Here is a 57,671-nt window from a genome sequence, read left to right on the forward strand (position 1 = left end):
AGGTTTACGATTCGCATCTGAAGTGTCACCGTCCCGTGCGGGGTGGGGATATCGCCATCCTCGGCCTCACTCACAAAAGGCTTGGTGTGTACGCCGAGGCGTTGACCGAACTGGGCGTGAATAGCAGGCTGGAGCAGGACGGCTGGTTTGCGAGCCGCCCTGTCCAGCTGCTTTACCATGGCCTCTGCCTGGTGGCTGATCCCGATGACCGCCATGCCGCGTTATACCTGGCGGTGACCGAGCTGGGCCATGACGACCTGACATCAGCTACCGGCGCACTGCTTGAGGGTGAGCCACTTTGTTTGCCTTTCCTGGAAGAGTTGCTTGCGCTTGCCACGCAAAGTGCCGCATCGGGCGTCGATGAACTGGTGGCCCGAACCATCGACATCATGAAACTGTATGATGTCGTTTCCACCTGGCCTGACGCAGCCCAGGCGCGGGCCAATCTGCTCAGGGTTCAGGCCGAGGCCCAGGCTTTCATTCTCACCGAACGGGAAGCCCTGGCGGGAGGCGGATTCTACGGCAGTGGATTAAAGACCTTTCTGGCGTGGCTGCGACGAAAAATTGAGGAAAAAGATGGCGATCGGCAACCGGCCCCTCAGGTGCATGATGAAGATGCCGTCCAGCTGTTCACCTGGCATGCGGCCAAAGGCATGGAGTGGCCTATCGTCGTGGTGACGACACTGGATAAGACGGTCAGCAGCCGGCTGCCCAGCCTGGATATCGATTACGCCACCTTCAGCGATCTGGATGCTGTGCTGGACAATGCCCGAATCGCCTTTTCTCCTCAGTTCGCCGCTTCCGTCACCAACGATCGCTTTCAATTGCCGTTGGACGAAAAGGCGCGTGTGGAAGGACTGAACCTGCTCTACGTGGCGCTGACCAGGCCACGGGAGCAATTGATTCTGGAATGGCCGCAACAGCTGGCCGCCAGTTCCCGTTACACATTTTGGCATCTGTTCCAGGATGTGGCAAACGTACGCCTTGAAGCCAATTGTCTGTGGGTGGGCGACCAGGCCTTCGCATGCCGTGTGACCGAAGCGGATAAAGAACCGCCGGCGGTATCCGATGCCTCGCTCCGGCCAGCGTCGCCATCACTTCCCGTGATGGGTAGAAGGGCGCTGCAACCGGCCAGGTCTCACGGCTGGCTGACACCGGCTTTTTTGACGCCTTCAAAAATTCACGCTTCAAGGGGCGGCAAAAAAAACGTGTCCATGGCAACGTTAACCTATGGCCGGGCGGTCCGCTTGACCCTGCCGTCCGGCGCCGAGCGCGGGTTGATCGTGCACCGGGCGCTTGAGTTGCTGTGCCAGGGCGCGCCTGAACAACGCGCCCGATCGCTCCTGGGCATTTTTGTTGAGGACGTTGACTGGCAGCGACTGAAACAGATTGCCGACCAATTCATGCAAACGCTACACGAGTGGTTCCACCCCAAGGCTCTGCATTGGGAGGTGCCGATCGTTGGCTGTGATTCGTCCGGCAGCGTGATCGGCGGTACCATTGATTTGTTGATGGAGACCGATGATGGCCATTGGATCATTGATCACAAATCTGATGAAACCGAAGACCGAGAAAGGCGATTCGCTACCTATTGGCCACAACTGGATTGTTATGCCAGAGCACTTGAAGATGGGATGGGATGCCGTGTCGGAGGCATGGCCATTCACTGGGTGAGTTATGGTGAAGTCAGCTGTGTGCCGACCCCGATCTGACCCGCAGGCAACGAAAAATTTGATTAAAGTTGATGTTCAAAACTAGCGATAGGTCATAGAAGTAATCATAAAACCTTTCATGGAGGTAGAAAATGACTCCAATCAGGTTTATCGCCCTATACGTTGTTTTGATCTGCATGGCCGGAATCGCTGATACCAAGCTCAATCAATGGCTTGAAGAGAACGATGTGACCCATTTTTCCAATATCGCACCAATTCAAGTCGATGATGCGGTTCACAACATAACCGATAAGCAGCAGCCCCCAATTCCCTAACCGTTATTCCTCATATTACGCCTGCCATTATCATATAGCCACATCCCGTTGCTGGAATGGATACGGCCGTGCCCCGAATCGTCAACGTTACGCAAACAGGCTCTTAGCGTTTCGATTCAGCCTTGGTGATTATTTTCGTCCAAAACCAATCTGGAAATAAAGGAGCCCATCTTGCAGCGTTCCCCAGCCTCTGACCATGCATTGCACCGGCAACTGATGGAGTTTTATAGCGGCCTTTCCCCATTGCACCAGGACGTAATCCATATTCTGGCCATCATTTATGACTATTCGGCGCGTACCAACATCCTCAACGCGTTGAAAAGACTATACGCTGACGACGAAAAGATCAAAAAGCAAAAGGTCGGTGATTTGGATCCGATTTTGGATCGTTTGGTCAGTGCGCGGCTTGTGGAAGAAAATGGCATCCACTTTCAGTGTGCCGATTCAATTAAGGACCCCATTTATCAAAGGTTGGTTGATATCGGCCGTTTTGATGAAATCGCCGATGCCGTTTCCAAAGCCCTGCCAATGGCACTGCCATCCCTTTGTTCTTATTTTTGGAAAGGCATTCGACTTGAAACAGATCGACCAAACGATCCAAAGCCGCCATGGACCTTGATGGTGGGGTCAGGCTGATCACCACCGGTACCCCCATCGAGAATCACCTGGGAGAGTTGTGGAACCTTTTCCGGTTCATCAACCCGGGTCTGCTGGGATCATTAAAATCGTTCAGCGAGAAATTTGCCGCGCCCATCGAAAACAATCATGACCGTGCGGCCCGCCGGCGGCTGAAAAAACTGGTCCAGCCGTTTATTCTCAGACGCACCAAAAGTCAGGTGTTGGATGAATTGCCCCAGCGCACGGATATCCTTATCCCGGTGGCGTTGAGTGACGATGAACGCTCGTTTTATGAAGCATTGCGCCACAAGGCCCTGGTCTTCAGTCAATTTACGGGACATCTGAAGATTATTCGCGACTATGTGGAGGGTCAGTCGATAGCATACCAGTATCTTGACGGTCACACATCCGAAACGGCTGTAACGGGCCTTTTACGCCTCGTTCAAGAGTTGACCGATTTCCATGATAGAAGATCTTAAATTTTCAAGATCGGTTTCATCGAATGTGTAGGTGTAAAGGCCGCTTTTTTGATTGACCTCTTCCATGATTGCTTGCATGAGAAGCCCACCGGCCACTTTTTTGTCTACATCCGAGTAATACGCTCTGGTAAATTCGGAGTTGAAAGGCATGAAGGTGCAGGAGCGGGCCATGCCCGCGAAAAAATTTATTCTCGGAATATCAACTGTGATGAGAAGATTGGGATGATTTATTTTTTCTTTGCATCACGTTCCTGTCTGACAAATTCCGGACCCGCCTCCTGGAATGCTTTCATGTATTTTCCCGGCATATTGTCAAATGATTTTCTGAATTGGGCCATCATCTGGGAAAATTGTTGCTCGGCTGATTTTTTGTCCTGCAATTTTGCATTAAGCAGCATCTTGTCCAACCCCAAGACGTCAGCAAATTGTTCTGCAAGTTGTGAATGAACCGTTTCTTTAGCGCCCGTTGGCGGGGTTGTCAGTAAATGGTAGGCATGGTAATCGCATCGGTCGTCGGTTGATGATCAATGCATTATTGCATTTGAATGGTTTCCTGGCGCACACTCCCGCTTTCCCCGGGAAAATCCTTGAACAATGCTTTGATTACTTCAGGCATGATTACAGACAGTCGTGAAGGCCCGCCTCGGATTTTAACGCTGGCTCTGTATGCCACATAGGGCTTTTTATTTTTTGCTGCCTCATGGTTAAAAATCGTCAACCGAAATAGCCGGCTATTTTCGTTTGGGTCAACAGCACCAGTAGGTGTGCTTGTAATGTGATCCGCAGTGGAAGACAACACGCCATCTTGTCCAAACTCAGGAATGGACAACAGGAATGCTTCCCCATTATCGATGCCGTAGTCAAAGACCACAAGCATTTCAGCCAAAGCAGGATCATCGACCTCCACATAATTATGGGACAGCAAGGCTGAGCGAACTTCTTCCTTGTACACGATATACTCGAACGTATCTTCCTGAAATTCGAATGGAAGAAAAAGATACGTTACCGGAACATGCGCGATTTTCAGCTGATGAAAAACGGATATATCAGATACGACGGTACTGCATCCGAGGACAACACAGACCATAAAAATTAACAAGTATCTGAAAAACCACGCTGATTTTACTGATCGTGGTGTGAAATATGGCAACCGTTACCTCCTTGGAATTTGATTTAATCGAAAACCGAACAGGAGGGGAACATGTGGATGATTTGTAAATATTTAACATCCAATTGGATAGATTTCAAGGCACGTCCATTTAAAGACAAGTAAAAAGAAGAATGAGGCGGGTTTTGTCAGTACAAACAACACTTTCGTGAAGGCGCGGATAGTGGAAAAATGGGTCATTTGAAGATGAAGCCATTTAAACGATAACTATTCTACTGATAACGTCATATTTTCTACCGTATTGGTGTTTTTGGTGCCAAAGAATTGGTAATGATTCATTGCCATGTCTGATAGAAGTTCGTAAATGCCAAATGTGTCGATGGCTTGGGCATGTTTGCCTTTGGTTGGTTTGCCATCATGGATCGGTGCAGAACAGGCAGCATCTTGTCCAAGACGCTGCCTGTTTATCTTCTTCAAAAAGCTATTTTTTTATGGTGTGGCGGATAAGACGCCTTGCTTGAAAGCCTCGATGCCGATGTCGTCAATCATGAAGCCGAGGCGGTAACGTCGTGAATTGGCCTTATAGTAAGCGATGGTTTTGGCCACCATCTCAAGAGCCTCATCCCAGCCAAGATCCTCGAACAGCAGCTCAGCCAGGCGCGGTTTGATCCCTCCCATGCCACCAACCAGAATATTCCAGCCTTTTTTGGTTCCGTAAAGGGATAAATCCTTGATGCAGTTTTCACCGCATTGAATCTGGCAGCCACTGACCGCCATCTTCATCTTGCTGGGCAGGATCATCCCGTGGTAGCGCTCATCCATTATTTTGCCCATTTTGATGCTGTCCTGTTTGGCCAGCCGGCAATGTTCGATGCCCGGGCACACCTTGACGCTACGAACGCACAGGCCGACGGCATAGCCTTTATCAAATTCCAGTTCGTCCCAGATGGCGTCCACATCGGCTTCCTCGATACCCAGAAGGGCAATGCGGGCGGCACTGGTGATCTTTAACGTGGAAATATTGTATTTGCGGGCAACACTGGCCAGTTTTTCCAAGATTTCGGGGGTAACAAGACCGCAAGGAACATGCGGCGCAATCCCGTAGGTTTTTTTATCTCGCTGTAATATAACACCTTTTTCGCCATCCTTAAGCATGACCATCTCCTTTTCTGATTTTTATCGCTGCTGAATATGTCAAACCGTTTCGTGCGTGTCAATATGGGGGCAGAACCGCGCCAGGGCAGATGTATTTGGATCGATTTGAATTTTCCATGGACCATGCCGTTTATATGAAAAATCGGCAATGCATCTTTTTCGTACCTGTAATCGACCATTTTTGCAGTTTTTGTAATTTAAAACGATTCTTCATTATACTACCCAAAGAGACTGAATTTTCCCTTTTACCCATAACCTCGTGAGTTAACAGGAGAACGAAATACTCACGATGACGCCTATGAAAACCAAATTTGTATAGGCATGTTTATTGCTGAAAAAAGTCCAAGTTTTGTCAGGCCCTAACGTTCCCATAGCCATATCATGCCTGGTTGTTTTTTTGTTCCTTTTGACTGGAGTAGCGATAATCGGACCATTTCGTGCTTTTGAGACGCAAAACACTTTTTTGACTGTAGGAGCCCTTCGCAGAATACTTATGACAATTGAGAAGAGAATTTCACCGACGCTGTTTCTGATTGCTTTGCTGCTTTTCGTTTTCACCGTCAGCCTTTCGGCCGGGGCCGACAATAACAAAAATATTGAGAATGAGGGGCCAGGGCCGAATCCCGACAAAAAAACCGAGGAAAAAGCGACCAAGGGGAATCAAATTACCCTGGACAATATCATTAGCTACGAAGAGGAGTTGATTCGAAGACTAAAAAAGAAACAAAGAGAATTATCCTATACCAGTTCCGAACAGGACCATAAACGACTGGAATCGGAGATTGCCAAGCTGAACAAGGAAATCAGTGATCTGAGACACAGCTTTGAGCAAATCGCCACCGGGGTGGATCTGTCTGCCTTTTTGGAACAATCTGAGGACGATTTCCGGTGGGATGAAGAGGCCTTGGAACTCTTAAAACCCGTGATCCATGAGCTAAAGAGTATTACGGCCAGGCCACGCCAGATCGAACGGACACGAGGGAAGGTTGAATTTTATAAAAGCCAGCTCGAAGTGGTAAAAGAGGGCATCGCCAAGCTTAACAATCTTCAAGCAAAGGCGAAATCGCGGGAGCTGAAAAAGCATCTCGACGAGATCGAGAAGCGATGGACCCTTCGGCAGGAACAACTTTCCAACCAATTGACCATTGCCAAGTTGCAGTTGGCGGAGCTCAACAAGGAAAAAGAACCCATCATCAAATCGATCCAGAAGATCGTTCAGGGGTTTTTCAGGGATCGAGGCCGAAACATGGTCGTATCGATCATCACCTTTGTCGGCGTCTTCCTTCTGTTGCGCCTGCTCCACCAATCCCTGATTCAGCGCACGATTCCGAAATTGGCCCGTCGCCGGACGTTCATTGTTCGTTTTTTCGATGTCATCTGCCAATTCATGACCGCTCTGGGAGCCACGGCGGCGGCAATGATGATACTCTATTTTTCCGGAGACTGGGTCCTTCTCAGTGTGTCCATCATTTTCCTCATTGGTGTGTTTTGGGCGGCAAAGCAGGGGCTTGGACAATACTGGGAACAAACCAAGCTTCTACTCAATATGGGCAGTGTCCGGGAGGGAGAGCGTGTTTTTTACAACGGTGTTCCCTGGCTGGTGGATCGAATTAATTACTATACCCGCCTTAAAAACCCCGACCTGAAAAATGACGCCGTCCGGCTTCCGATCAAAGAGCTCATGTCTTTGAACTCTTATCCCTTTCACCATAGTGCGCCATGGTTCCCCTGTAAGACAGGTGATTGGGTAATCCTTGCCGATGGGACGCGCGGCAAGGTCCTGCATCAATCCCATGAGGGGGTTCAGCTGGTCATGCGGGGAGGAAGCCGCAAGACCTATATGACTCAGACCTTTTTAGATTTAACGCCCCAAAATCTTTCGACCGGATTCCGGTTGAAAATTCCTTTTGGGCTTGATTACAAGTTGCAGGGAAAAATTACCACCCAAATCCCACAACTGCTCCAAGAAGCCGTGGAGCAGGGGATTTGTGACGCCGGTCACGAATCCGGGTTACATCGGGTGCAGGTTGAGTTCAGCTCGGCGGGCGCTTCGTCTCTGGATCTGGAAATCATTTGCGATTTCAAGGGAGAGGTGGCCGAGTTGTACAACAAACTTGCTCGTCTGGTTCAACGGATCGCCGTGGACACGGCCAACGACAATGGGTGGGATATTCCCTTTAACCAGATCGTTGTCCATCGCGCAGATGAATCGGAGGTGGCTGTTCAACGTGTTGCCGCATGATACCGAAACAGCCTTTTCACCCCTCACAAATTCTTTTATGATAAAGGAATTGGCTGTCAAAGGGGGGTGAGGCAATGGACAAAAAAACAGGTACTGACCCGGGCATAGAAATCATTGGCGCGGAATCCATGGGGGTACGAAGCCTTTGTTGCGTCGTCAACACACCTTCTCGGCGCATTGTTATCGATCCGGGGGTGGCATTGGGGTATGTGCGCAGCGGGCTGTTGCCGCATCCTTTTCAGGTTGCCATCGGGCGTCGTGTCCGGAGGAAGATCCTGCAGGCGCTGAAAGGGGCGACCGATGTGGTGCTCAGCCATTATCACGGCGATCATGTGCCGCTTGCCGAGGCCAATCCATACCAATTATCAATTCGGGACCTTCCGGATACGTTTCGACATTTGTCCTGTTGGTGCAAATCCGGCGATGATCTATCCACCAATATGAGAAAACGATTCGATGCGTTGGCTGATCTGATGGGTAGCAAGATGCAGATTGCTGAAGGGCGGTCGGAAGGGGACATCGCTTTTTCGCCCTCCGTCCCCCACGGTGCCGCCGGTGGCAACATGGGCACTGTCATGATGACGCGCATTGAAGTGGCGCACCGTGTATTCGTGCATGCCTCCGATATTCAACTGCTGGACCCACCGACGGTGGATCGGGTGATCGACTGGCGACCGGATGTCCTTTTGGCTGCCGGCCCCCCACTTTATCTCAGCCGCCTGAGCGATGTCCAGCGCCATACTGCATGGGAAAACGCACTTCGCCTGGCGCAAGTCATCGATGTGCTGATTCTCGATCACCACCTGATGCGCAGTGAAAACGGTGCTGTCTGGCTGGATGCGCTTGGTGCCGCCACAGGCAAAAAAATCTATTGTGCGGCGGATTACATGGGACTTCCGCGGCAGCTACTGGAGGCGCAACGGGCTGACTTGTATCAGAAAATGCCAGTTTCGCCGGGATGGCACGATATCTATGCCCAGACGATGCCACGCTGACGGATCCAACCTATCCGTAAAGCCTGAATACAGACGCCGCCTGAGAGGCTCAGGATATCAGTTGGTTTGATTTGCACCAATAACAATTTCCGGGAAATGACCTTCCCTGCAGACCAATCCTTCTATGGATTCATTAAACGTCACTGCAAATCCATCCGCATCCCTGCGGACCACTCTGCCGTATGCTTGTACGATGTTGTCAAAGTTCAGCAATGGGAACTTGGTCGATACCGGTTGCCCAACGGCAATTTTTCTGTCTGTTTTGATAAACACGCCTGCAGCACCGATATTTTTGATAAAGTCTCTAAATGTGCCCTCCAGGACGGTATATTCAGCAATCACATAAGCAGTTCGACCAGAGATTTTGCGCTGTTCAGCTTTGGGCTCCATTTTCCGTTCACCTTTTCCTTCACAACAGAATGTGCCAAAACCGAATTTTTGGACGCCAATAATTGATTCCGAGTTGGAAGCGAGCCGTGCCGGCATGGCTTCGCGTAAGAGTCGAGCTTCCACTTTATCGCGTCAGCACGCTCATGAATCAGTGCGGCAACATCCTGTTTGATCAATTCCACAAGGTCGCGTTCCGTTTGTTTTCCAATGGTATTAGATGGCGAGGACAGCACACCCTCGCAAAGTTTTTATTTAGTGTCAAGAAGGAATGCGTGCATCAATCACTTGCCATAATCAGACAACAAATGGACTAAATCGGTTTCGTTGATCTTCATGTTGAAATCCATGTCCGCTGCCGGATTAAAGTTCTCTTCACCGGCCTCGGAGTCAAAGGCAGACTGCATTTGCCACAGGTCGATGCCGTCCACGTCTCCATCTTTATCCAGATCACCCCCGGCGTATTCTCCGGCGATGATGGTTACGGTTCCAAGCTTGTATCGCGTATTGCCGTCATGGCCGGTGTTGGCCAGTCGTATCCCGGGCTGACCGGTGGCAGGGTCTAGCATGTAAAAGAGAATATCGTAAGTCCCGGGTGGCACAGATAAAGAAATGTTGGCTGTCATAACCGTTTCTCTGGGCAGCCATGTTCGGCAATCCCATCTGGCCTCGGTCATCTCGACGTCTGCCGCCAGATTGCCGGATTGAGCCAGAGCGATGTGCACCGGCCAGGGGTAATACAGCGGGGCACTGCCCTCATTGACCATCGTTATGGCCAAAGAAAGCGCTGCTGAAGCCGGATCATTCCAGCGCGCTTCATGGATTCTGAAACGATAACCCATACGCTTGTAGGCGGTGCGCGCATTGTCCAACAAAGTTCCACTGGCGGCGAGCAGGCTGCCCCCGGCCGGACCAATGAACGACCAATGATTGCGGACGATAAAATCAAGATTCAGATCGAAGCGCTGACTGAATCCCTCGCGTGCCCCTTGCTCTGAACCACAGAATTCACCGGTGACCATTCCGGTTGCGGCCAATGCATCTATATCAATGTCCAGGGCATCCATGGATTCATCGAACCAGTCATTGCTGTCGGCGGTTCCCAGGCAATCGTTGCGGATACCATACCCCCGCTCGGCCATATAAACCATGGCAAAATCGTCATCAAAAGGAATTACCAGTTGCTTGTCCGGAAAGGCGGCCAGGTAGGCGTCGAGAATTCGTTGCTTGGTTGCCTGACTGGCCGCTAAATGCTCGTTCTGGTAAACATGCCACTCGCCCCAGATACCGTAACTGCCCACATCGATCCAGGCGATGCGTGGATCATTGTTGTATCTATCCCCCAGCGCCGCGATGATGCGGTCATGCTGGCCTAAGAAAACCGGATCATCCCAATCCGGCAGGGTTCCACTGCCGCCGTCGATGGAATAGGGGAATGTGGCAACGCCCGCCGATACCAGCCAATCCGGGATGTCGGTCAAATCGCCACTCCATGGATCGGCGCATTTGAACCTGAACCCGATGCGACGTCCCAGGGCGGTGTGCTGCGTCCAGTCATCTTCAAGGGCGTTCCAGTCAATTACCCCGGGCATATCGGGTTCAAGTGCTTTCCAGGTCACATCATCGTAAACCAAGCTTTGAGGAATGGACGGATCCGCGTAAAATGTGTCGGCATAAGGGGCATAGCCCTTGTACGGATTGGGCAATAGGTCGCTTGTTGCCGATGGATGGACCACAATCAGCTCAGCACATCCGGTGCCGCCAACCAACAGCAGCGCCACTGCAAACAGACCGATGCAGGATAATTTTTTCATCAAGGATCCTTTCCGTTGATATTTTTTTGCTGTATGCATCCATCAAAAGAGAATAGAGGCTATCGGTTACGGTTCTCACTTTCCTTTTCAGGCTGTTGCGGATGCGTGGTTTTTGATGCACGCCGTGGTATTGCCAGCCACAAGACGAGCAATCCGTATACGGAAAGAAATGCCACGCTGACTAAAAATGCGTAGAGGATTGATCCGGTCCAGTCGTAAATCAGCGGGAAAAAGAAAGCATTGACCATGGTGGCGATCAGAATATGAACGACAAGTGGCGGGCCTTTGAGAAGATTGGCCATTGGACGCTCCTATACGGCGGATTCAAATGCGCTCCGCATTATTGTTTTTGAAAAAAAGCAAGTTGTATTGCCTGGATATTGAAAACGCCATTCTATCCGATGGACAATCGATTGCAACCATAGTTTTTTAAAATGGTGCTTGCGCTTGTCCGGATAACTTGTCTACAGTAAAAAAAGGACGTTAGAAAAACTCAACCTATTAAAATTCTCTGTATTAGAAAAAAAACTTTACCTATGAACTATTTTCTATATAAAATATGAAAAACATTTCATATTTTTGCTGTATGATTAGCCCATCACATCAGTCAATTCTTATAAATAGTTAATAAAAACAGTAGTGAAAAAAATGTAGTGTATTTGGAGCAATTTTTGCCTATTTTTTAAGCGTTACGCTATAATTGTCAAGAAGTCAGAAAATCATCTGTTTGAGTTGACCTTTTAAGCGATTGCGAAACGGGACACCAAACCAACGGTTGTCAATCTATCTATCATTGAAGGTCTCGCGGCTCGATTTGTGGAATTCCTTGTTTTTTTAATGCGCAAACGAGAACGCCCAAGTGCAAGCACCATGAGCATCACTGAAATCGATCATCACTGATTGGTCTTATTCTCTATCGGTAGCGCTTTTCTGTAAACGTCAACACTGAACCCGAACGCTCAACCAGCCTCTCCATCATCTCAAAGGAACCACCATTGAAACTACTTCCTGCAGGCCACTTGGAGTCAGCACTGCATAGCAGCGAAGAACAAATGGTTCAGCCATGCAATTTAGTAACTGTCTGAAAATCGAAAACTTCTGAGTCGATTGCGATGAATTCTCGGTAGTGACTCCACCCGCCCAATTTTTATGGTGGAGTAAAAGCTCCAAAACAAGAAGCGCATGGGCAGATCAATCCAGGCATTATGCGGATTGTAAACGAAAGGGGGAAGTATGAGCTCGATTTTAAAAAGAAAGTTCTACTTGTGGGTTTTTGTATCGACCGTCTTGTTATCAATCCTTGGTTTTGCAGGCACTACAGTCGCTGACGAGACGGTTGACAACAGCGACACGGCCAGCACGTCGTCCACCGGCAGTTGGCAGGTATCCAGCGGTACAACACCGTTTGACCCATCTGACCCGTCAGCCAATTCATTATGGGCCAGAGGTGGCGATGACACCTTTACCTGGTCTTTCAGCCCCACCCAGACCGGAACCTACGAGGTTTGGGAATGGCATTCCGGGTGGAGTTCAAGAACCACGGCGGCGCCGCACCAGATAAGATACGCGGGCGGCACGGCCAACGTTTCGGTCAATCAGCGTGTCAATGCAGGGCAATGGAACAGTTTGGGAACTTACCCGTTTGCAGAAGGCACGACGTACACGGTGAGGGTCACGTCCGTTGCCGACAGCTCGAGTACCTGTGCCGACGCGGTGCGCTGGACACTGGTGGGCGAGGACAACCTTCCTCCCACGGCAGTGATCGACAGTATCAGTCCCAACCCGGCTACCGAAGGACAGACCGTCGAATTCAATGGCAGTGGGAGCAGTGATATTGACGGCACAATCGTCGACTATCATTGGTCTTCGAGCATTGATGGTGATCTGGGCGACAGTGCGTCGTTTTCAAGTAGCGATCTGTCCACAGGGAGCCACACCATTGTCCTGGAAGTCCAGGATGATGACGGCGCGTGGTCGGATCCGGTTTCCCAGACATTGACCATCACCGTCATGTCCGACGACACGATTGCGGACAACAGCGACACGGCCAGCACGTCGTCCACCGGCAGTTGGCAGGTATCCAGCGGTACAACACCGTTTGACCCATCTGACCCGTCAGCCAATTCATTATGGGCCAGAGGTGGCGATGACACCTTTACCTGGTCTTTCAGCCCCACCCAGACCGGAACCTACGAGGTTTGGGAATGGCATTCCGGGTGGAGTTCAAGAACCACGGCGGCGCCGCACCAGATAAGATACGCGGGCGGCACGGCCAACGTTTCGGTCAATCAGCGTGTCAATGCAGGGCAATGGAACAGTTTGGGAACTTACCCGTTTGCAGAAGGCACGACGTACACGGTGAGGGTCACGTCCGTTGCCGACAGCTCGAGTACCTGTGCCGACGCGGTGCGCTGGACACTGGTGGGCGAGGACAACCTTCCTCCCACGGCAGTGATCGACAGTATCAGTCCCAACCCGGCTACCGAAGGACAGACCGTCGAATTCAATGGCAGTGGGAGCAGTGATATTGACGGCACAATCGTCGACTATCATTGGTCTTCGAGCATTGATGGTGATCTGGGCGACAGTGCGTCGTTTTCAAGTAGCGATCTGTCCACAGGGAGCCACACCATTGTCCTGGAAGTCCAGGATGATGACGGCGCGTGGTCGGATCCGGTTTCCCGGACATTGACCATCACCGTCATGTCCGACGACACGATTGTGGACAACAGCGACACGGCCAGCACGTCGTCCACCGGCAGTTGGCAGGTATCCAGCGGTACAACACCGTTTGACCCGTCTGACCCGTCAGCCAATTCATTATGGGCCAGAGGCGGCGATGACACCTTTACCTGGTCTTTCAGCCCCACCCAGACCGGAACCTACGAGGTTTGGGAATGGCATTCCGGGTGGAGTTCAAGAACCACGGCGGCGCCGCACCAGATAAGATACGCGGGCGGCACGGCCAACGTTTCGGTCAATCAGCGTGTCAATGCAGGGCAATGGAACAGTTTGGGAACTTACCCGTTTGCAGAAGGCACGACGTACACGGTGAGGGTCACGTCCGTTGCCGACAGCTCGAGTACCTGTGCCGACGCGGTGCGCTGGACACTGGTGGGCGAGGACAACCTTCCTCCCACGGCAGTGATCGACAGTATCAGTCCCAACCCGGCTACCGAAGGGCAACAGGTCACTTTTACCGGCCATGGCAATGATGTTGATGGTGAAATTACGGGGTATCGGTGGTCCTCCAGCATAGACGGTGTTTTGAATCACACCGCTTCATTTACCACCACCGCGTTATCCTCAGGGGGGCATACCATCTTTTTTGAGGTCTGCGACAATGAGGATGAGTGGTCGGCGGCTGTGACCACTCTGCTTACCGTAAACGATGTAACTGCAGTGGAGGAGCATATTTACTATTGCATTGGCTATGGCGTCATTCACAACCCCCTTGAGGAAGCGGAAGACTGGTTCGACACCAATGGCTTTCAAAAAGTAAATGGTTTGTGGCAGTATACCAATGGTTCGGGGAAGGCTTTTATTTTCCATATTATCCAAGACATCGAAGGCATGCGACAGGCTTTGATGACGGAAAATGCGCATGTTATCTATCGGGGGCATGCCAATTATGGAATGGGCGTTGTGTTTGTAACGGAAAGCGAACAGGCCAGCGAAGAGGTGACTGATATATACACCATTGACGATCCAAGAATTTTCAACATCAGCTCCCCCTGGTTCCATGTCAGCGTCCGAGGATTGATCACCAATCAGGCGTATCCGAACTGGTGGCCGATTTTTCAGGACGGGACCAGTGGGGTCATGAACTATGATTTTGGTGAGACCACAGGTACCCCACCGTATTATTACGATACGCCCGCCTACAACTACTACATCACCTACCAGATTCCTGGAGATCCGTCTGGAACGAACTATCTCATGGAATCAGTAAATTTTGGCGCTCTTGAGCGTTTCCCTGACTCGGGAACTCCTGCATGGTATGCGGCTGATGGCAGTGAACCTGACCCCGACAATCCTGACCACCTTCAATACTTCATCACCAACCCGGAGCCGCCTGACCCGGATGATCCCTATCCCAAAACGCATTTTGGTCGTAAAACGATTCTTTTTCGCAAAGCGTTGGAGATCCCGAAAGATGAGATGAAATACAGCCGTTTTTTCTATCAAAGTTGCAACTCCGGTAATTATTATCTGACTACCTTTAACCACGGTATTGTTTTTTATACTGTTAACAACTCTGGTAGCCACGGGTTTTGGACTTATGTAAGGAATTACATCGATGGTATGAGCGACCGGGTTATCTGGCAACGGATGCAAGCCCGAGAAGCGGTTTACGATTATTACAATTTCAACAAATTGCCGTCTCAACAATAGTTAAAACAAGGATTTGGAGGGCTAACAAAATGAAAACCCATCTAACCGTCATTCTTATGATGATCGTGCTGATTGCCTTGCAAATCAGTGTGGTTTATCCGGAAGAACCCGTGGTGCCCGATGTCGACCATACATTCAGCATGGAAAGAGAGCGGCGTATTGATCAATTGGAACGTCTTTCATCCCGAAATGTGATCAACGCCTTTGTCTCTCCGGAATTTTTCGATCAGGAAGATTATTTAGACAAGGCCATTTTTCGTGCATTTGACCATCGATCCCATGAAGCCATCGGGCTTGCACTGGGTTATGTTCAATCCACGCAAGTCGGAGAAGAAGGAGAAAGCGCACGTAAGCTTTACATTGCCAAAAGGATGTTCCAAATATTTCCGGAGGAAGTCGTCGATGATCTGATCAATATTTACAGCCGGTCCGGACCAAAAGTAAGATCCAATGTCATCTATGTAGTAGGACAAATGGCCGGAACGGATGAGATCAAGACACTGCTTGTCAATGCGCTGTCTGATATGGACTATTGCCAGGACGTAACCGACGAAACATTGGGCAAACCATTGCGTGTATGTGACATGGCATACAACCAATTAGTCATCAGATATAATGTTGAGAATGTGCTCCGTACGATTGGCTCCACGCATGCCTTGGATGTGAGGGACTATTACATTGCCCTGTTGAGACGCCAACTATAAAGGACTATTGGTAAAATCGACCATCTAACATCGTCTGGATTCAGCCCCTTTCCAGGCCGCTTCATCAAACCACCCGCTCAGCGGGTGGTTTTTTTGAACGATTTCAATAATGACAAAACGCCGCAGATTGGTAAATTACCAGACTTGTGAAAAAGTGCGTGTTGGCAGGCAATGCAAAAAGAAAAGGCAGGGCGCCGAAGCCGCTGTAACGAAAGGTGTAGATGGTTTGACATGCTTTGTCTTTCGATGCTAAGAAGTATTCTTTCTGAAATGAAGTCGATTAAGCCGCGAACAACGGCTAAAAAATAACGTTCGAGGATCTTTCGTATTTTGCTGGGGGAGTCGATGGGAATTGGCTGAGAGGGGGCTTGAAGCCCCGACCCCTATAACCTGATTCGGGTAATGCCGGCGTAGGGAAGTTCATCGCACGATTCTTATTTTTCGTTCCTGCCTTTCCCCGATTGCCGCATTTGGCGGGGTAACCATTGTTGACCATCGAGGGAATTACCAAACATTTTGACGCAAGCCCGGTGATAACGGACTTTTGCCTGACCGTTCCGGAAAACGGATGCGTGGCCCTGATCGGGCCGTCGGGCTGCGGGAAAAGCACCTTGTTCGATCTTATCATGGGCGTTGTGCCCATGGAAACCGGCAAGATCCGCTGGCGTGATCGGATTGTTCCCGACCTGAGTCAACTGGCAGCTTACATGCAGCAATCCGACCTGCTTCTGCCCTGGCTGGGACTGGTGGACAATGCCCGTCTGCCATCGGATATTGCCGGTGAATCCAAAGCTACGTCCATGCCTCGGGTCGAGGCATTGTTCGACCGTCTGGGGTTGGCCGGATTCGAAAATTACCTGCCGTCTATGGTATCCGGTGGCATGCGCCAGCGCTGCGCGCTGGCGCGTACGCTCATGTTCGGCCGGGATCTGGTGCTGCTTGACGAGCCTTTATCTGCATTGGACGCCATTACCCGCCGCAATCTACAGCAGATGTTGCGCCTGCTGCAAACCGAATTTGGCAAGACGATCCTGATGGTTACTCACGATATCGAGGAGGCACTGGTGCTGGCCGATGAACTGATCGTATTGACGCGTCCGCCCATGCGGGTGGCGGACCGCATAACCCTTTCCATGCCCCACCCGCGGCGACTGGAAGATCCCCCATTGGTGGTCATCAAACACCGGGTATTGAATATGTTGCAGGAGGGTCGGCAGGCGTGAAACAGACTTGGACCATACCGGCCGGGATCCTGTTGCTGGTTGCCGGTATCTGGGAAGTCAGCAGCCGCCTTTCGGATTTGCCCGACTTTATCCTACCGCCACCCAGCAGGATTGTGCAGGTGGCTGTCGGTCACGCCCCGCAGCTTTTGCCTCATGCCGGGATCACGCTGGTCGAGATTATGGCCGGCATCCTCCTGGCCCTGGCTCTGGCGGTGCCCCTGGCTGTGGCCATGTTCGCCAAGCCATCTCTGGAAAAGGCCCTGGCCCCGTTTCTGGTGGCCTCCCAGGCCATTCCGGTATTTGCCCTGGCGCCCCTGCTGGTGGTATGGCTGGGATACGGCCTGGCCAGCAAGATTTTCATGGCCGCAGTAATTATATTTTTTCCGATCACAGTCAGCCTGCTGGAGGGGTTTCGAAGTTGCGATAGCGCCTTTCGCGTACTGTTCCGCCTGATGGGGGCCGGCTTCTGGCAGACCCTGCGACGGCTCTACTGGCCCTGGGCCCTGCCGTACTTTTTTGCCGGATTGCGGGTGGGGGTGAGCGTGGCCACCATTGGTGCGGTGATTGGCGAATGGGTGGGCGCTCAGCAGGGACTGGGCTATTTGATGATCCAGTCCAACGCGCGTCTCAAAACCGACTGGGTGTTTGCCGCCATCTTGTGGCTGTCATTGATGGGCCTTTTCCTATGGCATGCCGTGGGATGGCTGGAGCGTCATTGCCTGGCCTGGAAAGATTCTCCCAACCCAACATCTCAAGGAGGAAATCATAGATGAAACGCATTTTGATGATCCTGATCCTGATTGCCGGTGTATCCTGGAGCGGGCCGGCCCTGGCCGAGGCACCCCTGACGCTCATGCTCGACTGGTTCCCTAATGTGGATCATATGCCGATCTATGTAGCCCAGGAACGCGGCTTTTTTTCTCAGGCGGGCGTAACCGTAAAAATTCTCAATCCATCGGATACGTCAGATGCCTTGAAACTGGCGGTGGCCGGCCGGGTCGATTTGGCCGTCTCTTATGAGCCGCAGACGCTGATGGCGGCCGGCCGGGGAATCGACGTGCGTGTTGTGGGACGTCTGATCGGGCATCCCTTGTGTACGTTGATGTATCTGAAAAAAAGTGGTTTTACCAAGCCCGCTGACCTGACCGGCCGCACCATCGGCTATACGGTTCCCGGTCTGATGGATGTGCTCATGGACGCATTTGCAAAAATTAACCATATCACTGACTATAAGCTGGTCAATGTGGGCTTTTCCATTGCCCCGGCGCTCAGTGCCGGGCGGGTCGATGCGGTCATGGGACCGTTTAAGACCTATGAGACGGTAACCATGGCCCACGAGGGAATCGACACCGGTTTTTTCGAACTGGAAACCTGGGGCATCCCGGATTACGATGAGTTGATTTTTATTTGCGGGCCAAAAACGCTGGCGAGCAAGAAAAATCAGGTGCAAGGCTTTGTGCAGGCCGTTGCCAAAGCAATCGATGTGATCGACGCCTCTCCCAATGCTGCCTTGACCGACTATTTCAAGGCCCTGCCCGATGCAGACAAGAAGGTTGAAACCGCTGCTTTTGAGCTGACCCGTCCCTACTACGCCAAGCATCAACAATGCGATCGTAAGGCATGGCAGGCATTTGCCGATTTTGCCTTACAATACGGTCTTATCGAAAAAAAGGTGGATGTGGCCACCTTGTTGCCGGATTTGATGAAGGGCGAATAAATAGGTCGCGCCTCAAACGGGGCACTGCCTTTTTTTGCCTGATTTTTTACTTTCGGGAATGGCCGGGGCGATCATCGATCCTGGCCGTCTTGACAAATTTCCAGGCGCAAAGGCGTTTTTCCAGATAGTTGACGATTTCATAGAGACAGACCCCCAGCAGACTCATACCGATGATGCCGACAAACATCAGATTATTGTCAAATCGGCCCCATGAATCCATGATAAAAAATCCCAGGCCCTTAGCCGTGGCAACGGATTCAACGAAAAAGAGCACCGCAATGCCGGTCCCGGTTCCGATGCGAAGCGATGTAAAGGCCTGGGGCAGGGCCGCTGGAATGACCACGTGTTGAAGGGTTTGGACAACTGTTCCACCCAGTGATTTAAAGGAGTCGATATACTCCCGGTCCAGGCCCAGAACGCTGTCTCTGGTGGTGACCAGGATTTGGTAGCCAATAATTAGGGCGATCATAAAAATTTTCGAAAAATCTCCCAGCCCGAAAATGACCAGAAAGATCGGCAGGAACACGATCTTCGGGATGGGATAGGTCAGAAAAACAAAAGGAGAGAGCAGGGTATCGGTTTTGCGGCTGAATCCAAGCATCAGGCCTGCTGGAAAGGCGATGATCCAGGAAAGCGCCATGGCACAGGTAACCCGGTAGCCGCTAACCAGAAAATGACTCCAGAAATCCGCTGTTGTTATCGCTGTGGCAAAAGCCATCAGGGCCGCTTCCGGCGGAGGAAGCATCGTGGAGGACAGGGCCAAGGACAGGGCCTTCCAGACGAGGAGCAATAAGAGGCAGGTAGAAAGATAACGGTAAAAAACCATTGGGGTCTGTTTATCCTTCCATGATCCGGCGGATGGAGCGGACCATCTCGAAATATTGATCTTCCATGCGCAAGGCCTGACTGCCGAATCCTTCATTGGTGATGACCTTGCGAATTCGGGTGGGTCGATCACTCAAGATCATGATGGTGCGGCCCAGAAACACGGCCTCTTCCACACTGTGCGTGACGATCACATACGTCAATCGCCGCTTTTGCCACATGGCCAAAAGGGTGTTCTGAAGGTGTTCGCGAGTCATGGCATCCAGCGCCGAAAACGGCTCATCCATCAGCAGTATGTCCGGGTCGGTGGCAAGCGCCCTGGCGATGGCCACCCGTTGTTGCTGGCCACCGCTGATCTGAACCGGATACCTGGACGCCAACGTTCCGATCCCCAACTCTTCCAACAGGCTGGCCGTGACGCTTGCGACCACAGTTTTGGGCGCTTTGCGGATTTTCAGTGCCAGGGCGACGTTTTCCGAAACCGTCTTCCAGGGAAACAGCCCGAAATTCTGGAGAATGATTGATGTTGTGCAGCTTGCCCGATCGCCCTGCGTGGATCCGATCGCGATGCTTCCCGACGTTGGCTGAGAAAGATCGGCCAGCATATAAAGCAGGGTGGTTTTGCCGCACCCCGACGGCCCGATGATGGACAGGGTCTCTCCGGCAGACAGTGAAAAGGAAATGTCCTCCAGGACAGGTCCGCTGTTTTCATCAAATGCTTTGCACAGGCCTTTTGCGTGTATCATCTTATCGGCACACCACCTGCCCGTAAGGAATTTTTTCCTTAAGCAGGCCGTTTTGTACGAGCCAGTCTTGTGTGGCCATGATATCTTTTTCTGCCGGGGGGCCGGTTTCAGGGAAAACCGGAACCTTGTACAGATCTTTTACCGGCATGGGAAAACGGGTCCGCGCTATCATCATTTGTTTATAAGATTCGGGGTCTTCGTTGATTTTGGCAACGGCTGCTGCATAGGCGTTTAAAAAGCGTTCCGGCAAACGCGGCTTATCGGCCGTGCGGGTCATATCCATGGCCAGAACGGTGAGACAGACGTCCAGTTGCCGGTCATCTTTGATGACCTGAGCCCCTTTGGATTCGGCCAGGGTCAAAAGCGGTTCGGGGAGAAGGGCCGCTGAGATTTGACTGGAAAGGAGCATCTGCAGCCGGATGGGCATTTTCTTAATTTCCTGTTTGGTCATATAATCACTTGGAAGATTAAGGGATCGAAGCAGGGTATCCAGTACATATTCGATGATGGTGGCTCGCGAAATGGCGATATCCTTGCCCTTGAGCTGCTCGATACGGTTGATCTCTGACCCGGGAGCAGCAGCGATTCCAAACATGCGATGACCCGGATGGGTGTGAAATGCGGTGGTCAAGATCTTTACCGGTTGACCGGATTGAATCAGGAGCAGGGTGTTGAGGATGTCGCCGAAATACCCGTCGAGTTTTCCTGCCTGCAGGGCGGCGTCACGCTCTAGAGCGCTTTGAAAGGAGACGAGCTCAAGATCGATGCCCTGATCCGAAAAGGTTCCAGCGTTTTGTCCGACCAGCAGCGGCAGCGTATCGACAACCGGCAGAACCCCGAAGCGCAGCAGATCCTTGCCGAAACTCGGGTGGGGAACGAAAAAAAGCAGGATGATCAGGTACAGGGCATGGCGCGGCCATGTTTGCATGAGGCGCTTCTTAAGCTGTTCCATTTTATTTTTCCTTTTGTAATCGATGGGGCGATGGTGACACCACCATTTTTAATATGATAAACTAATTTTTATTCCAGAACGCTTGTAAGTAGGAAAAAAGGGCTTTTAAGTCAAGATTGTGTCGACACCAGAAAAAGGAGTGCGTGGCTTAAATGATTGGTGCAATCGCAGGAGATATGATCGGATCACCCTATGAAGCGCATCCAAAAAAAAATACAGACATTCCCATGCGGGTGGAAAGGTTCACCGACGACACGGTGCTGACCGTTGCCGTGGCCCATGCCATCCTCACCGGTGAGGACTATGCCGAATGCCTGAAGCGGTTTGCCCAACGTCATCCCGGTGCCGGCTACGGTGGAACGTTTCTGCATTGGATGTGGTTGCCGCAAACCAGACCCTACAACAGCTGGGGCAATGGGTCGGCCATGCGGGTTTCGCCCGTGGGGTTCGCCTTTGATACCGAGGAAACCGTATTGGCGGAAGCCAGGCGCTCAGCCGAAGTAACCCACAATCATCCCGAGGGGATCAAGGGCGCCCAGGCAACGGCGCTGGCCATTTGGCTGGCCAGGCATGCGGCCGACAAAAAGACGATTCGCTCAGAGATCAAGGCGCGTTTCGGCTACGATCTGGATCGCAGACTATCGGACATCCGGCCTGCTTACGGGTTCGACATCTCCTGCCAGGGATCCGTGCCCGAATCCATGATTGCCTTTCTCGAATCCCACGATTACGAATCGACAGTCAGAAATGCCATCTCCCTGGGTGGTGACGCCGATACCATGGCCTGCATTGCCGGTGGTATTGCCCAGGCCTTTTACCGGGTGGTCCCTGCTGATATTGTATCCACGGTCCGGCAACAGTTGCCCGAAGATCTATTGGCCGTGGTTGATCGTTTTGAACAGGAATTTAAGTGTCCGTTTTGAAAATTAAATTAATCGAAAAGATTTTATCTTGAATGATTACACTTGAGGAGAGATAACAATCATAGGGAAAATGAAGGGAGGAATAAATTGCTAAACAAGGATGAACTGCTCGAGCAGATGAAAAAAAAATTTGATGATTTGAACTACCGATGGAACATTGAGCGCAACAAACTGGAAGCCAAGGCCCAGCACGAGAGTGCCGACGTATTGAAAAAATTCGAGGAAAAACGCGGGGCGTTGCGTCAATACCAACAACAAATGGCAGATAAGCTCAAGGAACTGGACAATGCCGGAGAAAATGCCTTGGATGACTTGAAAGGCGGCATCGAAGATGCTTGGAAATCGCTTTCCACGGCCTTTGACAAGGCAACGTCACATTTTAAAAAGAAGTAAACAACTCATGTTTATGCAGACCCTTCGGGTAAATATTTTCGATATGGCGATGGCCATTGCCAAGGTTGTCGACATGATCAATACCGCCATCGGCAGGCACCACTTGCAGGTTGCATATTTGGCATATCAGTTGGCAGATGCCCTGGCGCTTTCGGATAATGAAAAATTCGAAATCTTTATTGCCGGCTTGTTGCATGATATCGGCGCCTTTTCCCTTCAGGAACGGCTTGACCTGCTCGAATTCGAGGACACCCAACCCGGTGAACATGCCATTGCCGGAAGTCTGATTATCAAAACGTTCAAGCCCTTTGAGTCCATTGCCAAACTGATCCGCTATCATCACCTGCCCTGGCGGCATGCACGAGGTGCTTTTCAGGATCATGCTCCGGTGCCTGTCGGTAGCCATATCATTCATCTGGCGGATCGCGTGGCCGTTAAAGTTTCGGCCGATGAACCGGTACTGGCCATGGTCAGCGGCATTTGCGAATCAATTGCCAAACGAAGCGGGGAGATTTTTGCTCCCGAGCACGTTGATGCCCTGCTGGCAATGAGAGACCGGGAGTATATTTGGCTGGATGCAGCATCGAATGACATTGAAAACATTTTAAAAAGAACCGTCAATTACCCCAGCAGGGAATTTTCAATACAGCAACTGGTTGAATTTTCAAAATTAATCTGCAGCCTTATCGATTTTAAAAGTGAGTTTACCGCAACGCATTCCAGCGGGGTGGCCGCCGTGGCCGTTGAACTGGCCAGGATCACTGGCTTTTCAAGAAATGAACGCCGGCTGATTGAAATGGCCGGTTACCTTCACGACCTTGGCAAACTCGCCATCCCATCGGAAATTATCGAGAAACCGGGCCAGCTGACCCAACATGAACGCTTTGTGATGCGTGCCCATGTTTACCATACCTACCAAGCCCTCGAACCATTCCAGGTGTTGCGCCTAGTCAGTCAATGGGGTTCACTCCACCAGGAGCGGCTCAACGGCACAGGGTATCCGTTCGGACTCGATGCCGATGACCTGCCCCTGGGCGCTAGAATCATGGCTGTTGCCGATGTATTCACGGCGCTAACGGAGGATCGGCCGTATCGCAAAGGAATGGATGCCAAAAACACCAAGGCCGTTTTAAAGACAATGGCTGATCAAGAGGATTTGGATCCCCGCCTGATTGACAGGGTGTTCAGGCACTATGACATGCTGAACACGATTCGCAAAAATGCTCAAAAAGAAGCAATGGATGCGTACGTTGCCTTTCAAAATGATCTCGAGCGCAGCCTGAAGAATGGTTCCATGCAAGTGTGAATAAAACGCCGCGCGCTCAGATGGATGATCCGCGCGGCGTTTTATTTTTTTTCAAAGTTTATCAGGTGGAGAATGTGGATGATATTGCCGTTGTCCGTTCAGGCTTCAACGATCCACTCTTTCCTTTAGTTCTTTGCCAGCCTTGAAAAAAGGAAGCTTTTTGGAGGGTATTTTTACTTTTTTTCCGGTTTGGGGGTTGGAGCCGGTATAGGCTCCATATTTTTTCACAAAGAACGAGCAAAATCCCCGTATTTCAACGCGATTTCCTCTTATCAGACTGTCGGACAGTTCATTGAAAAAAAGGTTCACCACCTGTTCAGCCTCTTGTTTGGAAAGACCATTGGAATTCCTTAGCGTCTGGACAAGTTGATGCTTGTTCATTCGATATATTCTCCTAAAAATAACGCCGTTTCTATTTTTTAAAAAAACGACGCAGGCCATGGGATTTTGATTTTTTTACTGTTGAGAGCAGGACGTCGCACTGCAGCCGGATCATGGCAATGACCGCGTAGGGCTCAAGCAACGCCACCAAACAGCCGTTGTCGGTCAATCGCAGGTAAAGACGAAGGTCTGTGAACGTAACATCGGCTTCACGGAACCCACTGAACTGCTCGATCAGACCGATCCAGGCAAAATCTTCGGGTGGCCGAGAAACCGGGGTACTGAAGCGTGAACAGGCAACCGATCCATCAGGGTTGATGAACAGTGCACCATTGACATGCTCGATTTGTAAAATTGCGTTTAGTATTTTTTGCATTCAATTATCACTGACACATACAGATGAAAAATAATGATCCACTCAGATACCTTCGATCAATGCCAGCACTTTATCTTTGGGATATCGGGGATCAATTCGCAAAGCGATCGGCGGGTTGATCGGAATTACAATAATGTCATCGGCAAGTCCTGTACCAATGGAAACCGATTTCAGCGAACCGGTTTGAAAATAATCTTTGAACATCGACAATTGTGACAGCAACGGTTGCCACTCAGGTTCCACTTGGATCTGTCTTAGATGTGGAACCAACGCTTGGTTTTGTTCTATCCTTTGAAGCAGCGCCTGGGGAACAGCAGGATCATTGGCAACAGCGGCTTCGGGCTCGACTGAAAGGGCTGATGCGGTAACCGGTGGGTTGTCATTCGCGTCATTGGCTTCGTCTTTTATTCGTGCGGCATCCAACAGCAATGCGCTGACCGATTTTTGAATTCTGGCGGTCTTGACCGGGCATTTGTTCTGGATGACCAATGACGTCGTGTCCCAAGCGGCGATTTGGCGTGCTGCCTCTTCTCCCTGTAATTGTGCCATCCTCGCGTCAAGCAATTGGCCTTTGGAGAAAAAGAGAACGCCTTGTTTGCCGCTTTGATTTTCAAGGACGCGGATGGTACACGTTTTGGCCTCGAGTTCGACCAGTTGTAAAAACATGGACGGCGCAGTGTTGTGCAGAATACCCCCGTCGGTGTAATTTTTGAGAATTTGGGTAACATGATCACAGAGCGTTTCTACCTTAAACGGTTTGGATAGAACCACCAGAGAACCTTCTTTGAAGCGACGCTGTTCTTTTTCAGGGATTGGATTCCCGGTAATGACAAGCACCGGGATATCTGGATAGTGTGCCATCAGCTGGGTAATCAGCTCAAATCCATCCATGACAGGCATCATCAGGTCGGTGATGACCAAGCTGGCATCGTTAATCTGGATTTGCTCAAGTGCCTTACGACCATTTTCTGCCGTGCTCACCTGCATGTCGGGAAAATGTTTTAAGATCCCCTTGGACAAAAGGGTTCGCGTCTGTCGATCGTCATCTACAATCAGAATCGTGTCCGGCATGTTGATACACCTTTACATCCTTAATGGATCGACATAGCTTGCATGAATATCTTTGATTACCAAGTCATTTACGGGAAATACGACCATTTTCTTACCTCGACTGGCACTTTTTCATAGGCGAATCGCATTTGACGAATCGTCTTTTTCTGGCGACCTTTGTTTTATTATCTGCGCCGGCGCAGCCGTTCGATGGACAGGCGGATGCTTTCCTGCATGCGCGTGATGGTATCGGCAAGATCGCTGATTTCATCGTTGGAGTTGATGTTGATTTCCGTGTTGAGTTCACCCACACTGATTCGCTCAGCCGCATCGGTCAATCGGGTCAAATTGCCTTTCAGACGGCGCCCATAAATCAGAACGGAGATGCCGATCATCATTAATGTGCCAACAAATACACCCAAAATGATGATGGCCGTATTCTGAATCATTTTATTGGATTTGGCCCTGAGGATTTCAACTTCATGGATGATTTCGTCCACATATGTCGTTGCGGCAACAATATAAGGTGTGTTTTTAACCGGGACACAGGTCATGTATTTCTGGCGCATGGAACCGTCTTTTTCTTTCCAGTCATAGTAGCCGCTTGTCGCTTTTCCTGAAAAGGCGCCTTGATAGATGGTGTACCAAGCGGTAAAGGCATTACCCAGCGCCTTTTTCATGGCGGATGGCAGATCGATACCGATAATTTTTTCATTGGGATGAACCAACAATGCGCTTATGCCCTGACCATCAGGGACTGCATAGATACACGTATAACCGGTTTCACCGACTGTTTGCATGGCCAGCTGACGGAACTTTACATCATTGTTGAAATGATGCCGCTCGAGTTCAGTGTGACTTTGAAGGTAAAGTCTGCATTGCTCGGAAACCATGCGCGCCGTGTCGTTGACCAGGTCATGGGATAGCCGCGTGACAATGTCATAGCTTTCGTGGGTGATGTCGTCGGTAAGCTGTTTCAGCTCCCACAAGTAGACGCCGCCGGCGGCCATAATCAGCAAAATGGGGATCAAGAAAAAGAGCAGCAGCATTTTCCCGCCCACCCCCAACCGTTTTTTTCTTGCCCGCGGTTTGGCGGCAGTATTGGAAACAGGCGTTGCCAACGAGGATTTGTTGTTGGCAGAAGAAGAATTTTGGCGACTGTTGGCATCGGCGGCGTGCCCTCCTTCTGTGACTGTGGCAGATGGTTGACCGGGCGTTGCCTGTCTCGTGTCCGCTGTACCATCCGGCATGGGATCAGGTGTTGTTGGCGCGCCTTGAAGATTCACCGAGACAACCTGCTCACAGGCCTGGCAGCGAAATTTGATGACTTCTCGATTTACTTTGCCTGGATCAATATTGTATTGTTTCTGGCAATTCGGACATTGAATAAGCATCCCCGTACTCCTTTTTTAATCCAGAATGGCACATTGCCTTTTCATTGATTTAAAGCAGCCTGCCAGCCGACAAGCCCATTACAATGTGCCCCTAACGGTTGATTGCACCAATGCCATGGGGCTTGGATGCCAGCAGGCCGTTAAGCGGTAGCTTTTTTGAGCACTGGCGAAATGATTAAGCAACAAATGCGTTTGTGGGGAAGATCATTTCCCGAAATGGAGAAGGAAGAACAACATCAAATCAAATTGCTATGTCAGAAAGTGGTTGTATTATGCCCTTTTGCTGGGCTATATCGGCATCCCGATAGTATTACTTTAGGAATGTGTCCCGGTCTTCAGATTAATCGGTTTGTCTATTCATTTCAAGATGAATTCCTAATGATTGCAGCCTTATTTTTTTTGAAGGGATGCAAGCATTTTCTGCTGAAAATCGACACGCAAGTTTTCCTTTTGGATTTCCTGGGCCAGCAGTTCTACCAGTTCTGCGGCCTGGTAGGCAGGGAAGGCATCCATGCTGTGCCCCAGATCCCGAATGCTGTCCTCGATGATGATTTCTGCAATGGGGCCCACGGCGATCGACAACTCGGCCTTTAATTCTTGAAAAAATGCACCATCCAAGTGCTGTCCAGCGCCATCGACGATTGTTATCAGATTGGCTTTCATCAGATGGGATGTCGCCAGTAGTGCATCCTTGAGTGGCAGACCGGACTTTTTTGCGATTGCTGCCAAATTCTCACTGCCATCCAAGGCAGTCAAGAGTGTCAGCATGTGACTCGTGCAGGTATATTTTTCCAATCCAGCAGGGATCGTCGGTTGAAATACGGCATGGCTCATCTCGGCAGCGGATAATGGCATGTTGTTTTCTCCTTTTTCTAAAAGCCTGAAAAAGTATAAGAATTTTCATAACCTAATGAGGATTGGAAATCGGCTCCGCGGCTTACTGAAAGAAGAGGTGATGGCGTTTTTATCGGTTACTTTATATCAATCAACAGAAAAGCTGTCAATTATCAAGCATAGCGTCGGGCCAGGTCTGCGTAGCGCATCCCCTTACCACCGAAAATATCCAGGGCGCTGCCCACGGTAAAATCGATCCGGCCTTTGCCCAGCACCTCGATCTGGTCAATATCGGCCTGACCGGAGATACCGCCGGCATAGGTGACCGGAATACCTTGCCAGCCGCCCAGGTAAGCAACCAAGTCGGTTTCAATGCCCGCACAGCGTCCTTCCACATCCACTGCATGAATGAGAAATTCATCGCAATAATGGGACAGGCGATCCATTAGCGTATAGGTAACCGCCTCATCGGTAAAGGTTTGCCAGCGGTTGGTGGCGATCAAATAGGCATCACCCCGTCTGCGACAGCTCAGATCGAGAACCAGGCGGGATTTGCCGATCTTTTTTACCAGTTCTTCAAGGCGTGCCATGTGAATGCGGCCTTCGTTGAATACCCAGGACGTAACGATTACGTGACTGGCACCAGCGTCCAGCCACTGCCCGGCATTATCGGCATGAATGCCACCGCCCACCTGAAGACCGCCGGGCCAGGCGGAAAGGGCCGCTTGTGCGGCGTCTGCGTTGCCGGGCCCCAATTGAATGACGTGGCCACCGGTAAGATGATCCTGGCGATATCGGTTGGCAAACCAAACCGAAGATCGTTGAGACTGATAATTGGTTTCAAGCTGATCGTTTGATGTATCAGAAAGGGTGGCACCGACGATTTGTTTAACGATGCCGCCATGAAGATCGATGCAAGGGCGAAAGCGCATGGTAAACTCCACAAAAAATCAACAACAAAGAAGGTAGTCAGACGTAATCAACGACATTGGGCCTTGCTGGCAAAAAGTGCTTTTTCGTTCTCTACGGCATCCTTATGATGCTGTAAAAAATCCTTGAATTCTTCAACCGGAAGTGGGATGGTGAAAAGAAACCCTTGCAGATTGCTACAGCCGTGATGGATCAGAAAATCTTTTTGCGCTTTGGTTTCAACACCTTCGGCAATGGCATCAATGTTGAGGCTGTGAGCCATGGCAATAATGGTTTTAACAATTTCCTGATCGCCTTTTTTTTCCAAGGTATCGGTAATAAAGGATCGATCAATTTTTATGCTGTCAATGGGAAATAGGTTAAGATAACTCAGTGAAGAATAACCGGTACCAAAATCATCAATGGAAAAGGTCATGCCCCGGGCCCGCAGGGTTTTCATTTTTGCGATGCTGTTTTCTGGATCCTGGATCATGTTGCTTTCCGTAACCTCCAAGTTGAGGTATTGAGGAGGCAGACCGCTTTGTTTGAGGATATCAACCACCATTTGCTCGAAGTCAGGTTCTTGAAGTTGCCTAGCGGTCAGGTTGACTGAAACGAAAAGGTCGCTGTATCCCATTTCATGCCACCGTCTGGTTTGGCAGCAGGCGGTTTTCAGAACCCATTGACCAACAGGGACGATAATTCCGGTCTCCTCGCAGATGCGGATAAAATCAGCGGGCATGACAAGGCCTAATTCCGGGTGCTCCCAGCGCAGCAGTGCTTCCATGCCCACGATGCGGTTGGACCGATCAACCAAGGGCTGATAATAGAGCCTCAGCTCATCGTTCGCAAGGGCTTTTCTCAGGTTGTTTTCCATTTTCATGCGATGCAGGGCTTTTTTGTTCATTTCTTCAGTGAAGAAACGGTAGCTGTTACCACCATCTTCTTTGGCGGCGTACATAGCCATGTCTGCACTTTTCACCAACCGTTCCACATCCCATCCGTCGTTGGGGAAAACGCTGATACCGATGCTTGTCGACGTAAAAATTTCATGACCGTTGAATATGAACGGTTGTTTGACGGCTTTCAAAATTTTTTGGGTTACACGGGCGACATCGATATCATGTCCCAAGTTGGTAAGAATGATCGTAAACTCGTCGCCGCCCAGACGGAAGAGATGATCGGTTTCACGCAGGCAGCCCTTGAGCCTGTCGGCAACACTGGTTAGCAACCAGTCGCCGGTATCATGGCCCAATGTATCATTTATTTGCTTGAATTTATCCAGGTCGAGAAACATCAGCGCCCATGATCGGTCCGAATGTCGGCGGCTTGAATGCTGCAGAAGATCATCTATACGCTTGTAGAAGAATTTACGATTGGGCAATCCGGTAAGACTGTCGTGATAGGCTACAAATCTCAGTTCTTCATCTTTTTTACGGCGTTCGGTAATGTCCTGGAGGGTGATGATGTATCCTTCTGGGTCACCTTTGGTATCAAAAAAAACCGCACCACTAATGGACACATCGACAACTTTTCCGTCTTTTGTATGACGCTGGGTCTCTACTCCCGAAAAGGGTTGACCCCGTTGATGGTATTCAATAATGGCCTGTATTTCTCTGTCGTTTTCGTCAAGGACACAATCGCCGGGTTGGTCTTCGCACTCCTTTAAGGTCCAGCCGAACACGCGCGTAAAGGCCGGGTTTAGATAGATGACGTGTCCATCCATACTTTTGACGATCACCGGGTCAGGCGCAGCCTCTAATACTGTGCGGTGCCGTGCTTCGCTTTTTTTAAGGGCTTCCTGCGCCTTCTTATGCGCTGTGATGTTGCGATAGAAAATATAAATGGCGGGTTCGTCGTCTTCCGTGGCGATTGGTTTGGCCAGGATGGATACATCGACCAAACTGCCGTCTTTGCGAATTCGCTGGGTTTCCTTTTCTACACTTTCTCCGCCGATTACTTGTGCAGATAGGGAAAGACTCTCGGCTTGCAGATGCTTGGGTACCGTTAAATCCTCAATTCGCTGACCGATACACTCTTCTTGTGAGTATTGAAAAAGACGGCAAAACTCTTCATTGACACGAATCATAATTTCATTGAAATCAATGATCGCGATGGCTTCCGGGGCGATGTCAATCAACTGCTCGGCGTAATTTTTTTGATTGAAAAGTTTTTTTTCGGCCAAACGGTTTGCAGTAATGTCGCGGATGATGCTTTGGTAGCCGTAAACTTGGCCATCAGGCGTGTCAAGGCGCATTGCTGTGATCAGGCAGTGCTTTACTTGCTGATGATGGTCAACCATTATCGTTGGTGAATCATGGACCTGACCACTTTGATTTAATTGAGCGACCAAGCATTCCCGCTCTTTGATATTGGCGTAAAAATTTTGTATGTTGGATCCTTGTAAATCGGCTTGAGGTCGTTTGAAAAAATCCAGGGCGGCCGCATTGAAATCCAAAATGGTGCCATCGGGTGTGGTAACGACAACGGCTTCGGGTAATCGTTCAAAAAGGATGCGGTGCCGATGTTGAGCCAAACGGCTATCGGTGGAGAGGGAATTGGCATCGCTGCTCAATGACCCGCTTGTTTGTGAGGTTTCCGGATTCGAACCGGATTGAATTTTTTGCATTCTCGTCACTTCAATTGGAGAGAACGATGTTTAGGTCAACCTGCATAAGCGTTGATGAAAGTTGACCGTGTGTTGCATGACTATTCATTGGTGGGTAACCCGATTATATCCCATCAATGCTGCAAAATGCCTAATCAGTTTTAAGGATGTGCTGAAATTCAATAAATACAGAGTGTAACAAATAAATATCCTTCTTGGCAAGTGGATTAACACCAATCATGGCGCCAAAAAGTAGGGGCCGGGAGCAAAGCGAAAGCAGATGGTTTGTTCCAGAAAATCTGCTAAATCCCCATCAAACGGACTTGCCAGAAAATTTTTATTTGAATAAAATCATTCAGATCCAAACTGACTCGATCCGCTGAGAAGGAGAATAAATATGGAGGTCGATTCCGAAGCGTGGCAGTGGACAGTCATTGCCGGCGCTGGCGAGTTAGGCATTGAGGTTTCCCCGGAACAGGCGCGGGCCATGAGCATCCATGCCAGGGAACTGCTCCAGTGGAACCGGGTTTCCAATCTTACGGCGATTACCGATTCCGTAGAAGTGGCGATTAAACACCATGTGGATTCTCTGGCGCCGGTCAACATGATTCCCCAAGGCGCTCAGGTATTGGATGCGGGGGCCGGAGGCGGTTTTCCCGGCCTGCCCATCAAGATCGTGCGTCCCGACCTCTCCATCACCCTGGTGGACAGTGTGCGCAAGAAAACCTCATTTCTCAATTATACCATCGGTAAATTGAAATTAAGCAATATTCAAGCGGTTCATGGACGGCTGGAAGATCTTGGTGCCCAATCCGCATATCGCGCAAAATTCGATGTGGTTATATGCCGAGCGCTGTCGGCACTTGAGGATTTCGTCGCCCTATCCCTGCCTTTTTTGTGCGCACGTGGCTGTTTAATGGCCATGAAAGGCCCCCAGGCAGAGCATGATCACGAAATAGATGATATTGATGACGACGTCCTCGTCCTCGCCGGAAACCGCTTAAAAATTGATATTCACCGCTACACCCTGCCGGTCATCGGTGATGAACGACGGCTGGTAAGGCTGACGCGAGCATGACTGTAATGGCCACAGGCCTGCCCCTTCATTGATCCTATCGGATTGCCCGCACTAAAGACTGCAACGTCCGCAGGGCATCCTGGCCCCGTTTGCGTGCCGCGATTCCTTTGGCTACAGCCAGGGCACCCGCCGGCGTCGTGATGTTGGGAATGCGATAATGATTGGCTGTTTTGCGGATGTATGCATCATCCTGATGACTTTGGCTGCCGCTTGGCGTGTTGATTACCAAAACCACATCACCGGTCTTGATGGCGTCCACCAGGTCAGGCCGGCCGAAACCGAGTTTTTTTGCCATCTGTGCGTCAATGCCGTTCTTTTTCAAAAAGGAATGGGTTCCCCGGGTGGCCATGATGCCAAACCCCATCTCCTTAAAAAGCCGGGCGGGTTCCAGAATGCTGGGCTTGTCGGCGTCGGTCACCGTAATCAAGACTTTGCCCTCAAGGGGCAGGGGCGGGCCGGCGGCTTGTTGTGAGGTAAAATACGACATCCCGAAACCGGTGGCCATGACCATGGCCTGACCGGTTGAGCGCATTCGCGGCCCCAACAGGGGATCGGTTTCGGAAAATGTATCAAATGGGAATACCGATGAGCGGATAGCATAATGGGGAAGCAGGCAACGCTGCAGGTTCATCTCGTCTAGCGTCATGCCCAGCATGATTTCGACGGCCCGCTGGGCCATGGGGACATTACAAATTTTGGATATCATCGGCAGGGTGCGGCAGGCCCAGGGACGCACTTCGCGCAGATAAACCGTGTCATTCAAAACGGCAAAGCGGGTGTTCAAAAGCCCCTTGATGCCCAATTCCAGAGCAATTTTTTCTATTATGACGCCGATGGTTTCCACATGCCGGGGCGGGGTACTGTACGGTGGAACGACCATGGATGAATCCCCAGGATGGACACCGGCCAGTTCAATATGTTCCATCACTGCCGGAACATAAACCTGTTGGCCGTCACAAAGGGCGTCGGCTTCCACTTCAATGGCATATTCAATGAACTGTTCCAGTAAGATCGGCGCTTTTGTGGATACACCAATTTCCATCACATATTTTTCAAGCATGCGGGCATCCATGAGAACCGTGTGGCGCCGGGAGCCATGCTCCGAGACAGTACTGGCCAAAAGGGGAAATCCGATGGATTCAGCCAGATCCATGACGCCGTCCGGTGTGTCGGCAACGCCGATTGGGGGATGGGGTATACCCAGATCGGTTAATAGTTTTGAAAATCGAAAACGATTCTGAGAAAGCGCGACGGTCTTGTGGGGGGTCCCGAGCACCTTAAACCCGGACGCACTGATTTGGGGGGCCAGATCCATGGCCCGGTAACCGCCGAACTGAAGAATGACGCTCTCTGGATTTTCTGTCAGGCAGACGGCATCGATATCCGCGACCGTCAGGGGCTGCACATAACAACGGTCAACATTTTCAGCCGCGACGGCCGATGCGGGATTGGCGGAGGTCATGATGACGCTGCGGCCGGCGGCATGCAGCGCCTTGGCAGCGTGTGCGCAGCAGTGATCCAACTCGATGCTCTGACCAATGCGTGCCGTCCCGGGAGACACGATGAGCACGCTTTTTCCTAAAGGCGTATGAAAAGACGGGCCTTTGGCTGCGGTATTGAAAAAGATGTGCGCGGTGTCAACGTCAGATACCGGACTGGCACCGATTTGTACGGTTGCCGCCGAAAGCCGTGAATTGGCCGCATCGATGGAGATCCCCAAAAGATGGGCCAGAACGCCGGCGTTAACCCCCGATAAAAGGGCATGATCGGCCACAGCCGCGGGTAAAGGGACATCCGACGTGGAACGTAGCATTTTTTCAAGATCGACCAAATCTGAGAATTGCCGGATCCAGTGAAGGGCGATGCCGGTGACTTTGGCAATTTCTTCGGGCTGTACACCGGTTTTAAGGGCGGCCTGAATCAAGGTCAAGCGGTCCGGCGTTGGCGAAACCAGGCGTTGGATGAGCAGCTCTGGGCTGCTGTCTTCTCTGTGGGAGACAAGAGCCGGCAACAGGTGGCGTGGATGACAGGCACGGTGGGCCGCCAAAAAAGCCTGCAAAAAGTTGTCGCCCAGGCCCATGGCCGCACCCGTGGATTTCATGCGTGCGTCCAAATGAAAGGCCTCGCCGGGAAAACGCTCGAATTCCCAGCGTGGCAGGCGCACAGCGATGGTATTGGGGCGCTGCGCTAACGTCTGATTCTGATGCGTACCGGCGTCGGACATTGCCGTGTCGACATCCATGTCCAGGCACAAACGGGAGTGGATCGTCGCCAAAGGAAGATCATGCGCCTTGGCCAGAAAGGCAGTCGAACGCGAATACCCGATGTCCATGGCAAAGGGCAGAATTTGGTCCGTGGCCGGCCTAACGGCGAACTTGAAACTGACGATACCGATGACATCTGTCTTCTCAGCCAGGATCATGGCCGTTTTTTCGATCCGTTCAAGAATAGTGGGCGAGATGGTCTGGGCGGGGGTAACCGCCGTTGAATCCCCACTGTGGATCCCCACGGGATCTAAATTTTCAATCAATCCTGCAATCCTGATCCCGTTTGCACTGTCGCGCAACACCGACACCTCGATTTCAAGATAGCCGGACAGGGCTGTTTCCACCCGGAAACGACCGGCGATGTCCGACGGCAGGCGCCCGCCCGTGGCAATCTGGCGCAGCTCTTCCACATTGAAAACGATTCCATGGCGCAGCACGCCACCGTGTTCGGCGGTGCGGAAGAAAACCGGATAGCCAAATGACTCGGCCAGGGCTTGGGCATCGGCGATGGTTTTACAATTTTGCCCTTTGGGGGTGGGCAATCCCGCCTTGGCAACCATATCAGAAAACGCACCTGGATCATTGACCTGGGCCAGGCTGGCACTGGAAACGCCTATCAAACGAATATCCATATCATCCAGGATACCGCTGCTCATCAGCGCATTGGCCGCGCGCAGGGCGACGGTCCCACCCACCGTCGGTAAAATGGCGTCGGGCTTTTCTTTTATGATGATGTCGGTCAGCGCCTCAACGGTAAGGGGGACCAGGTAGGTGCGATCGGCCATGTCCACGTCCGCAGCCTGGGTGGAAGGATCGCAATGGGCCATGACCGTTTCCAGACCGGCCTTTTGAAATACATTGCAGGCTCGGCAGGCCGCGTCGTCAAATGCACCGGTCTGACCGATGCGGAGTGGACCGCTTCCGATAATGAGTACTTTTTGCATGGTCGCTTGGGAGGACATGGGGGCTCCTTGATAGATATTTTGGATTCAGTGGCACTCTACATGAAGTTGATGGAGCATATTGCACTTAGCTGTTGAATCGGCTTTAAGCCATCAGTCGATGGACTCGTCCGGAGCCAGCTGACCCCGGTCAACGGCTTTGTCAATCAAATCGCTGGCAAACGTCCACAGGTCCGGTGCGCCCGCCTCGATCTTTTGATTACGTTCCACCACCTGGGATTTCCGGATGCCGTGTTTTTTCCACATCCGTCCCTCGGTGAACGCATTGTGCATCAACGGCTGTAAACGGTCCAGGGCATTGGCAAACCGGGCTTCAGCCGTTTTGCCGGCCTCGAATTCATCCCACAGCGCTCTGAATTCGCTGGCCTGATCCGGTGGCAGCAGGTTGAAAATCCGTTCGGCCGCCGCTGTTTCGCGCTGGGCTTTGTCCGTGTAACCGGCGCTGTCATAACAGTAAGTATCGCCGGCATCGATCTCAACTAGGTCATGGATCAGAACCATTCGAATCACATGTAAAAGATCCAGCGTATTTTCTTTAGCATATTCTCCCAGCACCAGTGCCATCAGCGCCAGATGCCAGGAATGCTCGGCATCGTTTTCCTGCCTTGAGGCGTCTGTGATCAGTGTTTGCCGCTCGATGGTTTTGAGCTTGTCCACCTCGAGTATAAACCCAATTTGCTTTTCCAGTCGTTTGTTTTGCATGACAGCGCACCTTTAGCGGATTTCAACAAAAGAAAGCTTTCATAATCGCTCAAAATGAATTGCTTTTCAAGGCGTAAAATCATTTCTAATGGCTTGACATCAAGTGCTAATCAAAGTAGAAATTTCTGTTTATCATTAAAAAAATCCCCTTTCGGAGGCAATGATGGATTACAAGAAGACCTTGAATCTTCCCAAAACCGGCTTTCCCATGAAAGCCAATTTGGCTGCAAAAGAACCCAATCAACTCAAAGCCTGGGAATCCTCGGGGCTTTACGGCCGCATCCGTGAAGCATCCAAAGGCCGGCCGACCTTCATTCTGCATGATGGCCCGCCCTATGCCAATGGCCATATCCACATCGGTACGGCACTCAACAAAATCCTGAAGGACATCATTATTCGCTCACGTCAAATGTCCGGATTCGATGCCCCTTACGTACCCGGATGGGACTGCCATGGATTGCCCATCGAGCATAATGTGGACAAGGAGCTGGGGTCCAAGAAAAAAGAGATGACCCAGGCCGATGTCCGTCGCAAATGCCGGACGTATGCTGAGAAATTCATCGATATCCAGCGCGACGAATTCAAGCGTCTGGGGGTGATGGGGGAGTGGGACAACCCCTATCTGACCATGAACTATGCTTATGAAGCCGTCATTGCCAAGGAGTGCTGCAAATTTGCCCTGGACGGCAGCCTGTTTCGCAGTAAAAAACCGATCCACTGGTGCTGCAGCTGCAAAACCGCCCTGGCCGAAGCCGAGATCGAGTATCATGATGAAACCTCGCCGTCGGTTTATGTTAAATTTGCCCTCAAGGACGACCCGTCACAAATTGCCGAGGTCCTTGCCGGACGACAGGTCTCGGTGGTCATCTGGACCACCACGCCCTGGACCCTGCCGGCCAACCTGGCCGTGGCCCTGCATCCTGATTTTGTTTACGCGGCTGTGGAAGTCGAGGGGAAAGAGGTGCTCATACTGGCCAGGGAGCTTGTGGATGATTGCATGAAGATTTTCGGCTTTGCCGATTACCGTGTGCTCACCGAACTGGCTGCCGGTGACCTGGAAAACAAAAAATGCCGTCACCCGCTGTATGACCGTGATTCCCTGATCATCCTGGGTGACCACGTGACCCTGGAGGCAGGCACGGGCTGCGTACATACCGCGCCGGGCCACGGCCGCGAGGACTACGATGTCGGCCTGCAGTACGGCCTGGACGCCTATTCGCCGGTCAATGACAATGGTGTGTTCACCGATGATGTCGACCAGTTCAACGGGCAGTTCGTGTTCAAGGCCAACGATGCCATCAATCAAGCTCTTTCCGACAAGGGCGTGCTGCTGGCCAAAGAAGACATCCGGCACAGTTATCCGCATTGCTGGCGCTGCAAACGGCCGGTGATTTTCCGGGCCACGCCGCAGTGGTTTATCTCCATGGAAAAGACCGGACTGCGTAAAAAATCCCTTGAGCAAATCGATCAGGTGCAGTGGATTCCGCACTGGGGGCGTGAACGCATTTACGGCATGATCGAGAATCGTCCGGACTGGTGTGTGTCCCGCCAGCGGGCCTGGGGCGTTCCCATCACGGTCTTCATTTGCGAAAAATGCGATGCCATGCACATGGACGAGGCCACCATGAATCATGTGCACGACCAGTTCGCCGCCAACGGCGCGGATGTCTGGTTTGAAAAAGAAGTTCACCAGCTGATGCCCGAAGGTGCGGTGTGCAAAAACTGCGGGCACACGGAGTTTAAAAAAGAAACGGACATTTTGGATGTATGGTTTGATTCGGGCGTCAGCCAGGCCGCCGTGCTCGAGGCGCGTGACTACCTCGAATGGCCCGCCGATCTTTATCTGGAAGGCAGCGACCAGCACCGCGGCTGGTTTCACAGCGCCTTGTTGACAGCCGTTGGTAATCGTGGCAAAGCGCCGTATCGTGCCGTGCTGACCCACGGGTTCGTGGTCGATGCCGATGGCAAGAAGATGTCCAAGTCACTGGGCAACGTGGTGGCGCCCAAAGAAGTGATCAACAAATACGGTGCAGAGATCCTGCGCATGTGGGTATCGGCATCCGATTACCGGGATGATGTACGCATCTCCGGCAACATCCTCAAACAGCTCAGCGACGCCTATCGCCGGATCCGCAATACCAGCCGGTTTATTCTGGGCAACCTCAACGATTTCTCTCCCGAGACCGATGCGGTGGCTAAGGATCAGATGCTGGAGATCGACCGGTTTGCCCTGCACACGCTTCAGGCGCTGGTACAGCGGGCGCTCAAAGCTTACGATGAGTATGAATTCCATGTGATTTACCACCGCCTGTACAATTACTGTACCGTGGATCTGTCTTCCTTTTATCTGGATATCCTGAAGGACCGGCTGTATACCAGCCCGCCGGCATCGGTAGAACGGCGTAGCGCGCAGACCGCCATGTTTGCCATTCTGGACGCCATGGCCCGTATCATGGCGCCGATCATGCCGTTTACGGCCGAGGAAATCTGGAAACACATGCCGGCGGCAGGCGATACGCCTGAAAGTATTCACATGGCCATGTTTCCCAAACCGGACCCGAAGTTAACGGATGATGACCTGGCCAAAAAATGGGAAACCCTGATCCAGGTGCGCGGTGAGGTGACCAAGGCACTGGAACAGGCCCGGGCCGACAAGGTCATTGGCCATAGTCTGGATGCATCCGTGACCATTGGACTTAGCGAGGACCTGTATGCGGTCATGGCCCATTTTGAGGATGACTTACGATCGATCCTGATCGTTTCCAAGGCCTCGATTACCAAGGGCGAGATCGACGATGCCTACAAAGGCCAGGAGACGGAAGGCGTTTGGATCAAGGTGCAGCCCGCCGGCGGTGAGAAATGCCAGCGTTGCTGGGTCTACGATGACAGCGTGGGCCAGATCGCGGACCACCCCACCATTTGCAGCCGTTGCCATGGTGCCCTGCTTAAGATGGACATATCGGATGCCTGACAAAAAAAAGGTGAGGTCCCCGGACACCGCTTCGGCCGGGGAAAAAAGCAATGCCAGCAGCAGGCGCGCACATCCTTCAATGGGTGTGCGCATGTTTGTGCTGATTGCCGGCACAGTAGTCGTTCTGGATCAAGTCACCAAGCTTTTGGTGCTGGCCGGAATGCCCCTTTACCACAGCATCCCGGTGATTCCGGGATTTTTCAACTTGACCCATATCCACAACCCCGGGGGGGCCTTCGGTTTCATGGCCGCCGGCCACCCCGGGCTTCGCAATCTGCTTTTTATCGGGGTGTCTTCCCTTGCCATGGGGCTGCTGATTTATTTTTACCGCAACACACCCAACACCCATCCCTATCTGGCCGCTGCCCTGGCCATGATTTTTGGCGGCGCTGTGGGCAATCTGATTGACCGGCTGCGTTTCAGGGAAGTGGTCGACTTTTTGGATGTCTATGTCGGTGCCTACCACTGGCCGGCCTTCAATGTGGCCGACAGTGCCATTAGCATTGGCATCACGATATTCATTCTCCATGTCGTGTTGGGCAAGATGCCGGAGTAAGGATGGTTAAAGGTTGCTGCCCTTGATTTCTGGTTTGTGGTATGTTGGAATCTGATAAGGATTGCATGCAATTACCCTAAATCCCGTCAACTTTTAAGCCTAAAAGCCTATTTTGTCATGCCCTTGGTTGCCTACAACGATTTCAATGAACAACTACGCCGAACACAGGCCAGCGACTGGCCGGCGGTGACTCTGATCTGCGGCGAGGAAATGCTGTGCAAGAAAGCTTTTGACGCAACCCTGACCCATCTGGTGCCCGAGAGTGAACGGACAATGGGTGTGGAACGATTCGACGGTGGTGAGGATACGCTGGGGCAGGCACTGGCCAGCCTGAACACGTACGCATTGCTGTCGCCCGACAAGGTGGTTGTACTGGAAGGCGCGCGGCTGTTCTATTCGGCCAAAGCCCAACAGGGGCTTCGCGATAAAGTGGCCCAGGCCGCCCAGACCGGGGAGATGAAAAAGGCGTCCCGGCCGTTTTTGAATTTAATGGCCTTGTTGGGGATCGGATTTGACGACCTGTCAGCGGCGACGCATCGGAAAAAAGTGGCTGATGATGTGGATGGCCAGCCGGTTGTCTGGCTGAATCCGCTGATCGATTACTGCCGCGAAAAAGGATTGCGCGTCCCCGAGAAAAAAGATGATGCCGACACATTGAAAGCCGCCATTCAAAAGGGGTTTCCCGACAGGCATCGGCTGCTGATCACCACTGATTTTGTTGACCGACGCAAGGCACTGTTCAAGGCCATCGAGGAAAAAGGGATGGTTGTGGACTGTACGGTGCCCAAAGGGGAGTCCCGGGCTGATCGCATGGCCCAGGAGGCGGTGATGAAGGCCACGGTGGATGCCGCCCTGGCCCAGGCTGGTAAATCCATCCGTTCCGATGCGCGCCAGCGCTTAATCGAGTGGACCGGTTTTGACCTGCGGATGCTGAGCAACAATCTGGAGAAGTTGATCAGTTTTGCCGGAGGGCGCAAGATGATCACAGGAGCGGATGTGACTGCCGTATTGCAGCGTACGCGCAAGGACCCCATCTTTGAATTCACCGGTGCTGTTGCCGATCGAAACCTGCCGGAGGCCCTGGCCTTCATGCAGCGTCTGATCCATGACGGCATGCATCCACTGCAGCTTCTATCGGCGATCGCCAACCAGCTGCGGCGGTTGCTGATGGCCAACGCATTTATCGCCAGTGATCAGGGCGGTTCATGGTCGCCCCATTTGTCTTTCCCCCAATTCAAGAGCGCGCCCTTCAAAGCGGTTCAGGCAAATGATGAAAAAACCACAACCCTGATAAAGGCCTGGGACGACATTTTAAATCCGCCGCCGGAGAAGAAGAGCAAAACCGCTGTGTCCAGCGACCTGGCGCTGGTAAAGAATCCAAGAAGCCCGTTTCCGGTGTTTCAGACCTTGAAAAAAGCGGACCTTTTTTCCATTGAAGAACTGCGATCGGCCATCATCGATTTGAGTGACATCGATTTGCGGATGAAATCCACGGGACAGGATCCTCAGGCCCTGCTGGAATCCTTTTTAATCCGGTTGTGCGGGGGAAGGTTGAAGGTTGAAGGTAGAAGGTAGAAGGCGGAAGGGTGAGGGTGAGGGTGAGGGTGAGGAATCTCAAGCGATTTTCCGTCCATGCATATGTCAGCGAGGGGGACTATGGGATTTTTGAAAAATCAGCAGGTCAAAATGGCTACCCGGCTGCTGGCCTGGCAGTATGAAAAAAGCGGCAGTCCGTTGCCGGAAGCAAGACAATTAAACGAAAGGGCCAGGCAGTTGGTGGAGGATGCCCACCGTATCGCCCGGGCGCGGGGCGGCAACGTGATTGCCATCCTCAAGCAGATGGCATCTGAAGCCATTCGGCGTTGAGGACTGCTTAAAGCCCACCTTCTTGATTCGTTCTATTTCACTATTGCTGCGCCGAAAGCGGGCTTGGATGAACCGCGCGAAACGAGAGATCACGCTTGAACACCTGGCCTCCATGCGTTCCGGCCTCGCATGTGGTCTTTCTGCGCCAGGCGAGCCGGAACTGATCGCGATGATGCAGAGTTCCGATTGGGTTGACCTCACTCTCGATCTGCCGATGTCATATACACCCGGACGACGTTTCGCTTACTCTGCACTCGATTTGGTTGTTGTCACCACCGCCGCAGGGTTCGAACCGGGGCTGTTGGTCCCGTTCCTCTATCGTGCGATACGTGGCGAGAAGGCACTCCCCGAGAACCAATCCCTGTTCCACCAGCTCGAAGAAGCCCTGGCCGCCGCGCGCTCCGAACCGAAGGCGGTTCTAACAGCGTTGCCTGAACTTGCCGGCCACGTCTCTGGACGTACCTACGAGATGGAAGCCAATCCGCTGGGTTTCGAACGCCTATGCTTCGATTTCACTTATTGATAATCTCAAGAACTATACGGGAAAATAGGCTCGTGTGCAGATCGATAATTTGCCAAACAACCAAATTTGAGAACTGCTCGGATAAAAGGTTGCTATTCGTCCTGGAGAAAGGGGCTAAAACTTCGAAACTGATACTTGAGTTGAGAATCAAGGATTAGATAGGATTGAGCTTTATGCCAGGCCGGAACAACGATACCCGTAGTAGAAGCATATTTTGTCACAATTGGACGTGGCGGGTGAAAATGCCCGACCAAGAGAATCGTCGGCGAATGCGCATAATGCACTTGTTTGACGAACGAGGTCCACTCATCTTCCGGAAAGAATTGCTTGAATTTGATGTTGGTCTGCTTCATTTTTCTTTCCAGGTCCCAAAGTATTGTTTTTACCTTTTGAGCCGGGAGTTTATTAAACACGTATTTTACCAATCGGCTTCGGACAACCTTTCTCCATCGTAAATAACGCTTGTCTTTTCGGTTAACCGTGTCCCCGTGATGGGCCATGATCATCCCGCTTGCAAAATAAAGCCTCAAAAAATCCAGGTTGATGGAATCAAATGGCAAATGGCTTGCTTCCGAGAATGAAGAGATATTGTTAAAGAAAAGATCCCGATTCCCGACGATCAGGTGTATCCTCCCCCCTTGTCGCCTGAACGCACTCAGTTCATTCATCAGGTATTGAACCTGCTCTGTGTGATACTGTGGCGATTCAACCCAGACATGAAACAAATCTCCCAAGAAAACAAGTATATGCTCAGATGGGATCAATGTTTTGAGAAACGCGACCATGCACTGGACATCGTTTTGCGTTGATTCCAAGTGGGGATCTGCAACAACCACGATTTTTTTATTATTCATTGAAACAGGCAATGTATTGCGATTAGGGTATTAGATAAACAGTTTTAGATCATTTTTATGAACCTCTTTTATTGACCTCCGACGTATGTCAGATGATCATCATGTGTCAACATCCATTTCTCGAAACCTTACGTGTGAATAGGTTATGCCATTGAAAAAGTTAATAGAAAACCACCTCGACATCATCCATCAGACCCGACGTTGTCGTCCCGAGATCCAGGCTGCTGCCGAAAGCCTCATTGAACGAACCGCCACAGATTGGCATGCGGTTATCGATGCCTTGATCCAGTCCGGGCAAGATACGGCGCTGGGTATCGCATTTGCCATTTGCGCCGTCAACGGGGTTCGTCTCGACCCGGCAATTGCAGCCGAGGCGCTGAAAGTGATCGAGCCCATCATCGATTTTGCACCGGTCTTCCGGTTCCAGAACCAGGCGGCCATCCCCCATTTATTACGGATCGCCCAGTCCGACGAGTTGTCCACGGAACGTCAGCTATACGCCGGCCTGATTGCCGCTGAAATGAGTATTGTCCATCAGGTCGATCCCCAGCCGGTGCGTCTGGTACTAAGCAAGCTGGAACACGCATACGGAATCACCCCCATGCTTCAAGCCATGTTGGCCAGTGCCCTTTACCTGATCGACGCTGAAAAAGAGCAGCCGGAAAAAGATCAATTCCTCAGCCAAGCCGACGTGTTGGCGATGCTTCCCAAAAAGCGTCCACCCGTTGTCATCGCCAGTGGCCAGACCATGCGCCGGCCCGTGGAAAAAGTGGGCCGGAATGACCCCTGTCCATGCGGAAGCGGTAAAAAATATAAAAAATGCTGCATCGACAAGGACAGGGAAAAGTTCCACGACGCCTCGTCGTACGCTGGGATTACCAAAAGCCAACTGCGCGCGTCGCCCCAACTTGTCGATGACACTCAATTTATCCAAGAGATGCGCGCCTATGAGCTGAAAAAACTGGTGCCGGAGACCCTGAATGCTGACCAGCTATTCGCCGCGTATCACCGTTGTGAATTATTCGGGTTGAGATCGCTTGCCTTTGATATGCTCAAAACGTTGGAGAAAAGACCAGATGCGCACGATTTCGATATCGGGCATTTTGAGGATTTATTGGAGGATACGCTTCGGGCGGGGGACATTGAATTGGCCAGCGCCATTCGCCGACACATTCCCGATGACGACCTTACCCATCCGGAGATGACCCGGCTTGTTCTCGACCTGCTCCAAAACAATCCGACGATGGAAAGACTCGAGGCTATGCTGCGTCTGGAGTTGACGCAGCCGGATGAGCTAGAATTCGATCCCCCCTCGCTGCATCTGAGTTTTGTGTTGGAAAATACTTATCCTGCGTTGAGCATTAACTTCGGCCGGGCTTTTATCGGTGGTAATCCCGACCGCATTTTTGACAACGAAACCCTGGTTGAATCCATCCGAAAGTCACGTGCTGAAATCGGCATTGAAGCGTGGGACGACCCCATCGAGGATTATATGGATTGGTGCATTGAAAAGGATGTTCAGGAAAATCAGGAAAAAGATAAAAACCAGCAGATTACTCAGATACTCGAAGAAGCCTCGGCGGCACGCAAGAAGGCCAGACAAAAGGAAATCGAGCTGCGTCAAAAGGAGAAAGAACTGGAATCCCTGTCAGCCGAGCTGAATAAAAAGAAGCAGCACCCATTACCGGTCATACCCGAGCAGTCCCCGCCACCTGCCAGCCAGTCGAACCAGGACCAAAAAACGATATCAGACCTCAGACAGCGGATCGAACGCTTAAAAGGAGAAATTAGTTCTCAACAACAGCTTCGACGTGAACTGCGAGGCAAGTTAAAGGCCGAAAAGGTAAAATGGCAATCCCAGGCTGAATCATCCACCACGCCACAGGAAGAGGCGTTATCGCCGCCGGCTTTTTCACCGCCTCCGACATTTAAAACGATTCTGGTTCCCGAGTATGCCCCTGCTTTTAGCCGAGCCTGTAAATCCGTCCCCCCACCAGTGGCCGCCAAAGCCATCAAAGCCATCGGTGCCTTTGCCGCTGCCGAAGATTCCATATGGCAAATGACGCGTCCCATCAAACGCATAGCGCAGCACTACCGGATCAGGATATCCAGGACGTATCGCGTGTTGCTGCGCTGGGAACCCAATCAGAAAATTGAAGCGCTGGATGTCATCCACCGGTCGGAATTGGAGCTGTGGATTCGCAACCATTGTTGAAGTAATATAGTCTCCTCCCGAAAGCGACATAGCCTTCTTATAATCCGACAAAATTGGAATATAATAAGCAGTGATGTTTCATTTTTGTCGTTGGGTGAAGGTGGCCCGGACTGAAATCTATTTCGTTTGGTAGGTCTCAAACCAAATGGCTACAGCCATTGGTAAACACAGACAAAAGACTGGCATTTGACTTGCTATCTTGCATTCCATTGGTGCTGATTCGTTTTGCATCTGAACATGTTGCCTGGCAAAATGGCGTTGATCAACCCAAAGGTTCCATGGTAACAATTTCGTTTAACAACTTCGGGGAGCTATCCCCACCCCCACACTTCTACTTGGCAGAAAAAAGGAGGCGTATCATGCGTAAGTTTTCAGTTTGTGTCATGTTAGCTTTGATTGCAGCATTAGGGTTTACGTTCCAAGCCGTGGATGCTGATGCGGCCAGCACGATCAAGATCGGTTTCAACATTCCGCTAACCGGAGACAACCCCGATGTGGGCGCCTCTTCGAAAAATGCTGCCCAGATGTATTTGAAAAAAACACCCAAAATCGATGTGGGCGGGAAGTCCTACACGCTCAAATTCGTTTATGACGACAATGAATACAAGGCCGAATCCGCGGTCAAGGTCAGCACCAAACTGATCACCGAAGAAGAGGTGCTGGGGATTATCGGACCTCAGTCCTCCAGCCAGGCTGTTCCCGCCGGCGAGGTGGCCAATAATTACGCCACCCCGATGATCAGCCCCTGGTCCACCAACCCCAATACCACCCTGGATCGTCCTTATGTCTTCCGGGGCTGCTTTCTCGATCCCTTCCAGGGGCCGGTAGGGGCCAATTTTGCCACCGATGAGCTGGGCGCCAAAAAGGCTGCCGTGCTGTATGACATTGCCGCCGATTATCCCAAAGGACTGGCCGAATTCTTCAAGGAGGCGTTCGAAAAGATTCATGGTGCCGGGTCGGTGGTGGCGTTCGAGAGTTTCACTACCGGTGACAAGGACTTTTCCGCCCAGATGACCAACATCATGATGGCCGGTGCCGATGTTCTGTTTGTCCCCCAGTACTACAGCGAGGTGCCGCTGATCGTGCGAGCGGCAAAAGAAATGGGATGGAACAAACCCATCCTGGGGTCCGACTCCTGGGGCAGTGGTGATCTAATGGGACTTTGCGGAGATGACTGCAAGGGATACTACTTTTCCACCCATTATGCAGCCGCCGGCGCCAAAGGTGCGACCAAGGCGTTTATCGACGAATACACGGCCGCGTATGGTAAGACACCCGACGATGTCGCCGCCCTGACCTGGGATGCGCTGGGGCTGATGATCCAGGCCATCAAAAACACCGGAGGCTTGTCCGGCGATCTCAAGGCTGACCGGACCAAGGTCAAAGACGCCCTGGCCGCTGTAAAGAATTTTCCGGGCATTACCGGCGGCATGACCTTCACCCCCGAAGGGGACCCCAAAAAATGTGCCGTGGTGGTTCAAATCAACGATGAAGGCAAATTTGCCTTTTTCAAATCTGTCTGTCCCAAATAAATGCGCTAACAATACGCTTATCGTAGGACACACCGGCCGCTGTAGGTCAGTTCCTGCAGCGGCCGACCCAACAGAAAAGGGAAACAAGTTTCCCTTTTCTTCTTAATGGGAGCGGCGTTTTATGACCTTTAACTTTATCATGCAGAATCTGATCAACGCCCTGCAGTGGGGCAGCTTCTATGCCCTGATCGCCCTGGGGTACTCCATGGTCTACAGCATTCTGATGCTGTTCAATTTTGCCCATGGCGATATTTTTATGGTTGGGGCCTACATCGGTCTGGGTGTATCCCTGGGTCTGCTATCCCTTTTTGGAGCCGGTGCATCGGCGATCCTGCCCGGTTGGCTGCTGCTGGTGTTGACCATCCTGGTTTCCATGTTTCTGACCGCTTTTGTGGGCATTATCGTGGAACGGGTCGGGTACCGCCCGCTGCGCGAGGCGCCGCGGGCGTCGGCGGCCATCACCGGCCTGATGATCGGGATTATCCTGGAGACATCCAATATCCTTTTTCTTGGTGGTCAGCGGCTCAAATTCCCCCAATTGATCGAATCGGTGACGTACAACATTGGCGGGGTTTTTGTGACCAACAAAAAGATCATGATCGTCCTGGTCTCTTTGGGGTTGATGCTGGCCCTGCATCAGCTGATCGCACGCACCAAGTGGGGCATGGCCATGCGCGCCATGGCCTACGACTACGTGGTCGTTCCGTTGGTGGGGGTACCGCTCAACACCATTGCCGCCATGACCTTTGCCATTGGATCGGCCCTGGCTGCCGCGGCAGGAATCCTTTTCGGGTTGGCCTATCCGGTGTTGGACCCTTACATGGGGGTCAGCTTTGGTTGGAAGGCCTTTGTTGCCGCTATTTTAGGCGGGCGCGGGTCCATCATGGGGGCCTGCATTGCCGGATTCATGCTGGGCTTTATCGAAATTATGACCGTGCCGGCCATCATGATTACCAACCGGCTGTTCTCGCTCAATATCGGCTCGAACCTGCGCGATCTGATCGCCTATTCGATTGTCCTGATCATTTTGATCTTCCGCCCGCACGGACTGTTCGGGCAGGCATACAGCGCGAAACTTCGACTTTGATGGTTGTATCGATTCTTTTCGACCACAAGGAATCGCCTTTAAGGAATCGTTTGTTATGGATCAACTCGATAATCTCGAACCTCGTGGCGGTGTTTTTCACCGGTTGGGCCAGTACTTCAGGCCGATCCCCCTGTTGGGGTATCTGATCGGTTTTCTGGTCTGCGTGCTATGGGAGATGTGGATCGGTGAACAGCTTTCAGCTTTATTGGGCCTGCCCAAAATGCCTGTTCTGTTCGGAATTCTAACTATTTTTAAGATCATTGCCGGCGTGGTCAATTTTCTGATCAAGGGGGATGCCTTTGTCTGGGCCAGCCTGGTTCAGATTCCCACCGCCTTGATCTATCTGTGTCTGATTTATCTGCTGCCGCTGGGGCTGGTGTCCAGGGCGGTCTCCCGGCCGGCAAATATCCTGGCCCGCTACCTCCAGGGCTTTCCCCTGATCATCACGGCCCTGATTCAGCTGGCACTGATGTATGCGATCCTGCATTTCTGGAGTGAGATGAGCGATTATCGGCTGATCACCTTGAAATTGATGCTGATCGCCGTGTTGTTCACCCTGAGCCTGAATATTATCAATGGCTACATGGGAGAGTTCTCATGCTCGCACCCGGGGTTCATGGCCATCGGTGCTTACATGACCAGCCTGTTCACCGTGGGACTGTTTACCAGTGACAAGGTGCTGGGAGAGGCGGTGTTCAGTTTTGGTGCCGCCTATCTGTCTTTTCCCCTGGCACTGCTGTTTGGCGGGATCATGGCATCCTTAGGGGCGCTGATCATCGCCATCCCGTCGTTTAAAACCCGGGGGGACTACCTGGCCATCATCAGCCTGGCGTTTCTGTTTATCATAAAGAGTCTGTTCGAGAATGTGCAGGCCTTAGGCGGCTCCCGGGGAATCGCCGGTCAGCCCGACTGGGCCACGCTGCCGGTGATTTTTATCACCGTGGCGTTCGGCATCTGGACGATCAACAACTTTGTTACTTCCACCATGGGCAAGGCCCTGAATGCCGTGCGTGACGATGAAACCGCAGCCGAGGCCATGACCGTCAACACCCGCAAAACCAAGATGGCGGCCTTTCTTTTCGGCGCCTTCTGGGCTGGCGTGGCCGGTGGCTTGCTGGCCCACGTACTGCGCTACATCAATCCGGCCATGTTCAGTGTGCAGAAACTGGCCGAGGTGTTGGCCATGGTCTATTTCGGTGGCCTGAATTCTGTTTACGGCTCCATCGTGGGCGCCGTATCGATCAGTCTGCTCGGTGAAGCATTAAGGCCCCTTGAGATTCTCAAGTGGATCGTGATTCCGCTGCTGCTCATTCTGGTGATGATCTACCGGCCCACCGGTCTCATCGCATTCAAGGAATTCGACGTCAGGCAGGTGTTCGGACCCAAGGAGGTGGATTGATATGCCGCTGCTGCACGTTACTGACATGAGCCACAACTTCGGCGGTCTGCAGGCCGTTGCCGACTATCACCTCAGCCTGGATCCGGGCCAGATCACCGGCCTGATCGGTCCCAATGGTGCCGGTAAAACCACCATATTCAACCTGATCACCGGCATCTACCGGCCCACACACGGCTCGGTCATGTTTGACGGCCAGGAACTGGTGGGCAAGAAACCAAACGAAACCGCCGCCATGGGACTGGCCCGCACCTTTCAGGAAATGAAGCTGTGGCGCCACATGAGTGTTCTGGATCATATCAAGATGGCCCGCTATTCCAAGCTTTCCTACGGCCTGCTGGGGGCCTTTTTAGACACCCCCAAACGGCGCCGTCAGGAGCGAGAGGCCACCGACCTGGCCATGGACTATCTCAAGATGTTCGCGGTGGATCAATTTGCCGACCAGCTGGTGGTCAATCTGCCTTACGGGGCCCAGCGACGGGTGGAGATGGCCCGCGCCATGGTGATCGAACCCAAGGTGCTGCTGCTTGACGAGCCCACGGTGGGGATGACCCCGGACGAGATGATGGCCATGATCGAAGTCGTCCGCAAAGCCCATGAGCGCTTCAACCTGGCTATTTTTTTGATCGAGCACCGTCTGCGTGTGGTCCATGAACTGTGCCAGCATGTTCAGGCATTGGTTTTCGGACGGGTGCTTGTGGAAGGCCCGCCGGCTGAGGTTCAAAACCATCCCAAGGTCATCGAGGCCTATATCGGCGAACAGGAGGTAGAATTCTGATGCTGCTCAATGTTGAAAACCTCCGGGTATCTTACGGGAAAATCAAGGCGCTGCATAGCATCAGTTTCAGCATCGATGCCGGTGAGATCGTTACCATCATCGGGGCCAACGGCGCCGGAAAAAGCACCACCTTGCGGGCCATTTCGCGCATGGTGCCCGTTGAAAGCGGAAGTGTGATGACCTGCATGGGCAAGGACATGCTCAAATTCGCGGCCGACAAGGTGGTCAGCCAGCTGGGAATTACCCATGTGCCCGAAGGACGCCGGCTGTTCGGCAATCTAACCGTGATGGAAAACCTGCAACTGGCCACATTTGCCCGCAAGGACCGCGATAAAGTAAAAAAAGACATCCGTCGGGTGTTTGAGATTTTTCCCCGCCTTGAAGAACGGCGGTCCCAGCCGTCCGGCACCATGAGCGGCGGTGAACAGCAGATGCTGGCCATCGGCCGGGCCTTCATGAGCGGCCGGCGTCTGATGCTGCTTGACGAACCGTCCATGGGCCTGTCCCCCCTTTTGATGATGAACGTGTTTCAGGCCTTGAAGGAGATCAATCAACAGGAGGGCACGGCGATTTTGCTGGTTGAACAGAATGCGCGCCTGGCATTGAAGTTTTCCCAGAAAGGCTATGTCCTGGAAACCGGTAATCTGGTGCTGGAAGGGGACTCGCAGACGCTGATCAATGATCCGGAGGTGAAAAAGGCGTATCTTGGCGGATAATATATTTGTTTGTGGCTGAAAATGTTTATTGATCAGTCAATTCTATTTGCTGAAAAGGTGTTAAGTGTGAAGGGAAGGTAGCCTGCCGATTTTAATAAAAATCGATCCCAATCCTTCACTTAACACTTAAAACTTAACACTTAAAACTTGAAATTCCCTACAAATCCCCGTATCCATATCACAATATTTCATTTCCATCATTGAACCCGAATAAGGAAATTACCAATGATCCGTGCAGCAGTTGTAGGGGCCAACGGTTACGCCGGGGCTGAGCTGGTTCGCATTCTGTCCGGTCATCCGGACGTGGAGTTGACGGTGATCACCTCACGGCAATATGCCGGAAGCGCCTTTGACGAGATCTACCCAGCGCTGAAAACCATCGTTCGCCAGGACTTTATGGAGAATGATCCGGAACTGATCGCCAGACAGGCCGATGCCGTGTTTCTGGCCTTGCCGCACAAGGCATCCATGGGCATGGCGCCGGCGTTGGTGGCCGCCGGCAAGCGGGTGATCGATCTATCCGCTGATTTCCGGTTCACCAATCCGGCAGCCTACGAGGCTCACTATCAGCCACATACCTGTACCGATCTTCTGGCGCAGGCGGTGTACGGATTATGCGAAGTCAATGGCGAAAAGGTCAAAACCGCCCAGCTGGTCGGCAATCCCGGATGTTACCCCACCAGTGTACTGCTGCCCCTGTTGCCGCTGGTCAAGGAACGGCTGGTGGACCCAGGCACGATCATCGCCGATTCCAAATCCGGTGTTTCGGGTGCGGGACGTGGGGCGAATGAGACCACTCATTTTTGCCATGTCAACGAATCCTTCAAGGCATACAAAGTCGGGGCCCACCGCCATACGCCGGAAATCGAGGAAAAACTGTCCCAGGCCGCCGAATCACCGGTAGCCATCACCTTTGTTCCCCATTTGCTGCCCATGACGCGGGGAATGGAAAGCACGATTTACGCCCAGCTGACCCAAGGCACCGGCGTGCAGCAGATTACCGCGTGCCTGAACGATTTTTACCAGGGGCGGTCGTTTGTCCGTCTTCTGGGCGAGGGGGGCGTACCCAATACCCTGAACGTCAAGGGGACCAATTTTTGTGACATCGGCTGGACCGTCGATCCGGGTACCGGTCGCCTGATTCTGCTGTCGGTGATCGACAACCTGGTCAAAGGCGCAGCCGGGCAGGCCGTTCAGAATATGAATTTAATGTTCGGTTTTGATGAAAAAGCCGGGCTCAGTGATGTCCCGTATCCGCTATAAAATGGCGACGTGCATCTTTTTAAAATAAGACTAAAACCAATCAATGCCGCGCGATTTTGTTAAATGCGCGGCATTTTCATTGGATTCTGACATGCCGAGTTTGTGATTGTTTTTTAAGATCACTAAATTGGTGCCAGATGGCAAACCCGCACTTTACATCAGCCGCATGTTGACAACCCGCACGATTTGAACTAAAAAAAGAACGTTTTTGCCGTCTGTCCCATCAGGGGAATACCCACATTTTACAATACAAATCGCCGATCAAGACCAGTTGCAAAATAATTGCAGGCTTGTCACTGCGCCATGTATGCACAGAAACCATCAATGTGAAAGGAGACAGGAGATGACAGCAACGTTAATCAAGGGTACCGAGATCCGGGAGCAAATCCTCGAAGAAATTACCGCCGAGGTGAATCAGATCAAGGAAAAGCACGGTGTGGTTCCCGGGCTGGTCACCATCCTTGTAGGCGAAAACCCGGCATCCATTTCTTATGTCACACTGAAAATCAAAACCGCCCACCGGGTCGGATTCAAGGAAGTGCAGGACAATCAGCCGCCCGATATCTCAGAGGAAGATCTGTTGGCGCTGATCGAAAAATACAACAAGGATGACAGCATCAACGGCATCCTCGTTCAGTTGCCGCTTCCCAAACACATTGATGAGAAAAAAGTTCTCAATGCCATCGACCCGGACAAGGATGTGGACGGTTTTCATCCAGTCAACGTGGGTCGACTAATGATCGGTGGTAAAGAAGTCAAGTTTCCGCCATGTACGCCTTTCGGTATTCAGGAAATGATCGTACGCGCCGGCGTTGAAACCAGTGGCGCTGAAGTGGTGGTTGTGGGACGCTCCAACATCGTCGGCAAACCCATTGCCAACATGATGGTTCAAAAGGGTCCCGGCGCCAATGCCACCGTAACGATCGTGCATACCCGTACCAAAGACCTGGCTGCCCACTGCAAACGAGCCGACATCCTCATCGTCGCCGCTGGTGTGCCGGATCTGGTGAAACCGGAATGGATCAAACCGGGTGCCTGTGTGATCGATGTTGGTGTGAATCGCGTCGGCGAAAAAATCAGTGAAAAGACCGGCAAGAAGATTGCCATCCTCAAAGGCGACGTGGACTTCGATGCGGCCAAAGAAATCGCCGGCTACATTACTCCGGTTCCCGGCGGTGTTGGTCCCATGACCATTACCATGCTGATGCTCAACACGTTGAAGTCCCTCAAGTTCAAACTGGGGATTGCTTAAAAACAGCAGAAAATTGGCTTGGCTTGCCTTTTAGAGCTTGAAAAAGTCTGGATCAGGCTTAATAATAGAGAAGAAGTGACTACTAACTGAGCAATTTTTACCGTTTTCTTTAGCCGTTAACTGCACTTTCTCAGACAAAGGGCTTTGAACAAGCTCCATAAGCGATAAATAGTCAGAAACAACCAATGCTGAGCTGCCATGATATCGGTCGATCGGTATCATGGCAGCTGTCGTGATAGTTCCTTGCTGATAACCGATTAAGCTGCTGGAATATTGGTATAAAAATGGAAGAAATACGTCGCCGAAAAGCAACGTCACGAAAAGGGCTTTCCTTTGTTGTTTTCAACAGCGCCGGCAAGCAAGTCAAAAAGTTCAACACGTCACTGATTTTTTTCATTCTGCTGATCATATCTGTTGCCTCAGGGGGGGGCTTGCTGGGGTTTTACATCTATGATTATCACAATATGCGGACATCCATGGTCACGATCAGTCAAATGGCCCAGAAAATTATTGACCAACGTTCCAAGATTACTCAGCAGCGATTGCAAATTCAAACCTTTGCCAATGAGATCAATTCCCTCAAAGAAAAGCTTGTTAAACTCGATCAATTTGAAGAACAGATCCGGATGATTGCCAATCTCGAACCCGAAAACGATGAAGCCAATCCGTCCGGCATTGGCGGGGCAACGCCGGACAGTCTGGACTCACAGTTGGAATTAAACGAAGGGCATGAAACCCTGATTCGAGAAATGCATCAAGAGATCGATGATCTTGAATCCGCAACTACCATTCAATTAAACAAGTTTGATTTGTTAAAGGAGGAACTGGAAGAGCAACGCAACATGCTCGCTGCAACACCGGCCATTCGACCGACCGTGGGGTGGATGACCTCCCGATTCGGCAAACGAACATCTCCGTTTACCGGGCGCAACGAATTCCATAAAGGCGTTGATATTGCCAATCGAAAAGGCACGGCGATTGTGGCGACAGCTGATGGCGTGATTTCTTTTGTCGGCAAAAAAACCGGTATGGGCAATGTCGTCGTTATCGACCATGGCCATGGTATAATCACCCGTTATGCACATTTGTCCGTAATTTTAAAACAGCGGGGCGAAAAAGTGGAAAGAGGGGATATTATTGCTCAAATGGGCAGCACCGGTCGTAGTACCGGCCCTCATTTGCACTATGAAGTTCACCTAAATGGCGTTCCGGTCAACCCCCAAAAATACATCCTCAATTAATCATCAAAGGTGATCCCAACCGTTGGCGATCCTTCCATACCGCATTAAAAAATCATCTTTAGCGCTTGAGTGGCCCGGAAAATTAGTTTAGGATATCAGGGCATTGAAAATGATTTCGCGTCTGCCAGAACGCATCGCCAGTCTGATCGTTACGATTCAATTGAAAAAGATGATTACGGCTGCACAGATCGACGCGCCTGTGCCTTATGCCGTATGGTGTTAGAAGGCTCTTATTTATGGACGATCATTATGTTTCAAGCTGAGGTGATCGTTCATGTTCAGGAAAGTGGGAATACATAAAAATGATCGGAAAATTTCTGACCCAAATTTTTGGAAGCCAAAATGAACGCCAACTGAAAAAGCTTCAACCACTTGTGGAGGCGACAAACGCGCTGGAACCCGACATTCAGGCCATGGACGATGACCGCCTCAAGGGCCAGACCCAGCGTCTGAAAGAGCGGGTCGCCAACGGTGAGCCCTTGGACGACATTCTGCCCGAAGCCTTTGCCACCGTGCGGGAGGCATCGGTCAGGGTGTTGGGCATGCGGCACTACGATGTTCAGCTGATTGGCGGGATGGTGCTTCATCAAGGCACAATCGCCGAAATGAAAACCGGTGAAGGCAAAACCCTGGTTGCCACACTGCCCGCTTACCTCAACGCCCTGACCGGTCGCGGGGTTCATGTTGTGACGGTCAATGACTATCTGGCCCGGCGCGACACCGAATGGATGGGCAAAATCTATACCTTTTTGGGGCTGAGCGTGGGTACCGTTCAACACGGCCTGGATGACCGGCAGCGTAAAGCGGCTTATGGCGCGGACATCACCTATGGCACCAACAATGAATTCGGGTTCGACTATTTGCGCGACAACATGAAGTTCGACGGCGGTTCGTTGGTTCAGCGCGAGCTCAATTTTGCCATTGTGGACGAGGTGGACAGCATTCTGATTGACGAAGCGCGCACGCCGCTGATCATTTCCGGTCCGGCTGAAAAATCGACCCATCTATATTACCAGGTCAACGGCATCATTCCCAAACTTCAAGCCGAAACAGACTACAAAATCGATGAAAAAGCCCGCAGCGCATCGCTCACCGAAGACGGGGTGGCGCATGCCGAAACGCTGCTCGGTGTGGAGAACCTTTATGATCCCAGTAATATCGAATTGTTGCACCACACCAACCAGGCGTTAAAGGCCCACACCCTGTTCAAGCGTGACGTGGACTACATCGTAAAAGAGGGGGAGGTGATCATCGTCGATGAATTTACCGGTCGGCTCATGCCCGGACGTCGCTACAGCGAAGGGTTGCACCAGGCCCTGGAGGCCAAAGAAAATGTAAAAATTGAAAATGAAAACCAGACCCTGGCGACCATTACATTTCAGAACTATTTCCGTATGTACGACAAGCTTTCCGGCATGACCGGTACCGCAGACACCGAAGCGGCAGAGTTCAAGAAAATTTATAATTTGGATGTGATGATCATCCCCACCAACAAGGACATGATTCGAAAAGATTTTCCCGATGTGATCTATAAAACCCGGCGGGAAAAATTTAACGCCGCCATCGAAGAAATCAGGGAATTGAACAAGAAGGGACAACCCGTACTGGTGGGTACGGTATCCATCGATATTTCCGAGCAGCTCTCCAACAGCCTAAAAAAGAAAGGCATTCCCCATGAAGTACTCAATGCCAAGAACCATGAAAAGGAAGCCGAGATTATCTCCATGGCCGGACAAAAAGGGGCGGTAACCATTTCCACCAACATGGCTGGCCGCGGAACCGACATCGTGCTTGGCGAAGGGGTCACTGAACTGGGGGGGCTGCATATTCTCGGTACCGAACGGCATGAAAGCCGGCGCATCGATAATCAGTTGCGCGGTCGTTCGGGCCGCCAGGGTGACCCGGGGTCATCACGCTTTTATCTGGCCCTGGAAGACGATTTGCTTCGCATTTTCGGCGGAGAACGGATTACCGGGATCATGGAGCGCCTGGGCATGGAAGAGGGCGAACCCATCGAGCACAACCTGATCAGCCGGGCCATCGAAAATGCCCAGTCCAAGGTGGAGGCGCACAATTTCGATATTCGTAAGCATCTGCTGGAATACGATGATGTGATGAACCAGCAGCGCGAGGTGATCTATAAACAGCGTCGGGATTTGCTTACCGGCGTGGACTTGAAAGAGACCATTGAAGATATCATGATGGAGGCGGCCGAGGTCACTGCCGGCCAGTTTGCTGATGAGCGGGCACTGCCCGAAGACTGGGATTGGCCGGCCATCTCCGATGCGGTTTTCCAGCAGTTCAATTTCCGGCTGGAAGAGATGGATCAAGACGCCCTGGACGGTCTCAATGCAGACGGGCTGGCCCAGGAAATATACGATCAGGCCCACCGGATTTACCAAGAAAAAGTCGATATGCTCGGTGAAGCCGAATTCCGGCAACTGGAGCGGGTGGTCATGCTGCAAACGGTGGATAATTTGTGGAAGGATCACTTGCTGTCCATGGACCATCTCAAAGAAGGCATCGGCCTGCGCGGCTACGCCCAGCAAAATCCACTGTTGGTCTACAAGAAAGAGGGCTTCGACATGTTCCAGGAGACCATCGACCGTATCAAGATGGAAACCCTGGGCATTTTGTTCCGTATTCAGTTGGCCGAACCCGATCATATCGAAGACCTTCAAAAACCCAAGGAACAGAAATTGGTTTTTTCCGGTGGTGATGGCGCGCCGCCGGCAAAACAACCGGTTAAGCGTGACACTGAAAAAATTGGCCGCAATGCCCCCTGTCCGTGCGGCAGTGGAAAAAAATACAAAAAGTGTTGCGGCAGATGAAAAGGTTTTCTATGACAGGGTAAAAACGGCTTGAATGCAAGATCAACCCAAAGAACCCAA

Annotated in this window: 51 protein-coding genes and 1 riboswitch (2 of these 52 running past the window's edge); of the genes, 31 read left to right on the top strand and 20 right to left on the bottom strand. The window is 51.6% G+C overall.

Annotation, left to right across the window (positions count from 1 at the left end; all coding sequences use genetic code 11):
* The 4 genes from Dvar_RS21345 to Dvar_RS21360 form a co-directional block, all read left to right on the top strand.
* Positions 1–1,712, top strand: the 3' portion of a protein-coding gene (locus Dvar_RS21345; protein ID WP_419663973.1) for a UvrD-helicase domain-containing protein. It extends 1,453 nt beyond the left edge of the window; 1,712 of the gene's 3,165 nt are visible here — the last part of the coding sequence; the start codon falls outside the window, past its left edge; it ends in the stop codon at positions 1,710–1,712.
* 92 nt (positions 1,713–1,804) lie between these two features.
* Entirely contained in the window at positions 1,805–1,987 is a 183-nt protein-coding gene (locus Dvar_RS21350) for a hypothetical protein (protein WP_419663974.1), read from the top strand.
* Between the two features lie 171 nt (positions 1,988–2,158).
* Positions 2,159–2,623 carry a hypothetical protein gene (locus Dvar_RS21355; RefSeq protein WP_419663975.1) on the top strand — a complete coding sequence of 155 codons (465 nt, stop codon included), beginning with the start codon at positions 2,159–2,161 and terminating at the stop codon, positions 2,621–2,623.
* Positions 2,596–3,084: an SNF2-related protein gene (locus Dvar_RS21360; RefSeq protein ID WP_419663976.1), complete on the top strand. Its 489-nt coding sequence runs from the start codon at positions 2,596–2,598 to the stop codon at positions 3,082–3,084. The genes Dvar_RS21355 and Dvar_RS21360 overlap by 28 nt, the downstream gene beginning before the upstream one ends.
* Positions 3,085–3,311: 227 nt before the next feature.
* Here the strand turns inward: Dvar_RS21360 and Dvar_RS21365 are convergent, their stop codons facing one another.
* The 4 genes from Dvar_RS21365 to Dvar_RS21380 all read right to left on the bottom strand — a co-directional run bounded on the left by Dvar_RS21365 (position 3,312) and on the right by Dvar_RS21380 (position 5,347).
* Positions 3,312–3,482, bottom strand: a complete 171-nt coding sequence (locus tag Dvar_RS21365) for a hypothetical protein (RefSeq protein WP_419663977.1) — start codon at positions 3,480–3,482, stop codon at positions 3,312–3,314.
* Between the two features lie 134 nt (positions 3,483–3,616).
* Positions 3,617–4,234: a hypothetical protein gene (locus Dvar_RS21370; protein ID WP_419663978.1), complete on the bottom strand. Its 618-nt coding sequence runs from the start codon at positions 4,232–4,234 to the stop codon at positions 3,617–3,619.
* A 225-nt stretch (positions 4,235–4,459) separates the two neighbouring features.
* Positions 4,460–4,669 carry a hypothetical protein gene (locus Dvar_RS21375; RefSeq protein ID WP_419663979.1) on the bottom strand — a complete coding sequence of 70 codons (210 nt, stop codon included), beginning with the start codon at positions 4,667–4,669 and terminating at the stop codon, positions 4,460–4,462.
* A gap of 12 nt (positions 4,670–4,681) precedes the next feature.
* Positions 4,682–5,347 carry an NAD(P)/FAD-dependent oxidoreductase gene (locus tag Dvar_RS21380; protein ID WP_419663980.1) on the bottom strand — a complete coding sequence of 222 codons (666 nt, stop codon included), beginning with the start codon at positions 5,345–5,347 and terminating at the stop codon, positions 4,682–4,684.
* A gap of 493 nt (positions 5,348–5,840) precedes the next feature.
* Between Dvar_RS21380 and Dvar_RS21385 the strand changes: the two genes are divergently transcribed.
* Both Dvar_RS21385 and Dvar_RS21390 read left to right on the top strand, forming a co-directional pair.
* Positions 5,841–7,589, top strand: coding sequence for a hypothetical protein (locus tag Dvar_RS21385; protein WP_419663981.1), 1,749 nt, complete (start codon positions 5,841–5,843; stop codon positions 7,587–7,589).
* Positions 7,590–7,663: 74 nt separating this feature from the next.
* Positions 7,664–8,584 (top strand): MBL fold metallo-hydrolase, encoded by a 921-nt coding sequence (locus tag Dvar_RS21390; RefSeq protein ID WP_419663982.1) that lies wholly within the window; start codon positions 7,664–7,666, stop codon positions 8,582–8,584.
* Positions 8,585–8,641: 57 nt separating this feature from the next.
* On the opposite strand, the gene Dvar_RS21395 is transcribed toward Dvar_RS21390, so the two are convergent.
* The 3 genes from Dvar_RS21395 to Dvar_RS21405 all read right to left on the bottom strand — a co-directional run bounded on the left by Dvar_RS21395 (position 8,642) and on the right by Dvar_RS21405 (position 11,087).
* A complete protein-coding gene (locus Dvar_RS21395) occupies positions 8,642–8,974 on the bottom strand; it encodes a PilZ domain-containing protein (RefSeq protein WP_419663983.1) in 333 nt (110 codons plus the stop codon).
* 281 nt (positions 8,975–9,255) lie between these two features.
* Positions 9,256–10,785 (bottom strand): DUF4832 domain-containing protein, encoded by a 1,530-nt coding sequence (locus Dvar_RS21400; RefSeq protein WP_419663984.1) that lies wholly within the window; start codon positions 10,783–10,785, stop codon positions 9,256–9,258.
* A 59-nt stretch (positions 10,786–10,844) separates the two neighbouring features.
* On the bottom strand, positions 10,845–11,087 hold the full coding sequence (locus Dvar_RS21405) for a hypothetical protein (protein WP_419663985.1): 243 nt from the start codon (positions 11,085–11,087) through the stop codon (positions 10,845–10,847).
* Between the two features lie 931 nt (positions 11,088–12,018).
* Here Dvar_RS21405 and Dvar_RS21410 point away from each other — a divergent pair.
* From Dvar_RS21410 to Dvar_RS21430, 5 genes are all read left to right on the top strand, one after another.
* Complete coding sequence (locus Dvar_RS21410) at positions 12,019–15,180, top strand: PKD domain-containing protein (protein WP_419663986.1); 3,162 nt, start codon at positions 12,019–12,021, stop codon at positions 15,178–15,180.
* A 29-nt stretch (positions 15,181–15,209) separates the two neighbouring features.
* Positions 15,210–15,884: a hypothetical protein gene (locus tag Dvar_RS21415; protein WP_419663987.1), complete on the top strand. Its 675-nt coding sequence runs from the start codon at positions 15,210–15,212 to the stop codon at positions 15,882–15,884.
* Positions 15,885–16,209: 325 nt separating this feature from the next.
* Positions 16,210–16,318, top strand: a riboswitch (TPP riboswitch).
* A gap of 51 nt (positions 16,319–16,369) precedes the next feature.
* Entirely contained in the window at positions 16,370–17,107 is a 738-nt protein-coding gene (locus Dvar_RS21420; protein ID WP_419663988.1) for an ABC transporter ATP-binding protein, read from the top strand.
* Complete coding sequence (locus Dvar_RS21425) at positions 17,104–17,880, top strand: ABC transporter permease (protein WP_419663989.1); 777 nt, start codon at positions 17,104–17,106, stop codon at positions 17,878–17,880. Before Dvar_RS21420 ends, Dvar_RS21425 begins: the two co-directional genes overlap by 4 nt.
* Positions 17,877–18,824 carry an ABC transporter substrate-binding protein gene (locus tag Dvar_RS21430; protein WP_419663990.1) on the top strand — a complete coding sequence of 316 codons (948 nt, stop codon included), beginning with the start codon at positions 17,877–17,879 and terminating at the stop codon, positions 18,822–18,824. Before Dvar_RS21425 ends, Dvar_RS21430 begins: the two co-directional genes overlap by 4 nt.
* 46 nt (positions 18,825–18,870) lie before the next feature.
* On the opposite strand, the gene Dvar_RS21435 is transcribed toward Dvar_RS21430, so the two are convergent.
* The 3 genes from Dvar_RS21435 to Dvar_RS21445 are packed head-to-tail and all read right to left on the bottom strand — an operon-like array spanning position 18,871 to position 21,347.
* A complete protein-coding gene (locus Dvar_RS21435) occupies positions 18,871–19,650 on the bottom strand; it encodes an ABC transporter permease (protein ID WP_419663991.1) in 780 nt (259 codons plus the stop codon).
* A gap of 10 nt (positions 19,651–19,660) precedes the next feature.
* A complete protein-coding gene (locus tag Dvar_RS21440) occupies positions 19,661–20,395 on the bottom strand; it encodes an ABC transporter ATP-binding protein (protein ID WP_419663992.1) in 735 nt (244 codons plus the stop codon).
* Position 20,396: 1 nt separating this feature from the next.
* Entirely contained in the window at positions 20,397–21,347 is a 951-nt protein-coding gene (locus Dvar_RS21445; RefSeq protein WP_419663993.1) for an ABC transporter substrate-binding protein, read from the bottom strand.
* Between the two features lie 152 nt (positions 21,348–21,499).
* Between Dvar_RS21445 and Dvar_RS21450 the strand changes: the two genes are divergently transcribed.
* From Dvar_RS21450 to Dvar_RS21460, 3 genes are all read left to right on the top strand, one after another.
* Positions 21,500–22,270, top strand: coding sequence for an ADP-ribosylglycohydrolase family protein (locus Dvar_RS21450; protein WP_419663994.1), 771 nt, complete (start codon positions 21,500–21,502; stop codon positions 22,268–22,270).
* A gap of 87 nt (positions 22,271–22,357) precedes the next feature.
* On the top strand, positions 22,358–22,663 hold the full coding sequence (locus Dvar_RS21455) for a hypothetical protein (protein WP_419663995.1): 306 nt from the start codon (positions 22,358–22,360) through the stop codon (positions 22,661–22,663).
* A 7-nt stretch (positions 22,664–22,670) separates the two neighbouring features.
* A complete protein-coding gene (locus Dvar_RS21460) occupies positions 22,671–23,969 on the top strand; it encodes an HD-GYP domain-containing protein (RefSeq protein ID WP_419663996.1) in 1,299 nt (432 codons plus the stop codon).
* Between the two features lie 105 nt (positions 23,970–24,074).
* On the opposite strand, the gene Dvar_RS21465 is transcribed toward Dvar_RS21460, so the two are convergent.
* The 7 genes from Dvar_RS21465 to Dvar_RS21495 form a co-directional block, all read right to left on the bottom strand.
* A complete protein-coding gene (locus Dvar_RS21465; protein WP_419663997.1) occupies positions 24,075–24,350 on the bottom strand; it encodes an HU family DNA-binding protein in 276 nt (91 codons plus the stop codon).
* A gap of 31 nt (positions 24,351–24,381) precedes the next feature.
* A complete protein-coding gene (locus Dvar_RS21470; protein WP_419663998.1) occupies positions 24,382–24,726 on the bottom strand; it encodes a hypothetical protein in 345 nt (114 codons plus the stop codon).
* A gap of 42 nt (positions 24,727–24,768) precedes the next feature.
* The gene (locus Dvar_RS21475; protein ID WP_419663999.1) at positions 24,769–25,797 is read right to left on the bottom strand and encodes a response regulator; all 1,029 of its coding nucleotides are present in this window, start codon (positions 25,795–25,797) and stop codon (positions 24,769–24,771) included.
* Positions 25,798–25,961: 164 nt separating this feature from the next.
* On the bottom strand, positions 25,962–27,170 hold the full coding sequence (locus tag Dvar_RS21480) for a zinc-ribbon domain-containing protein (RefSeq protein ID WP_419664000.1): 1,209 nt from the start codon (positions 27,168–27,170) through the stop codon (positions 25,962–25,964).
* A gap of 390 nt (positions 27,171–27,560) precedes the next feature.
* Complete coding sequence (locus tag Dvar_RS21485; RefSeq protein ID WP_419664001.1) at positions 27,561–28,025, bottom strand: hypothetical protein; 465 nt, start codon at positions 28,023–28,025, stop codon at positions 27,561–27,563.
* Positions 28,026–28,177: 152 nt separating this feature from the next.
* The gene (gene hisA, locus Dvar_RS21490; RefSeq protein WP_419664002.1) at positions 28,178–28,936 is read right to left on the bottom strand and encodes a phosphoribosylformimino-5-aminoimidazole carboxamide ribotide isomerase; all 759 of its coding nucleotides are present in this window, start codon (positions 28,934–28,936) and stop codon (positions 28,178–28,180) included.
* A 47-nt stretch (positions 28,937–28,983) separates the two neighbouring features.
* Positions 28,984–31,542 (bottom strand): EAL and GGDEF domain-containing protein, encoded by a 2,559-nt coding sequence (locus Dvar_RS21495; protein WP_419664003.1) that lies wholly within the window; start codon positions 31,540–31,542, stop codon positions 28,984–28,986.
* 376 nt (positions 31,543–31,918) lie between these two features.
* Here Dvar_RS21495 and rsmG point away from each other — a divergent pair, with 376 nt between their 5' ends.
* A complete protein-coding gene (rsmG, locus tag Dvar_RS21500) occupies positions 31,919–32,599 on the top strand; it encodes a 16S rRNA (guanine(527)-N(7))-methyltransferase RsmG (protein ID WP_419664004.1) in 681 nt (226 codons plus the stop codon).
* Positions 32,600–32,633: 34 nt separating this feature from the next.
* Here rsmG and carB read toward each other — a convergent pair whose 3' ends face one another.
* Both carB and Dvar_RS21510 read right to left on the bottom strand, forming a co-directional pair.
* A complete protein-coding gene (gene carB, locus Dvar_RS21505; RefSeq protein ID WP_419664005.1) occupies positions 32,634–35,828 on the bottom strand; it encodes a carbamoyl-phosphate synthase large subunit in 3,195 nt (1,064 codons plus the stop codon).
* A 93-nt stretch (positions 35,829–35,921) separates the two neighbouring features.
* A complete protein-coding gene (locus Dvar_RS21510) occupies positions 35,922–36,530 on the bottom strand; it encodes an HD domain-containing protein (RefSeq protein ID WP_419664006.1) in 609 nt (202 codons plus the stop codon).
* 163 nt (positions 36,531–36,693) lie between these two features.
* Between Dvar_RS21510 and ileS the strand changes: the two genes are divergently transcribed.
* The 5 genes from ileS to Dvar_RS21535 all read left to right on the top strand — a co-directional run bounded on the left by ileS (position 36,694) and on the right by Dvar_RS21535 (position 42,446).
* The gene (gene ileS, locus Dvar_RS21515; RefSeq protein ID WP_419664143.1) at positions 36,694–39,501 is read left to right on the top strand and encodes an isoleucine--tRNA ligase; all 2,808 of its coding nucleotides are present in this window, start codon (positions 36,694–36,696) and stop codon (positions 39,499–39,501) included.
* Complete coding sequence (lspA, locus tag Dvar_RS21520; protein ID WP_419664007.1) at positions 39,494–40,057, top strand: signal peptidase II; 564 nt, start codon at positions 39,494–39,496, stop codon at positions 40,055–40,057. The genes ileS and lspA overlap by 8 nt, the downstream gene beginning before the upstream one ends.
* Positions 40,058–40,174: 117 nt before the next feature.
* Positions 40,175–41,632, top strand: coding sequence for a DNA polymerase III subunit delta (gene holA / locus Dvar_RS21525; RefSeq protein WP_419664008.1), 1,458 nt, complete (start codon positions 40,175–40,177; stop codon positions 41,630–41,632).
* 81 nt (positions 41,633–41,713) lie between these two features.
* Positions 41,714–41,923 carry a hypothetical protein gene (locus Dvar_RS21530; RefSeq protein ID WP_419664009.1) on the top strand — a complete coding sequence of 70 codons (210 nt, stop codon included), beginning with the start codon at positions 41,714–41,716 and terminating at the stop codon, positions 41,921–41,923.
* A 67-nt stretch (positions 41,924–41,990) separates the two neighbouring features.
* Positions 41,991–42,446: a hypothetical protein gene (locus tag Dvar_RS21535; protein WP_419664010.1), complete on the top strand. Its 456-nt coding sequence runs from the start codon at positions 41,991–41,993 to the stop codon at positions 42,444–42,446.
* A 92-nt stretch (positions 42,447–42,538) separates the two neighbouring features.
* Here the strand turns inward: Dvar_RS21535 and Dvar_RS21540 are convergent, their stop codons facing one another.
* Positions 42,539–43,300, bottom strand: coding sequence for a metallophosphoesterase (locus Dvar_RS21540; RefSeq protein ID WP_419664011.1), 762 nt, complete (start codon positions 43,298–43,300; stop codon positions 42,539–42,541).
* A gap of 151 nt (positions 43,301–43,451) precedes the next feature.
* Here Dvar_RS21540 and Dvar_RS21545 point away from each other — a divergent pair, with 151 nt between their 5' ends.
* From Dvar_RS21545 to Dvar_RS21595, 11 genes are all read left to right on the top strand, one after another.
* Positions 43,452–45,515, top strand: a complete 2,064-nt coding sequence (locus tag Dvar_RS21545; RefSeq protein ID WP_419664012.1) for an SEC-C metal-binding domain-containing protein — start codon at positions 43,452–43,454, stop codon at positions 45,513–45,515.
* Between the two features lie 359 nt (positions 45,516–45,874).
* Positions 45,875–47,047: an ABC transporter substrate-binding protein gene (locus tag Dvar_RS21550; RefSeq protein ID WP_419664013.1), complete on the top strand. Its 1,173-nt coding sequence runs from the start codon at positions 45,875–45,877 to the stop codon at positions 47,045–47,047.
* Between the two features lie 121 nt (positions 47,048–47,168).
* Positions 47,169–48,134, top strand: coding sequence for a branched-chain amino acid ABC transporter permease (locus tag Dvar_RS21555; protein WP_419664014.1), 966 nt, complete (start codon positions 47,169–47,171; stop codon positions 48,132–48,134).
* A 55-nt stretch (positions 48,135–48,189) separates the two neighbouring features.
* Positions 48,190–49,533 carry a branched-chain amino acid ABC transporter permease gene (locus Dvar_RS21560; RefSeq protein WP_419664015.1) on the top strand — a complete coding sequence of 448 codons (1,344 nt, stop codon included), beginning with the start codon at positions 48,190–48,192 and terminating at the stop codon, positions 49,531–49,533.
* A 1-nt stretch (position 49,534) separates the two neighbouring features.
* Positions 49,535–50,308 (top strand): ABC transporter ATP-binding protein, encoded by a 774-nt coding sequence (locus tag Dvar_RS21565; RefSeq protein WP_419664016.1) that lies wholly within the window; start codon positions 49,535–49,537, stop codon positions 50,306–50,308.
* Complete coding sequence (locus Dvar_RS21570; protein WP_419664144.1) at positions 50,302–51,024, top strand: ABC transporter ATP-binding protein; 723 nt, start codon at positions 50,302–50,304, stop codon at positions 51,022–51,024. The genes Dvar_RS21565 and Dvar_RS21570 overlap by 7 nt, the downstream gene beginning before the upstream one ends.
* A 225-nt stretch (positions 51,025–51,249) precedes the next feature.
* Positions 51,250–52,287, top strand: a complete 1,038-nt coding sequence (gene argC / locus Dvar_RS21575) for an N-acetyl-gamma-glutamyl-phosphate reductase (RefSeq protein WP_419664017.1) — start codon at positions 51,250–51,252, stop codon at positions 52,285–52,287.
* A gap of 343 nt (positions 52,288–52,630) precedes the next feature.
* Entirely contained in the window at positions 52,631–53,539 is a 909-nt protein-coding gene (gene folD, locus Dvar_RS21580) for a bifunctional methylenetetrahydrofolate dehydrogenase/methenyltetrahydrofolate cyclohydrolase FolD (protein ID WP_419664018.1), read from the top strand.
* A 284-nt stretch (positions 53,540–53,823) separates the two neighbouring features.
* The gene (locus tag Dvar_RS21585) at positions 53,824–54,780 is read left to right on the top strand and encodes a peptidoglycan DD-metalloendopeptidase family protein (RefSeq protein ID WP_419664019.1); all 957 of its coding nucleotides are present in this window, start codon (positions 53,824–53,826) and stop codon (positions 54,778–54,780) included.
* Positions 54,781–55,082: 302 nt separating this feature from the next.
* Positions 55,083–57,611 (top strand): preprotein translocase subunit SecA, encoded by a 2,529-nt coding sequence (secA, locus tag Dvar_RS21590; protein ID WP_419664020.1) that lies wholly within the window; start codon positions 55,083–55,085, stop codon positions 57,609–57,611.
* 59 nt (positions 57,612–57,670) lie between these two features.
* Position 57,671, top strand: partial view of a metallophosphoesterase family protein gene (locus tag Dvar_RS21595; RefSeq protein WP_419664021.1) — a 1-nt sliver only. The gene runs 494 nt beyond the window's last position; just 1 of its 495 coding nucleotides falls inside the window; only part of the start codon is in view: it crosses the right edge, with 1 base visible at position 57,671; its stop codon lies off the right edge, out of view.

Origin of the sequence: Desulfosarcina variabilis str. Montpellier (assembly GCF_048565275.1) — a bacterium.
GTDB classification, from domain to species: Bacteria; Desulfobacterota; Desulfobacteria; order Desulfobacterales; family Desulfosarcinaceae; genus Desulfosarcina; species Desulfosarcina variabilis.

What these genes read in the sequence shown, in the direction of transcription:
- Dvar_RS21350 (WP_419663974.1), top strand. Translation starts at nt 1,805, where the DNA reads ATGACTCCAATCAGGTTTATCGCCCTATACGTTGTTTTGATCTGCATG.
- Dvar_RS21360 (WP_419663976.1), top strand. Translation starts at nt 2,596, where the DNA reads ATGGACCTTGATGGTGGGGTCAGGCTGATCACCACCGGTACCCCCATC.
- Dvar_RS21365 (WP_419663977.1), bottom strand. Translation starts at nt 3,482, where the DNA reads ATGCTGCTTAATGCAAAATTGCAGGACAAAAAATCAGCCGAGCAACAA.
- Dvar_RS21380 (WP_419663980.1), bottom strand. Translation starts at nt 5,347, where the DNA reads ATGCTTAAGGATGGCGAAAAAGGTGTTATATTACAGCGAGATAAAAAA.
- Dvar_RS21385 (WP_419663981.1), top strand. Translation starts at nt 5,841, where the DNA reads ATGACAATTGAGAAGAGAATTTCACCGACGCTGTTTCTGATTGCTTTG.
- Dvar_RS21390 (WP_419663982.1), top strand. Translation starts at nt 7,664, where the DNA reads ATGGACAAAAAAACAGGTACTGACCCGGGCATAGAAATCATTGGCGCG.
- Dvar_RS21395 (WP_419663983.1), bottom strand. Translation starts at nt 8,974, where the DNA reads ATGGAGCCCAAAGCTGAACAGCGCAAAATCTCTGGTCGAACTGCTTAT.
- Dvar_RS21400 (WP_419663984.1), bottom strand. Translation starts at nt 10,785, where the DNA reads ATGAAAAAATTATCCTGCATCGGTCTGTTTGCAGTGGCGCTGCTGTTG.
- Dvar_RS21405 (WP_419663985.1), bottom strand. Translation starts at nt 11,087, where the DNA reads ATGGCCAATCTTCTCAAAGGCCCGCCACTTGTCGTTCATATTCTGATC.
- Dvar_RS21410 (WP_419663986.1), top strand. Translation starts at nt 12,019, where the DNA reads ATGAGCTCGATTTTAAAAAGAAAGTTCTACTTGTGGGTTTTTGTATCG.
- Dvar_RS21415 (WP_419663987.1), top strand. Translation starts at nt 15,210, where the DNA reads ATGAAAACCCATCTAACCGTCATTCTTATGATGATCGTGCTGATTGCC.
- Dvar_RS21430 (WP_419663990.1), top strand. Translation starts at nt 17,877, where the DNA reads ATGAAACGCATTTTGATGATCCTGATCCTGATTGCCGGTGTATCCTGG.
- Dvar_RS21435 (WP_419663991.1), bottom strand. Translation starts at nt 19,650, where the DNA reads ATGGTTTTTTACCGTTATCTTTCTACCTGCCTCTTATTGCTCCTCGTC.
- Dvar_RS21440 (WP_419663992.1), bottom strand. Translation starts at nt 20,395, where the DNA reads ATGATACACGCAAAAGGCCTGTGCAAAGCATTTGATGAAAACAGCGGA.
- Dvar_RS21445 (WP_419663993.1), bottom strand. Translation starts at nt 21,347, where the DNA reads ATGGAACAGCTTAAGAAGCGCCTCATGCAAACATGGCCGCGCCATGCC.
- Dvar_RS21450 (WP_419663994.1), top strand. Translation starts at nt 21,500, where the DNA reads ATGATTGGTGCAATCGCAGGAGATATGATCGGATCACCCTATGAAGCG.
- Dvar_RS21460 (WP_419663996.1), top strand. Translation starts at nt 22,671, where the DNA reads ATGTTTATGCAGACCCTTCGGGTAAATATTTTCGATATGGCGATGGCC.
- Dvar_RS21465 (WP_419663997.1), bottom strand. Translation starts at nt 24,350, where the DNA reads ATGAACAAGCATCAACTTGTCCAGACGCTAAGGAATTCCAATGGTCTT.
- Dvar_RS21470 (WP_419663998.1), bottom strand. Translation starts at nt 24,726, where the DNA reads ATGCAAAAAATACTAAACGCAATTTTACAAATCGAGCATGTCAATGGT.
- Dvar_RS21475 (WP_419663999.1), bottom strand. Translation starts at nt 25,797, where the DNA reads ATGCCGGACACGATTCTGATTGTAGATGACGATCGACAGACGCGAACC.
- Dvar_RS21480 (WP_419664000.1), bottom strand. Translation starts at nt 27,170, where the DNA reads ATGCTTATTCAATGTCCGAATTGCCAGAAACAATACAATATTGATCCA.
- Dvar_RS21485 (WP_419664001.1), bottom strand. Translation starts at nt 28,025, where the DNA reads ATGCCATTATCCGCTGCCGAGATGAGCCATGCCGTATTTCAACCGACG.
- hisA (WP_419664002.1), bottom strand. Translation starts at nt 28,936, where the DNA reads ATGCGCTTTCGCCCTTGCATCGATCTTCATGGCGGCATCGTTAAACAA.
- Dvar_RS21495 (WP_419664003.1), bottom strand. Translation starts at nt 31,542, where the DNA reads ATGCAAAAAATTCAATCCGGTTCGAATCCGGAAACCTCACAAACAAGC.
- rsmG (WP_419664004.1), top strand. Translation starts at nt 31,919, where the DNA reads ATGGAGGTCGATTCCGAAGCGTGGCAGTGGACAGTCATTGCCGGCGCT.
- carB (WP_419664005.1), bottom strand. Translation starts at nt 35,828, where the DNA reads ATGTCCTCCCAAGCGACCATGCAAAAAGTACTCATTATCGGAAGCGGT.
- Dvar_RS21510 (WP_419664006.1), bottom strand. Translation starts at nt 36,530, where the DNA reads ATGCAAAACAAACGACTGGAAAAGCAAATTGGGTTTATACTCGAGGTG.
- ileS (WP_419664143.1), top strand. Translation starts at nt 36,694, where the DNA reads ATGGATTACAAGAAGACCTTGAATCTTCCCAAAACCGGCTTTCCCATG.
- lspA (WP_419664007.1), top strand. Translation starts at nt 39,494, where the DNA reads ATGCCTGACAAAAAAAAGGTGAGGTCCCCGGACACCGCTTCGGCCGGG.
- holA (WP_419664008.1), top strand. Translation starts at nt 40,175, where the DNA reads ATGCCCTTGGTTGCCTACAACGATTTCAATGAACAACTACGCCGAACA.
- Dvar_RS21530 (WP_419664009.1), top strand. Translation starts at nt 41,714, where the DNA reads ATGGGATTTTTGAAAAATCAGCAGGTCAAAATGGCTACCCGGCTGCTG.
- Dvar_RS21535 (WP_419664010.1), top strand. Translation starts at nt 41,991, where the DNA reads ATGAACCGCGCGAAACGAGAGATCACGCTTGAACACCTGGCCTCCATG.
- Dvar_RS21540 (WP_419664011.1), bottom strand. Translation starts at nt 43,300, where the DNA reads ATGAATAATAAAAAAATCGTGGTTGTTGCAGATCCCCACTTGGAATCA.
- Dvar_RS21550 (WP_419664013.1), top strand. Translation starts at nt 45,875, where the DNA reads ATGCGTAAGTTTTCAGTTTGTGTCATGTTAGCTTTGATTGCAGCATTA.
- Dvar_RS21555 (WP_419664014.1), top strand. Translation starts at nt 47,169, where the DNA reads ATGACCTTTAACTTTATCATGCAGAATCTGATCAACGCCCTGCAGTGG.
- Dvar_RS21560 (WP_419664015.1), top strand. Translation starts at nt 48,190, where the DNA reads ATGGATCAACTCGATAATCTCGAACCTCGTGGCGGTGTTTTTCACCGG.
- Dvar_RS21565 (WP_419664016.1), top strand. Translation starts at nt 49,535, where the DNA reads ATGCCGCTGCTGCACGTTACTGACATGAGCCACAACTTCGGCGGTCTG.
- argC (WP_419664017.1), top strand. Translation starts at nt 51,250, where the DNA reads ATGATCCGTGCAGCAGTTGTAGGGGCCAACGGTTACGCCGGGGCTGAG.
- folD (WP_419664018.1), top strand. Translation starts at nt 52,631, where the DNA reads ATGACAGCAACGTTAATCAAGGGTACCGAGATCCGGGAGCAAATCCTC.
- Dvar_RS21585 (WP_419664019.1), top strand. Translation starts at nt 53,824, where the DNA reads ATGGAAGAAATACGTCGCCGAAAAGCAACGTCACGAAAAGGGCTTTCC.
- secA (WP_419664020.1), top strand. Translation starts at nt 55,083, where the DNA reads ATGATCGGAAAATTTCTGACCCAAATTTTTGGAAGCCAAAATGAACGC.